The sequence below is a fragment of the Stenotrophomonas sp. TWI1183 genome (assembly GCF_039673115.1).
In the GTDB taxonomy this organism is placed as follows: Bacteria; Pseudomonadota; Gammaproteobacteria; order Xanthomonadales; family Xanthomonadaceae; genus Stenotrophomonas; species Stenotrophomonas maltophilia_AA.
Window position 1 is genome coordinate 169770 of sequence record NZ_JBDJKZ010000006.1, and the last position, 57671, is coordinate 227440.

35 protein-coding genes (2 of these 35 cut by a window edge) are annotated in these 57671 nt (G+C 62.9%); 17 read left to right on the forward strand and 18 right to left on the reverse strand.

What is annotated here, in order from left to right; all coding sequences use genetic code 11:
* Positions 1 to 312, reverse strand: partial view of an alternative ribosome rescue aminoacyl-tRNA hydrolase ArfB gene (gene arfB / locus ABE434_RS08260; RefSeq protein ID WP_121044396.1) — the 5' portion only. It extends 120 nt beyond the left edge of the window; only the first 312 of its 432 coding nucleotides appear in the window; the start codon lies at positions 310 to 312; its stop codon lies beyond the left edge, outside the window.
* Positions 313 to 468: 156 nt separating this feature from the next.
* Between arfB and ABE434_RS08265 the strand changes: the two genes are divergently transcribed.
* Positions 469 to 999, forward strand: coding sequence for a DUF2059 domain-containing protein (locus tag ABE434_RS08265; protein WP_346478518.1), 531 nt, complete (start codon positions 469 to 471; stop codon positions 997 to 999).
* A gap of 44 nt (positions 1000 to 1043) precedes the next feature.
* Here ABE434_RS08265 and ABE434_RS08270 read toward each other — a convergent pair whose 3' ends face one another.
* From ABE434_RS08270 to ABE434_RS08280, 3 genes are read right to left on the reverse strand one after another with little or no spacing between them, the layout of a single operon-like run.
* Entirely contained in the window at positions 1044 to 1790 is a 747-nt protein-coding gene (locus tag ABE434_RS08270) for a pseudouridine synthase (protein ID WP_346478487.1), read from the reverse strand.
* Complete coding sequence (gene ubiB, locus ABE434_RS08275; protein ID WP_346478488.1) at positions 1787 to 3445, reverse strand: ubiquinone biosynthesis regulatory protein kinase UbiB; 1659 nt, start codon at positions 3443 to 3445, stop codon at positions 1787 to 1789. Before ubiB ends, ABE434_RS08270 begins: the two co-directional genes overlap by 4 nt.
* Positions 3442 to 4083, reverse strand: coding sequence for an SCP2 sterol-binding domain-containing protein (locus ABE434_RS08280; protein ID WP_176990214.1), 642 nt, complete (start codon positions 4081 to 4083; stop codon positions 3442 to 3444). Before ABE434_RS08280 ends, ubiB begins: the two co-directional genes overlap by 4 nt.
* Before the next feature lie 127 nt (positions 4084 to 4210).
* Here ABE434_RS08280 and ddlA point away from each other — a divergent pair, with 127 nt between their 5' ends.
* Entirely contained in the window at positions 4211 to 5317 is a 1107-nt protein-coding gene (ddlA, locus tag ABE434_RS08285; protein WP_346478489.1) for a D-alanine--D-alanine ligase, read from the forward strand.
* An 81-nt stretch (positions 5318 to 5398) separates the two neighbouring features.
* On the opposite strand, the gene ABE434_RS08290 is transcribed toward ddlA, so the two are convergent.
* From ABE434_RS08290 to oleC, 3 genes are all read right to left on the reverse strand, one after another.
* Positions 5399 to 5554 carry a DUF1328 domain-containing protein gene (locus tag ABE434_RS08290; protein ID WP_019184873.1) on the reverse strand — a complete coding sequence of 52 codons (156 nt, stop codon included), beginning with the start codon at positions 5552 to 5554 and terminating at the stop codon, positions 5399 to 5401.
* Between the two features lie 63 nt (positions 5555 to 5617).
* Positions 5618 to 6628: a 2-alkyl-3-oxoalkanoate reductase gene (gene oleD, locus ABE434_RS08295; protein WP_346478490.1), complete on the reverse strand. Its 1011-nt coding sequence runs from the start codon at positions 6626 to 6628 to the stop codon at positions 5618 to 5620.
* A complete protein-coding gene (gene oleC, locus ABE434_RS08300) occupies positions 6625 to 8280 on the reverse strand; it encodes an olefin beta-lactone synthetase (protein ID WP_346478491.1) in 1656 nt (551 codons plus the stop codon). The genes oleD and oleC overlap by 4 nt, the downstream gene beginning before the upstream one ends.
* Positions 8281 to 8398: 118 nt before the next feature.
* Between oleC and ABE434_RS08305 the strand changes: the two genes are divergently transcribed.
* Positions 8399 to 8827 carry a YkgJ family cysteine cluster protein gene (locus ABE434_RS08305; protein ID WP_346478492.1) on the forward strand — a complete coding sequence of 143 codons (429 nt, stop codon included), beginning with the start codon at positions 8399 to 8401 and terminating at the stop codon, positions 8825 to 8827.
* Between the two features lie 74 nt (positions 8828 to 8901).
* Here ABE434_RS08305 and ABE434_RS08310 read toward each other — a convergent pair whose 3' ends face one another.
* The 4 genes from ABE434_RS08310 to ABE434_RS08325 form a co-directional block, all read right to left on the reverse strand.
* Positions 8902 to 9792, reverse strand: a complete 891-nt coding sequence (locus ABE434_RS08310) for an alpha/beta fold hydrolase (RefSeq protein WP_346478493.1) — start codon at positions 9790 to 9792, stop codon at positions 8902 to 8904.
* A gap of 81 nt (positions 9793 to 9873) precedes the next feature.
* Positions 9874 to 10890, reverse strand: a complete 1017-nt coding sequence (locus ABE434_RS08315) for a 3-oxoacyl-ACP synthase III (protein ID WP_019184878.1) — start codon at positions 10888 to 10890, stop codon at positions 9874 to 9876.
* A 112-nt stretch (positions 10891 to 11002) separates the two neighbouring features.
* Complete coding sequence (locus ABE434_RS08320) at positions 11003 to 11320, reverse strand: DUF4156 domain-containing protein (RefSeq protein ID WP_176990219.1); 318 nt, start codon at positions 11318 to 11320, stop codon at positions 11003 to 11005.
* A gap of 127 nt (positions 11321 to 11447) precedes the next feature.
* Entirely contained in the window at positions 11448 to 14339 is a 2892-nt protein-coding gene (locus ABE434_RS08325) for a pitrilysin family protein (protein WP_346478494.1), read from the reverse strand.
* A gap of 342 nt (positions 14340 to 14681) precedes the next feature.
* On the opposite strand from ABE434_RS08325, the gene ABE434_RS08330 reads away from it, so the two are divergent.
* On the forward strand, positions 14682 to 15161 hold the full coding sequence (locus ABE434_RS08330; RefSeq protein WP_346478495.1) for a hypothetical protein: 480 nt from the start codon (positions 14682 to 14684) through the stop codon (positions 15159 to 15161).
* Between the two features lie 43 nt (positions 15162 to 15204).
* Positions 15205 to 15684, forward strand: a complete 480-nt coding sequence (trmL, locus tag ABE434_RS08335) for a tRNA (uridine(34)/cytosine(34)/5-carboxymethylaminomethyluridine(34)-2'-O)-methyltransferase TrmL (protein ID WP_346478496.1) — start codon at positions 15205 to 15207, stop codon at positions 15682 to 15684.
* 104 nt (positions 15685 to 15788) lie between these two features.
* Here the strand turns inward: trmL and ABE434_RS08340 are convergent, their stop codons facing one another.
* Positions 15789 to 16952, reverse strand: a complete 1164-nt coding sequence (locus ABE434_RS08340) for an acyl-CoA dehydrogenase family protein (RefSeq protein WP_346478497.1) — start codon at positions 16950 to 16952, stop codon at positions 15789 to 15791.
* 285 nt (positions 16953 to 17237) lie between these two features.
* Here ABE434_RS08340 and ABE434_RS08345 point away from each other — a divergent pair, with 285 nt between their 5' ends.
* Together ABE434_RS08345 and ABE434_RS08350 are read left to right on the forward strand one after the other, a co-directional pair.
* Positions 17238 to 18914, forward strand: a complete 1677-nt coding sequence (locus ABE434_RS08345; protein WP_346478498.1) for an electron transfer flavoprotein-ubiquinone oxidoreductase — start codon at positions 17238 to 17240, stop codon at positions 18912 to 18914.
* Between the two features lie 98 nt (positions 18915 to 19012).
* Complete coding sequence (locus ABE434_RS08350; protein WP_346478499.1) at positions 19013 to 19402, forward strand: c-type cytochrome; 390 nt, start codon at positions 19013 to 19015, stop codon at positions 19400 to 19402.
* Positions 19403 to 19417: 15 nt separating this feature from the next.
* Here ABE434_RS08350 and ABE434_RS08355 read toward each other — a convergent pair whose 3' ends face one another.
* Positions 19418 to 22990 (reverse strand): transporter substrate-binding domain-containing protein, encoded by a 3573-nt coding sequence (locus ABE434_RS08355; protein ID WP_346478500.1) that lies wholly within the window; start codon positions 22988 to 22990, stop codon positions 19418 to 19420.
* A gap of 74 nt (positions 22991 to 23064) precedes the next feature.
* Here ABE434_RS08355 and ABE434_RS08360 point away from each other — a divergent pair, with 74 nt between their 5' ends.
* Complete coding sequence (locus ABE434_RS08360; RefSeq protein WP_346478501.1) at positions 23065 to 23703, forward strand: response regulator transcription factor; 639 nt, start codon at positions 23065 to 23067, stop codon at positions 23701 to 23703.
* A 59-nt stretch (positions 23704 to 23762) separates the two neighbouring features.
* Here ABE434_RS08360 and ABE434_RS08365 read toward each other — a convergent pair whose 3' ends face one another.
* Complete coding sequence (locus ABE434_RS08365) at positions 23763 to 24494, reverse strand: class I SAM-dependent methyltransferase (RefSeq protein ID WP_346478502.1); 732 nt, start codon at positions 24492 to 24494, stop codon at positions 23763 to 23765.
* 178 nt (positions 24495 to 24672) lie between these two features.
* On the opposite strand from ABE434_RS08365, the gene ABE434_RS08370 reads away from it, so the two are divergent.
* The 5 genes from ABE434_RS08370 (at position 24673) to ABE434_RS08390 (ending at position 33331) form a co-directional block, all read left to right on the forward strand.
* Positions 24673 to 27498 (forward strand): response regulator, encoded by a 2826-nt coding sequence (locus tag ABE434_RS08370; protein ID WP_346478503.1) that lies wholly within the window; start codon positions 24673 to 24675, stop codon positions 27496 to 27498.
* Positions 27495 to 28715 carry an EAL domain-containing response regulator gene (locus ABE434_RS08375; protein ID WP_346478504.1) on the forward strand — a complete coding sequence of 407 codons (1221 nt, stop codon included), beginning with the start codon at positions 27495 to 27497 and terminating at the stop codon, positions 28713 to 28715. The genes ABE434_RS08370 and ABE434_RS08375 overlap by 4 nt, the downstream gene beginning before the upstream one ends.
* The gene (locus ABE434_RS08380) at positions 28712 to 29383 is read left to right on the forward strand and encodes a response regulator transcription factor (protein ID WP_346478505.1); all 672 of its coding nucleotides are present in this window, start codon (positions 28712 to 28714) and stop codon (positions 29381 to 29383) included. The genes ABE434_RS08375 and ABE434_RS08380 overlap by 4 nt, the downstream gene beginning before the upstream one ends.
* A gap of 121 nt (positions 29384 to 29504) precedes the next feature.
* The gene (locus ABE434_RS08385) at positions 29505 to 32660 is read left to right on the forward strand and encodes an ATP-binding protein (protein WP_346478506.1); all 3156 of its coding nucleotides are present in this window, start codon (positions 29505 to 29507) and stop codon (positions 32658 to 32660) included.
* A gap of 29 nt (positions 32661 to 32689) precedes the next feature.
* Positions 32690 to 33331, forward strand: a complete 642-nt coding sequence (locus tag ABE434_RS08390; protein WP_346478507.1) for a response regulator transcription factor — start codon at positions 32690 to 32692, stop codon at positions 33329 to 33331.
* Positions 33332 to 33425: 94 nt separating this feature from the next.
* On the opposite strand, the gene ABE434_RS08395 is transcribed toward ABE434_RS08390, so the two are convergent.
* Complete coding sequence (locus ABE434_RS08395) at positions 33426 to 41624, reverse strand: ESPR-type extended signal peptide-containing protein (RefSeq protein ID WP_346478508.1); 8199 nt, start codon at positions 41622 to 41624, stop codon at positions 33426 to 33428.
* A 1065-nt stretch (positions 41625 to 42689) separates the two neighbouring features.
* Between ABE434_RS08395 and ABE434_RS08400 the strand changes: the two genes are divergently transcribed.
* Positions 42690 to 43583 (forward strand): DUF4238 domain-containing protein, encoded by an 894-nt coding sequence (locus ABE434_RS08400; protein ID WP_346478519.1) that lies wholly within the window; start codon positions 42690 to 42692, stop codon positions 43581 to 43583.
* A gap of 330 nt (positions 43584 to 43913) precedes the next feature.
* Here the strand turns inward: ABE434_RS08400 and ABE434_RS08405 are convergent, their stop codons facing one another.
* From ABE434_RS08405 to ABE434_RS08415, 3 genes are all read right to left on the reverse strand, one after another.
* The gene (locus tag ABE434_RS08405; protein ID WP_346478509.1) at positions 43914 to 46664 is read right to left on the reverse strand and encodes a hypothetical protein; all 2751 of its coding nucleotides are present in this window, start codon (positions 46662 to 46664) and stop codon (positions 43914 to 43916) included.
* Positions 46665 to 48338: 1674 nt separating this feature from the next.
* Entirely contained in the window at positions 48339 to 48899 is a 561-nt protein-coding gene (locus tag ABE434_RS08410) for an SLATT domain-containing protein (protein WP_346478510.1), read from the reverse strand.
* A 118-nt stretch (positions 48900 to 49017) separates the two neighbouring features.
* Entirely contained in the window at positions 49018 to 50409 is a 1392-nt protein-coding gene (locus ABE434_RS08415) for a reverse transcriptase domain-containing protein (protein ID WP_346478511.1), read from the reverse strand.
* 1013 nt (positions 50410 to 51422) lie between these two features.
* Here ABE434_RS08415 and ABE434_RS08420 point away from each other — a divergent pair.
* The 3 genes from ABE434_RS08420 to ABE434_RS08430 all read left to right on the forward strand — a co-directional run.
* Positions 51423 to 53816, forward strand: coding sequence for a hypothetical protein (locus tag ABE434_RS08420; RefSeq protein ID WP_346478512.1), 2394 nt, complete (start codon positions 51423 to 51425; stop codon positions 53814 to 53816).
* Positions 53806 to 54861, forward strand: coding sequence for a hypothetical protein (locus ABE434_RS08425; protein WP_346465379.1), 1056 nt, complete (start codon positions 53806 to 53808; stop codon positions 54859 to 54861). Before ABE434_RS08420 ends, ABE434_RS08425 begins: the two co-directional genes overlap by 11 nt.
* A gap of 2153 nt (positions 54862 to 57014) precedes the next feature.
* Positions 57015 to 57671, forward strand: partial view of a response regulator transcription factor gene (locus ABE434_RS08430; protein ID WP_346465377.1) — the 5' portion only. Its footprint extends 6 nt past the window's final position; the window shows 657 of its 663 coding nt (coding positions 1-657); the start codon lies at positions 57015 to 57017; its stop codon lies off the right edge, out of view.

Genomic DNA, 57671 nt, shown 5'->3' on the forward strand with positions numbered 1-57671 from the left:
CAGCCCCGCCTGGATGAAGGCGGCCAGTCGATCGCGCGCGTCCTCGCGGTTACGGTCCTGGGTTCGGAAACGCTGTGCATCGATGACCAGCACGCCTTCGCCGGTCATGCGCCGGTCGCGGCGGGCCAGCAGGCGCGCGCGCAACGGCTCGGGCAACGAAGGCGAGCCGGCCACGTCGAAGCGCAGTTCGACGGCGGTGGAGACCTTGTTGACGTTCTGGCCACCGGCGCCACTGGCGCGCACGAACCGCTCGACGAGTTCCGTGTCCGGAATCGTCAGGTGCGCGCTGATGGTGACTGGCCCGTTGCCCATGGGCGGCATTGTAAGGGGAGGACCCGCCGGCCGGGGGACTGCAACGTGCGTGGATATCGTCGATAACGTCCTCAATTACGGCCTGATGACGGCATCGCAGGTATTCTCCGCAGTCCACGCAACGCAGGATGCTCCGCCATGTCCCTGATCCGCCCGATGGCCCGCCGCGGCCTGAGCCGCCTCACTTTGGCCCTGGTCCTGGGCCTGGCCGCGATCGCGCCGGCCCTGGCCGCACCGCCGTCGGATGCCGACATCAACCGGCTGCTGGCCGCGTCGCGGGCGCAGAGCATGCTCGATACGATGCTGCCGCAGATCGAGGCGATGCAGCGCCAGCAGTTCCAGCAGGTGGCGCAGCAGCGTCAGCTGGACGCGACGCAGCAGGCGCAGCTGCAGCGGATCGAGCAGCGGACCAGCCAGACGGTGCGCCAGGCGCTGTCCTGGAAGGAGCTGCGGCCGATGTACGTGGATCTGTACAAGCAGACCTTCAGCAAGGAAGACGTGCTGGCGATGGCCGAGTTCTACGAGAGCTCGGCCGGGCAGAGTCTGTTGGACAAGACGCCGGCGCTGATGCAGAACGTGATGGTGGCGATCCAGGCCAAGATGCAGCCGCTGTTCGTGGATCTGCAGAAGGACCTGGAGGCGATCGTGAATGAGCCGGCGCCGGCGGCCGCGCCCGCCAGGAAGTAACCGGTAGGGCCGACCGCTGGTCGGCTATCGCGCGGCATCAGGCGTCAGGCGAGTTCCCAGCCAAACAGATCCATCGCCTTGCGGAATTCGCCGTCCACCGGCGCGCTGATGTCCATCGGCGTGCCATCCGGATGCGGGAAGCGCAGGCGCTCGGCGTGCAGGAGCATGCGGTGGATGCCCTGCATGCGGAAGCTGCGGTTGTGGCGGCCATCGCCGTGGCTGGTGTCGCCGATCAGGTGATGCGAGAGGTGCTTGAGGTGGCGGCGGATCTGACGGAAGCGGCCGGTCTGCGGCTGGCAGCGCAGCAGGGCGTAGCGTGAGGTCTCGAACTCGCCGATCGGTATGGCGATCTCGCCCACGGCGACGCGCTGGAAGTGGGTGATCGCCTGCTTCTTGACCGGTTTGCCAGGGCCGCCATCGAGGTCGTGGTCGACGGTGAAGGCGTCTTCGGCCGGCCAGCCGCGGCAGATCGCGAGGTAATCCTTGGTGACGTCGCCGCCCATCAGCGATTTGCCGAGCACGCTGGCGCTTTCACGATCGAAGGCAAGCAGCAGGCAGCCGCTGGTGGCGCGGTCCAGGCGGTGGACGAGGAAGATCGGCTTGCCGAGCTGTTCGCGCAGGCGGTCGGCGAGGAAGTCGTCTTCGCCCCGGGCGAGCTTGCTGTCGTGGACCATCAGCCCGGCGGGCTTGTTGACCACGGCAAGCTGGTCGTCCAGGTACAGAAGCTGCAGGGGAGAAAGCGCCACGGGCGGCTCGGCGAGGGCCTCTGCCTGCAGCTCGAGGGCGCTCATCGGCGCCACCAGGCACTGGCCAGCGAGAACACGCCCGCCGCGCCGGTCACCCAGCTCCACACCGGCGCATCGTCGAAGTACCAGCCGCCCGGCTGCAGGCCATACAGCACCGCGGCGACGATCATCAGGCCGACGCCGGCGATCGCGGCCACCGCGCGCTTCTGCAGTTTCTGCACGCTGACATTCAGCGCCGCCAGATCGCGCGAGCGCATCGACAGTTCGTGGTCGCCTTCCACCTGCTGGCGCAGCCAGGCGTGGACCAGGCGCGGCATGTCCGGCGTATGCGTCATGATCTCGGGCAGGCGCTTGCGCACTTCCTTGAGCACGCGGCGCGGGCTGTAGCGCTCGCGCAGGATGCGTTCCAGCACCGGCCGCGCGACCGCCCAGATGTCCAGCTCGGGATCGAGCTGACGGCCGACGCCTTCGATGTTGAGCAGGGTCTTCTGCAGCAGGATCAGCTGCGGCTGCAACGTGAGCTCGTAGCGCTGGGCCACCCGGAACAGCTTGATCAGCACCTCGGCCAGCGAGATCTGCGACAGCGGGCGGGTGAAATAGGGTTCGCACACCGAACGCGCGGCCGCTTCGAGTTCATCGATGCGCACGTTGTTGGGCATCCAGCCGGCTTCGACATGGAGCGCGGCCATGCGCCGGTAATCCTTGTTGAAGATGGCCATGAAGTTCTCGGCCAGGTAGTACTGATCTTCTTCGGAGAGCTGGCCCATGATGCCGAAGTCCAGCGCGATGAAGCGCGGGTTGTCGCGCCGCGCCGGATCGGTGTCGACCCAGATGTTGCCGGCGTGCGCATCGGCGTGGAAGAAATTGTCGCGGAACACCTGGGTGTAGAACACCCGCACGCCCTTGGCGGCCAGCGCCTTGCGGTCGATGCCGGCCTTGTCCAGCGCGACGATGTCATCCGACGGAATGCCCCACACGCGTTCCAGGGTCAGCGCGCGCTCGGCGGTGTGGCTCCAGATCACTTCCGGTACGTACAGATCGTCCGAGTCGATCCAGTTGCGGCGCAGCACGCTGGCATTGGCGCCTTCGCGCTGCAGGTCCAGTTCGGCGGCCAGGGTGTTCTCGACCTCGGCGACCACTTCGCGCGGGCGGATCTTGTCGGCGCGCGGGTGCGCGCGCTCGATCAGCGCGGCGGCCGACTTCAGCAGCGCGATGTCCGCGTCGATCTGTTTTTCGATGTCCGGGCGCAGCACCTTGACCACCACCTGGCGGCCGTCGGCGAGCGTGGCCGCGTGCACCTGTGCGATCGAGGCCGAGGCGAGCGGCTGCAGGTCGAAGCTGGCGAACGCTTCGCTGACCGGGCGGCCGAGCGCGCGCTCGACGATGGCCTGCGCGGTGGCGCCGTCGAACGGCTTGACCCGGTCCTGCAGCAGGGTGAGTTCGTTGGCCACATCGGCCGGGATCAGGTCACGGCGGGTGGAGAGGATCTGCCCGAACTTGACGAAGATCGGGCCGAGGTCCTGCAGCGCCAGGCGCAGGCGGGCCCCGCGCGACTGTGCGGCGATGTCGGCCGAGGCACGCGGCACGAACGGCTTGGCCAGGCGCAGCCAGCGCTCGGCCGGGGTGCCCTGGAGCAGATCGTCGAGGCGGTAGCGCAGGATGATGCGGCCGATGCGGCTGGCCCGGAAGATCGCCTTCATGCGCCCACCTGCCGCAGGCGCTGCACGCGCACGGCCAAGCGTTCGACGTCATCACGCATCACGTCCACATCGTCGTGGAAGGCATCCAGTTCTGCTCGCGGTACCACGTCGCGCGACTCCTCGGTGACAAATTCAGCGGCGCTGTGCGCCAGGTCGGACGCGCCGCGGCGGGCGTGCTGCAGGGCCGAGCGCAGGGCGTTGGCGATCTGCACGCCCATCACCTCGCCGAACACGCGCACGAACGGCTGCTGCCAGTCCGGATCGAAACGCGTCGCCAGCTGCTGCAGGCGGCGGGCCAGCTCGGCATCGCCGGAGACCTTGACCCGCCCGGCCGGCGCATCACCGCCACGGCGTGCGTTGGCCAGGAACGGCAACTGGGCCAGCACCCCGCCCAGCGTGCTGCGCACGGCCAGGTCCGGCTCCTGCTGCGGATCGACCGGACCGACCGTGAGGCGTTCACCGTCCACCCCGATCCGCATCGCCAGCGCGGGCGATTCCAGGGTCAGGGCGATGTGGCGGCCATCCAGCGCGGCCAGCGCGCTGCGGGTGTCCGGGTCCAGCGCCAGCGCGCGGTTGAGCGTGAGCTGCAGCGCATTGCCGGCCAGCGGCTTGAGGGAAGAGAGCAGGGAACGGGCCATCAGCGCATTCTACCGCGCCCCCTTGAACGACGGGCGGCGAGCGCGACGACACGGCAGAGGGTTTTTGCCGGGCATCGACTTGGTTCATGCTATGGCGCCCAACACAGCAGCAGGAGCGGCAACAGGCATGGGCAAGACCCGGGTAGGCATCATCTTCGGCGGCCGGTCGGCCGAGCACGAGGTTTCGCTGCAGTCGGCGAAGAACATTCTCGATGCCTTGGACAAGGAGCGTTTCGAGGTCAGCCTGATCGGCATCGACAAGCAGGGCCAGTGGCACCTCAGCGACCCGCATGACTTCCTGCTCAACGCGGGCGATCCGGCACGGATCGCATTGCACCGCTCGGGCAATGCGGTGGCGGTGCGGCCGGGCCTGGAGCGCCAGCAGCTGGTCCCGACCGATCCGGCCACCGCGCTGGAACAGATCGACGTGGTGTTCCCGATCGTGCACGGCACGCTGGGCGAGGATGGCTCGCTGCAGGGCCTGCTGCGCATGGCCAACCTGCCCTTCGTCGGGTCCGGCGTGCTGGGCTCGGCGGTGGCGATGGACAAGGACGTGGCCAAGCGCCTGCTGCGCGATGCCGGGCTGGCGGTGGCGCCGTTCGCCTGCTTCAACCGGGTCACTGCGGCCCGCGCCGATTACACCGCGCTGGTTGCCGAGCTGGGCACGCCGCTGTTCGTGAAGCCGGCCAACCAGGGCTCCTCGGTGGGCGTGAGCAAGGTGCGCACCGAAGCGGAATTCCATGCCGCGCTCGCGCTGGCACTCTCGTTCGATCACAAGGCGCTGGTGGAATCGGCGATCAACGGCCGCGAGATCGAATGCGCGGTGCTGGGCAACGAGCACCCCGAAGCCAGCGTCTGTGGCGAGGTGGTCGTGCACGATGATTTCTATTCCTACGACACCAAGTACATCAGCGAAAACGGTGCGGACATCGTGGTGCCGGCGGCGATCACGGCGGCGGAGCAGGCCCGTATCCGGGACATCGCGGTGCAGGCCTACCAGGCGCTGGACTGTGCCGGCCTGGCCCGGGTGGATGTGTTCCTGTCGCCGACCGGTGAGGTGGTGATCAATGAGCTCAACACGCTGCCCGGCTTCACCCGCATCAGCATGTACCCGAAGCTGTGGGCGGCCAGCGGCCTGGACTACACCGCGCTGATCACGCGGCTGCTGGAGCTGGCGATGGCCCGGCATGCGCATCAGCGCGATCTGCAGAGCTCCGTCGCAACGACGGCCTGAGCATCGTTGCCGATGTCAGGCCGTCATGGTTTCCGCTGCGCGTCCCACGCCGGAGAGAGGTGGCGTGGGACGCGCGGGACACTAGGTCCGCTTGCGGAACATCGACACCACCGCCAGGATCAGGAAGACGACGAACAGGATCCAGGCGACGTTGCTGGCGGCGCCGGCAATGCCCGAGAAACCAAGTACCGCCGCGATGATGGCGATGACAAAAAAGATGACGGCGTAATGCAGCATGTCGACCCTCGCGTTGATGCGTGCCGGAGTTGGCGTGGGGCCATGTTCACCAACCTGCGGTGTTCAGGGAGTGATGGATTCCTGTGCGTTCGATGAAGATGCCAGCCGGGCCAGCCCTTCTTCGATGCTGACCCGGGGCACATAGCCGAAGTCGCGGCGCGCCGGTTCCATGCTGTACCAGTGCGGGGTGCACAGCTGCTCGGCCAGGAAGCGGGTCATGGGCGGCTCGCCGCGCAGGCGCAGCAGCGGCCACAGCCGCTCGCAGACCGCACCGATCCGGTACGCCGCCTTGAAGCTGATCGACTTCGTCACCGGCGGGGCATCCACCGCGGCCAGCAGCCTGTTGAGCAGCTCGCGCATCGGCAGCGGCTCGCCGTTGGAAATGAAGTAGGCCTTGCCGGCGCAGGCCGCCCCCGGCGCGAGGTGCTCCAGGGCCAGGAAGTGGGCGAGCGCGGCGTTGTCGATGTAGGTGGTGTCGACCTTGTTCTGGCCGTCACCGACGAAGCGCAGGCGGCCGGCGCGGGCACGCTCGGCCAGGCGTGGCACCAGCTGCTGGTCGCCCGGGCCCCAGATCAGCCGGGGGCGCAGCGCGATGGTGGCCAGGCGTGCATCGTTGGCCGCCAGCACGCGCTGTTCGGCGATGGCCTTGGTGGCCGCGTACGGTGCCTGGAAGTTCTCGCCGTAAGGCACCTCGTCCGCGCCCAGCCCTTCGACCGGGTGGGTGGCGCGGTGGGTCACGCTGGGCGTGGAGGTGTAGACCAGCTTGCCGACGCCGTGGGCACGGCAGGCCGCGATGACGTTGTCGGTGCCGACCACGTTGGCCTGGTGGTAGCTGTCATAGCTGCCCCAGGCACCGGCCTTGGCCCCGTTGTGGAAGACCGCATCGACCCCGGCCACCGCGTGCATCACCGCCTGCGCATCGGCCAGGTCACCGCGGATCTGGCCCACCCCCATCGCCTGCAGCGCGGGATAGTGGCCCCGGTTGAACGCCAGCACCTGGTGGCCGCGCTCGATCAGGCCCTTGCACAGGGCCTGGCCGAGGAATCCACCGCCGCCGGTCACGAGGATCTTCATGCGCGCTGCTCCAGTTGCGTGGTGGCCCAGACCGCGAGCTTCTCGCGGCCGATCTTGGCGTTGTGGCGGATGTCGACCGGGAAGCCCGGGTGGGGCAGGAAGCGCTCGATGCGCGTGGTATGCGCGTGCGCGGCGGCCTCGCGGCGGAGCCGCTCGACCAGCGCGGGGGAATCGACGGTACCGGGCCGCAGTTCGTAGCACAGCACCGGCACCTGCCGGCCCGGCGCACCCACGCCGACCAGCGCGGTGCGGACGATGCCATCGAGCGCGTTGAACACCGGCTCGACCTGCTCGGTGTAGAGCGGGCCCTGCGCGGTTTCCACGCGCTGGGTCTTGCGGCCACAGAACCACAGCCGGCCCTGCGCATCGAAGTAGCCGATATCGCCCATCCGGTGCACGACCCGCGTGCTGCCCTCGGCCAGGGTCTCGGTGATCTTCGCCGCGGCGGTGGCCTGCGGGCGGTTGAAGTAGCTGTCGGTGGCGGTCGGGCCGGCCACGGTGATTTCGCCGACCTCGCCGGTACCCAGCACGCGGGCCTGCGACCAAGCCGGCAGCGGTGCGTCGTCGATGGCGATGATGCGCACTTCGTTGGGTGCGACCACGCGGCCGACGCAGGTGCCGGCGCCGGCCTCGGTGGCCTGGCGGGTGTTCTCCAGCTCACGGCCTTCGATCACCGCGACGGGCAGGCACTCGGTGGCGCCATAGGGTGTCCAGAACTGGGCGTCGTCGGGCAGCAGGCGGCGGATCCGCGCGACCACGTCGGGCGGCACCGGCGCGCCGGCCGAGGTGACCCGGCGCACGCCGGGCAGCGGCTGGCCATGGTCGGCCAGCACCCGCATCAGCGCCGGCGAACCGAACAGCTGGGTGACGCCGAAACGGGTGATCGCGTCATGCAGCTTGCGCGGATCGGCCTGGGCCGGACGGGTCGGGTCCATGTCCGGGATCACCGAGGTCAGCCCCAGCGCCGGATCGAACAGTGCGAATGGCGGGAAGGTCGGCAGGTCCACCCCACCCGGCTCCATCCCGAAGGCGGCGCGCAGCAGCTCGACCTGGCCGACGAAATGACGGTGGCGGTAGACCACGCCCTTGGGCACGCCGGTGGAGCCGCTGGTGAACAGGATCGCGGCGACATCCTCGCCATCGGTCGGGGCCAGCGCAGGGGGCGCCGTGGCGCCCTGGGCTTCCAGCCGGGCCAGGGTGGTGCCACCCCAGCCCCAGCGGCGGCCGACGGTCACCAGCAAGCGCGCGGAGCGGCACCAGCGCAGCACCAGGCGCGCCACGTGGGCCAGGCCGATGCCGATGAAGGCCTCCGGCTGGGCCTCGTCCAGGCACTGTTTCAGCGCGCGCTTGTCGATGCCGGGGTCGACCAGCACCGGGACCGCACCGTTCTTGAACAGCGCGAACATCAGCAGGAAGAACTCCGGCGAGGGCCGCACCATGACCACCGCGCGCACGCCGCGGCCGATGCCGTGGGCCGCCAGGCCGGCCGCCATCGCGTCGCTGCGGGCGTTGAGGGTGCGGTAATCCAGGGTGACGTCATAACGCGCCATGCCGCCGGGCCCGGGCTTGCCGGGGCAGCGGATGGCGATCTGGTCGGGGCGTTCACGGGCCAGCTCGGGCAGGCGCGCGGCGATATTGATGGCGCTGTTCATCCGTTCATTGTCGCCGCTGCAGAAAATTCTTGCGCGCCGGCCGTTGGCGTGGAAAATTCGCGGCCTTCCCACCCATCCACGCATGGCGTGGTTCTACGCGTCTCCAGCCGGTGCCCCCATGCCCCATCCCTGCCTCACCTGCGGCGCCTGCTGCACCCAATACCGTGTGGCCTTCCATTGGATGGAATCCGACGAGGTCACCCCCGGTGGCGTCCCGCACGAGCTCACCCAGGCGCTGGACCCGCACCGGCTGTGCATGCGCGGCACCCTGTCCAAGCCGGTGTACTGCGTGGCGCTGGATGCGGAGATCGGGGTGTATTCGCGCTGCAGCATCCATCCCAACCGCCCCAGCGTCTGCCGTGAGGTGGATGCCTCGTGGGAGTACGGCAAGGCCAGCCCGCAGTGCGACAAGGCGCGCGTGGCGCACGGCATGCCGGCGCTGACCCTGGCCGACTGGCGCTGGCGGGACGAGGCGGACAATGACGATGATCATCCCGATGACAACGGGAATTCCCCGGCGCCGCCGCAGGCACCGATCGCGGCGTGAGATGCGTACCGACCAACGGTCGGTACCTACCGGATCGACGATGGGTAGGTGACGACCGTTGGTCGTCACGCCGATCAGATCGGATTGCGATCCAGGAACGCGCGGATCTTCGGCACCAGCACCTCGTGCTTGTCTTCCAGCACGTAATGCCCGGCATCCTCGAAGGCATGCACTTCGGCCTGCGGCAGCGCGGCCTGGAAGCCCTTCAGGAAGTGGTGGTCGAACACGAAATCGCGCAGGCCCCAGCCGATGAAGGCCGGTCGATCGGCGTAGCTGGGCAGCGTCTGGCCGGACCGCTCCAGCAGCGACCAGGCCTTGTCGGCCGGCGACAGCGGGATGTCCTGCATGAAGCGGATGGTGCTGATGCGGTTGGCATAGCTGTTGTACGGCGACACGTACGCGCGGCGCACGTCCGCCGGCATCTTCCGTTCCACGCCCAGCCACGAGGCACCGGACGAGAAGGCGTTGAAGGTGCGGATGATCCACTCGCCCACCTTCCAGTGGCGGCCCAGCGCGATCTGCCACGGCATCGTCTTTGCGGCCGGCATCGGGAAGGCGGCGGTGTTGAGCACCACCAGGCGCTTGACCTGGGCATGGTGCGAGAGCGCCCAGCCGAAGCCGATCATGCCGCCCCAGTCGTGCACGGCCAGGGTCACCGGGCCGGTGATGCCCAGGTGCGCGAGCAGCGCATCCAGGTCGTCCACGCGCGACTGCAGGGTGTACTCGTAGTGCGCGTCATCGGGCTTGTCCGACAGGCCCATGCCGATATGGTCCGGCACGATGCAGCGGTAGCTGTCCGACAACCCGGCCACCAGGGTGCGCCAGTAATAGCTCCACGACGGGTTGCCGTGGACCATCACCACCACCTCGCCATCGCGCGGGCCTTCGTCGAGATAGTTCATCGACAGACCGGGACGCACCTCGAAGCGGTGCGGATGGGCGGGGTAACCGGGCAGCTGGGGCATGCAAACGCACCTGTGAAAAGGGCCGGCAGAACCGGCCCTTGATGTTCAATTCCAACGCCGCAGCAGGCTGCGGCGAGTGGTTTACCAGACCACTTCGGCCATCGAGCAGTTCAGGCCCGAGCCGATGCCGAGCAGCGCGATGCGATCGCCCTTCTTCAGCTTGCCCAGCTGCTTGAGCTTGCTCAGCACGATCGGCACCGAGGCCGGGCCGATGTTGCCGTGCTCGCCGAAGATCGTCATCACCTTCTTCGGGTCGATGCCGAAGTTCTTGATGAAGGCGGCGGTGTGCGGCTGGCTGACCTGGTGGATCACGAACTGGTCCAGTTCCTCCACGGCCCAGCCCAGCGCTTCGCGGGCGGCGACAAAGGTCTTCTGTGCCAGCTTGATGCCTTCGATCAGCAGCATGCGGGTGTCGGTGACCATGCGGTCCAGGTTGCCGCGGCACAGCTGGTTCCACTCGGTGGCCGAGCGGGTCACGCCACCGCGGTAACGCGGGGCATCGGGCACCAGCTCGGTGCGCGCCATGACCATCGCCGCGGCACCGCAGCCCAGGGTCAGGGCGGCCATCTCGTTGCGGAAGTCATCGGCGGTCACGCCCGGCAGGGCCATGCGCTCGAGGGTCTTCTCGTACACCAGGTTGGCGGTTTCACCGTCGACGATCAGCGCATAGTCGATCTCGCCGCGTTCCAGCATGCGGGCGGCGATGTCCATGCCGTTGATGAAGGCCAGGCAGGCATTGGCGACGTCGAAGGTCATGCACTCGTCGCCGACGCCCAGGTTGCCCGAGACGATGCTGGCCGTGGACGGCTCCAGGTAATCGCGGCTGACCGAGGTGTTGACCAGCAGGCCGATCTTGTCGGCGCCGATCCCGGCGTCTTCCAGTGCCTTGCGGGCGGCCAGCGTGGCGGCGTCGGAGGCCAGCATGTCGGCATCCCACAGGCGACGGGCGTGGATGCCCGCGATGTCGCCGAGCACATCGGTACGGATGCCAAGGCGATCCAGCGTCGGCTTCAGCCGTTCGTTGATTTCCTTGGACGTCAGCGTGTGCGGCGCGTCGATGTGCGCCAAGCCGGCGATCGAGACATTCTTGAAGAGCATCAGTTAGCGCCAAGGCTCAGGCAAAGGGGGCGTTATTGTAAGCCGGCACGGCTTTCACCGCACCTTTACGAATTCACGCCCGGGCGTATGGTCCGGGCGCGGTGTGAAGGGTTCAGCGTGGCGGGCACTGGAAGGCCAGGAAGCGTTGGCTGCCATCGGCAGGCAGGCCCGAGGCCTGCACGGCATTGGCACCGGCACTGGGTGCCTCGTTGCGGGCCAGGGTTTCCAGCTCTTCCTGCACGCGCAGCGGGTTGCGGTTGTAGAAGGCGACCTTGCTCTTCACGGTCACCACCACCTCGCCCTTGCTCTGGCAGCCGCTGGGCGCAGGGCCGGCCGGCAGCACGCGGACCGTCTTCCCGGACGACTCGATCGGCACCCAGGTGCAGGCGGAAACGCTGAGGATCAGGGCGGACAGAAGCAGAATGCGCATGGACAAGGCCTGGCTGGAATACATGAGGGAGTGTGCGGGAAACATCTGAATCGGGGGTGATCAGGTGCCGGGACAGTGCCCGGCACCCGATGTGCTGGCCGGCGCGATGGCCGGCCAGCGGTCGGCATCACCGGGCCTTGGGCTTCGCAGCCGCCGGAGCGACCGCAGCGGCCGGGGCCTGGACGGCGTTCCCTTCCGCATCGATCACCTGCACCTTGCCGAGGTTGAGCGCACGCACCGGCGCCTCGGTCTGCTTGAGGTCACCGACCACCACCCAGGTCAGTGCGTTCGGGTCCAGCGTGGCCGCGGCCTGCTGTACCTGGGCCGGGGTCATCGCTTCGACCTCGGCCTTGCGCCGGACCACATAGTCGTCCGGACGCTGGTAGCGCACGATCCCGCTGATGGTGCCCATCACCGCACTGGCGGTTTCATAGGCACCGGGCAGGCTCAGGTTCTGGATGTTGCGGATGCGGGTGACTTCCGCGGCGGTCGCCGGCTCGGTGCCGTCGGCGAATTCCGCGATTTCCTTGCGCATCTCCTTCATCGCCTCGGCGGTCTTGTCGATCTGCACCGGCGCCACGGCCATCCACGGGCGCTGGCCCAGGGTGCTGCTGGCGGAGGTGCGGGCGCCGTAGGACCAGTGCTTGTCCTCACGCAGGTTCATGTTGAGGCGCGACGTGAAGTCACCGCCCAGCACGCCATTGGCGATATCGAAGCGGGTTGCACCCGGGTCCATGGTCGACGGCACCACCTGGCTGGCGAACAGGTTGGCCTGCACCGCGCCCGGCTGGTCGATCAGGTACACGCGCGACTGCGCAGGCCGTGCCACGGCGACCGGAGCCTTGACCTGCGGCGCCGGGCCTTCGGCCTTCCACGAACCCAGCTGGCGTTCCAGCAGCGGCACGATTTCCTTCAGCGTGGTATCGCCGACCACGATCAACGTGCCCTGCTCGGGACGCAGCCAGTCGCGATGGAAGCCGACCAGGTCATCGCGGGTCATCGACTGGATGTCCACTTCATTGCCGCTGCCGGTGAACGGAATCGCATACGGATGGCCCGCGCCGTACAGCAGCGTCGGCAGGACCCGCATCGCCACCGCGCTCGGGTTCACCTTTTCCTGCTGGATGCCGGCGATCCAGGTGGCCTTGATGCGGTCGATCTCGGCTTGGTCGAAACGCGGCTGGCGCAGCATGTCGGCATACAGGGCCAGCGACGGCGCCAGGTTTTCCTTCAGCGCGGACAGGTACACGCTGGTGCTGTCCAGCGAGGCGGAGGCATCGAGCTTGGCGCCCAGCGCATCGGCCGCATCGGCGAACGGCAGCGCGCCGAGCTTGCCGGCACCTTCGGTCAGCAGCCCCATGGTGAAGTTGGCGGTGCCGGACTTGCGGCCCTGGTCGGCGGTGAAGCCGCCCGGGAATTCATAGCTGAACTGCACGACCGGGATGTCGTGACGCTCGGCGAGGATCACCTGGGTGCCGTTCTTCAGCGTGGCGCGGTGCAGCGCCGGGAATTTCAGATCCGGGAAAGTCTTGGTCTGCGGCACGCCGGTGCTGCGGTCGACCTGCTTGGCCAGCGTCGTGAAGCTGGGGTCCACGGCGGGCACGGTGAACGGCTTGGGCGTTTCCGACGGCAGTTCGGCCAGGGCAACGCGCGCACCCGGCTCGACCACGATGGTGTGGTCGCCGATGCCCAGCCACTTGGCACCGACATCACGCACCTGCGCGGCAGTGGCCGCATCGATGGTCGCCAGCGATTTGCGGAAGCACCCCGGGTCACCTTCGTACACGGTGCACTCGGCCAGCGCATCGGCCTTGCCGCCGAAACCACCGATACGCTCGATGCCGCGGATGAAGCCGGCGCGGAACGCGGTCTTGCCACGGCTGAGCTCATCGGCGGTCGGACCGTCCTTGGCCAGGCGCTTCACTTCTTCATCGATGATCGCCTCGACCTTGGCCGGGTCAACGCCCTGCTTGACGCTGGCCATGATCACGAAGTTGGAGCCCAGCTGCGAGCTGTAGGCACCGGCGCTGATGTTGTCGACCAGCTTGTCCTGGTGCAGCAGGCGCTGATCGAGGCGCGAGGACTTGGCCCCGCCGAGGACCTGCGCGAACAGCTGCAGCTGGTCGATGTCGGTGGTGCCGACCTGCGCCACGTTCCAGGCGCGGTAGATGCGCGCCTGCGGCACCTTGTCGGTCATCACTTCGCGCGTGCTCTTCTCGCGCTTGGCCACGTCCACCTTGGGCTGGGCCATGCTCGGGCCGGCCGGGATGTCGCCGAAGTACTTGGCGACCTTTTCCTTCGCGGTGGCCACGTCGATGTCGCCGGCCAGCACCAGCACCGCATTGTTCGGGCCGTACCAGGTGCGGAACCAGGTCTTCACGTCATCCAGCGAGGCGGCGTTGAGATCGTTCATCGAGCCGATCACGCTGTGGTGGTACGGGTGGCCGGCCGGATACATCGCGCGGGTCAGCTTCTCCCAGACCTGGCCATACGGCTGGTTCTCGCCCTGGCGCTTCTCGTTCTGGACCACGCCGCGCTGTTCGTCGAGCGCGGCCTGGTCGATCGCGCCGAGCAGATGGCCCATGCGGTCGGACTCCATCCACAGCGCCATGTCCAGCGCGGTGGTCGGCACGTTCTCGAAGTAATTGGTGCGGTCGGTATTGGTGGTGCCGTTCTGGCCGGTCACACCGACCTGCTTGAAGGGCTCGAAGTACTCGCCGTCGTGGTTCTCGCTGCCCTGGAACATCAGGTGTTCGAACAGGTGCGCGAAGCCGGTGCGGCCGGCCGGCTCGTCCTTGCTGCCGACGTGGTACCAGATGTTGACGGCCACGATCGGCGCCTTGCGGTCGGTGTGCACCACCACGCGCAGGCCATTGGGCAGGGTGAACTGCTCGAACGGAATGTCGACCTTGGCCACCGTGGCCGGCTTGGCGAGGACCGGTGCGGGCGCCAGTGAGCCCAGCGCGGCGGAGAGCGCGACAGCCAGCAGCGCAGCACGCGGTCGAAGTTGGACGGTCATTCCGGTTCCTTGGTCATGAAAGTGAAGCCGGATGCTAGCGCGCCGCCCAGGCAAAAGGCATCGGCCAACAGTCATTGGGGTCGAAACGGACAGCCTGCGGGCCCTGCGGCGGACAACTGTCCGGACAGCGGACACCGTCATACCGGGGAAAACCCTTTTAAATCAACGGCGAAAAGTTGGCACGCGGCCTGCTTGGTACTGGGCAAGGGAAGCAAGGATCAAACCGAAACTGACTGGATGCTGAACAAAAACAAGAAAGTTGAAATTGTTCTTGCAAGCCCCGAATCGGTGTACTACCTTACTACCACACCACTGCTCACCAACACTAAACAGGACCTCGCCATGAACACCAAGACTCTCGCCATCGCCATCGCCCTCGCCGCCGGTTCCGCGTTTGCTTCGTCGGTGCAGGCCGCCCCCGCCATCGTCACCCTGGAGACCGTGCAGGTCCGCCCGTCGGCCGACCAGATCGCCCAGGCCGAGGTCGAGCGCACCAGCAGCATCCCGACCCTGGCCGTCGTTGAAGTCCGCCCGACCGCCGGCCTGATCGCCGATTACCGCGCCGAACTGGCTGCCACCCGCCGCGTCACCACGCTGGCCGCCGTCGAAGTGCGCCCGACCGCCGAACAGCGCCAGGCCCTGGCTGCCGAACAGAGCAAGGACCGCGGTTACGCCGCTACCTTCACTGCAGTTGCGACCGCCGTCGCCAACGAAGTGATCATCAACCTGCCGACCCTGCAGGTGCGTCCGTCGGCCGCCGATCTGCAGGCCCTGGCGCTGGAAACCGCTGCTGCCGCCGCCTCGACCCTGATCCGCCAGTAAGCCGTAGCTGCGGTCCCCCGCAGCCTCGGCGTACACTTCGCCGATGACTGCCACGCCCACGTTCCATGTCGTCCTGTTCCAACCCGAAATCCCGCCGAACACCGGCAATGTGATCCGCCTCTGCGCCAATACCGGCGCGCGGCTGCACCTGATCGAGCCGCTCGGTTTCGACCTGAGCGACAAGCAGCTCAAGCGCGCCGGCCTGGACTATCACGAGTACGCCCGACTGCAGGTCCATCCAGACCTTGAGACCGCCCTGCAGGTGATTGCGCCCAAGCGCCTGTTCGCGCTGAGTACCCGCGGCAGCGTGCGTTACGACACCCCGCAATTCGACGATGGCGATGCCTTCCTGTTCGGCCCGGAAACCCGCGGCCTGCCCCAGGACCTGCTCGACAGCCTGCCCCACGGCCGACGCCTGCGCCTGCCGATGCAACCGGACAACCGCAGCCTCAACCTCTCCAATACCGTGGCCGTGGTGATGTACGAGGCGTGGCGCCAGCACGGGTTTGCCGGCGGGGTGTGACAGTGCGTGATCGCGTGCCGACCAACGGTCGGCACCTACCGGTTCAGCGTGCCGATGGTCGGCACCTATTGGCTGCGTAGCACCTGACCGTTGGTCAGGTGACCTTAGAACGCGTTGATCCCGGTCAGCTCGCGCCCGATCACCAGTTGGTGCACGGTCTCGGTGCCCTCGTAGGTAATCACCGATTCCAGATTGAGCGCGTGCCGGATCGCGACGTGCTCGGTGGTGATGCCGGCGCCGCCGAGCAGGTCGCGGCACTCGCGCGCGATGTCGATGGCCATGCGGCAGTTGTTCCACTTGGCCAGGCTGACCTGCTGCGGCTGCAGCTGGCCGGCGTCCTTCAGGCGCCCCAGCTGCAATGCCAGCAACTGTGCGGTGGTGATCCGCCGCGCCATGTCGGCCAGCTTGATCTGCGCGCTCTGCGTGGCGGCCACCGGCCGGCCGAACAGCACGCGCTGCTTGGTGTAGGCCAGCGCTTCATCCAGACAGGCCACCGCGGCGCCGATCGGGCCCCAGCTGATCCCGTATCGGGCCTGGTTCAAGCAGCCCAGCGGACCTTTAAGCCCCTGCACGTTCGGCAGCCGGTTGCGGTCGGGCACGCGCACGTTGTCGAAGAACAGCGCACCGGTGAGCGAGGCGCGCAGGCTCATCTTGTGCTTGATCTCCTGCGTGGTGAACCCGGCCATGCCCTTTTCCAGCACGAAGCCCTGGATGCCATCCTCGGTATGCGCCCAGATGATCGCGATGTCCGCCACCGGCCCGCTGGTGATCCACATCTTGCTGCCGTTGACCACCCAGTCACTGCCGTCGCGCACCGCGCGGGTCTTCATCGCCGCCGGATCGGAGCCGCCGTGCGCCTCGGTCAGGCCGAAGCAGCCGATCACCGTGCCGGTGGCCATGTCCGGCAACCAGCGCAGGCGCTGTTCTTCGCTGCCGTAGGCGTAGATCGGGTACATGCACAGCGAGCTCTGCACCGAGACGAAACTGCGCAGGCCCGAATCGCCGCGCTCCAGTTCCTGGCAGATCAAACCGTAGCTCACCGCGTTCAGTCCGCCGCCGCCGTACTGCTCGGGCAGGCTGGAGCCGAGCAGGCCGAGCGAGGCGATTTCCGGGATCAACTCATCCGGAAAACGTCCGTCGTCGAAGGCATCGCCGATGATCGGCAGCACCCGCGTATCGGTGAAGCGCGCCACCGTTGCCTGCACCGCGCGCTCCTCCTCGCTGAGCAGCGAACGGATATCGAACAGATCGAACGGATTCAGTGACATGGCATCCCGGCAGGTGGCGGTGGAACAGGCCCCCATTGTGGTCGTTGTCGTGGAATGGGCCAAGGGAAGCGGCAATCGCCGGCACGCGCGCGACGTGCTGCACCGCAGCATCCGCGCACCGAACACGCGGCGACACCGCTGTCATCGTCGGCGATCTAGGCTTAAATGCGCCGGGCCGGTACTCTGGCGCACTGATCCAACCGTTTCGCCGTGGTGTGACACGCGCGATTCCCAGGCAACCGCCGCCCGTTCAACCGCGGCACTACCCAAGAGTTACGCAGCCCCATGAGCGAAGAAATCAACGTCCTGCCCCCGCGTGAAGTGATGGAATTCGATGTGGTGATCGTGGGTGGTGGCCCTGCCGGCCTGGCCACCGCGATCCGGCTGCGCCAGCGCGCCATCGAGGCCAGCCGCGAGCTGTCGGTGTGCATCCTGGAAAAGGGCTCCGAACCCGGCGCGCACATCCTGTCCGGTGCGGTGATGGACCCGCGCGCGCTGACCGAACTGTTCCCGGACTGGGCCGAGCGCGGCGCGCCGCTGAAGCAGAAAGTGACCCGCGACGAATTCCTGTTCCTCAATGAGACGGGCTCGCGCAGCACGCCCAACGCGCTGCTGCCGGAGTGCTTCCACAACGAGGGCAACTACATCGTCAGCCTGGGCGAAGTCACCCGCTGGCTGGCGCAGCAGGCCGAGGCGCTGGAAGTCGCGATCTTCCCCGGCTTCCCGGCGGCGGAAGTGCTGTACAGCGACGACGGCGCCGTGATCGGCGTGGCCACCGGCGACATGGGCATCGAGAAGAACGGCCAGCCCGGCCCCGCGTTCGAGCGCGGCATGGCGCTGCACGCCAAGTACACGGTCTTCGCCGAAGGCTCGCGCGGCCATCTCGGCCGCCAGCTGATCGCGCGCTTCCAGCTCGATGCCGGCAAGGATCCGCAGGCCTACGGCATCGGCATCAAGGAACTGTGGCAGATCGATCCGGCCAAGCACGAACCGGGCCTGGTGGTGCATGCCGCCGGCTGGCCGCTGGACAACGACACCTACGGTGGCGCGTTCCTGTACCACGCCGAAGGCGGCAAGGTCTCGATCGGCTATGTGGTCGGCCTGGACTACAAGAACCCGTGGCTGAGCCCGTTCGAAGAGTTCCAGCGCTTCAAGACGCACCCCGACATCCGCAAGCACCTGGAAGGTGGCAAGCGCATCGGCTATGGCGCCCGCGCGATCACCGCCGGTGGCCTGATGTCGCTGCCCAAGACCGTGTTCCCGGGTGGCGCGCTGGTCGGCTGCGAGGCCGGCTACCTCAATGTCAGCCGGATCAAGGGCAGCCATGCCGCGCTCAAGACCGGCATGCTCGCCGCGGATGCCGCCTTCGATGCGGTGGTCGCCGATCGCCAGCACGATGAGCTGAGCGCCTACCCGCAGGCGTTCGAGGCCAGCTGGCTGCGTGCCGAGCTGCTGCAGTCCAAGAACTTCAAGCAGTGGTTCAAGAAGGGCCAGACCGTGGCCGCGCTGATGACCGGTGTCGAACAGTGGCTGCTGCCCAAGCTCGGCATCCGCAACCCGCCGTGGACGCTGCGCCACAGCACGCCGGACCACGCCTGCCTGGAGCCCGCGTCGAAGCACGCGAAGATCACCTATCCCAAGCCGGATGGCGTGCTCACCTTCGACCGGCTCAGTTCGGTGTTCCTGAGCAGCACCAACCACGCCGAAGACCAGCCCGGCCACCTCACGCTCAAGGACGCCAGCGTGCCGGTGCGCATCAACCTGGCCGAGTACGCCGGGCCGGAAGCACGCTACTGCCCGGCCGGTGTGTACGAATTCGTCGGCAGCGAGGGGCATGAGCAGCTGCAGATCAACGCGCAGAACTGCGTGCACTGCAAGACCTGCGACATCAAGGACCCGACCCAGAACATCGTGTGGGTCACACCGCAGGGCGGCGGCGGCCCGAACTACTCGGGCATGTGACCGGCATGGCCTGCGACCACCGGTCGCAGGCCATCGGGCGCGGCAGGCACGGCCGTACTGGCTATCCTGATCGTCCTGCCGGACATCTGCGCTGCGCCATGCCCCCTGCGTTCCGATCCCCCCTGCCGTTGCTGGTCTGCCTCGTGCTGACCGCGTGCGCGCGCACCCCGCAGACGCCGGAACAGATCCGCCAGCAGGATCTGCAGCGCGCGTTCGCGATCTGCGCCGGCTGCCACACGGTCAGCGCCGGTGGCGTGCACCGCTTCGGCCCGAACCTGCATGGCGTGATCGGCCGCCGCGCCGGCAGCGTCGCGGGCTACCCCTACTCCAACGCGATGCGCGAGGCCGGGCTGACCTGGAACGAACAGACCCTGGATGCCTTCCTGCGCTCGCCTGCGCAGGTGGTGCCGGGTACCCGCATGGTCAACGCCACCGTCGACCCGGAGCGTCGGCGCCAGGTGGTCGAATACCTGCAGCAGCAGCGGTGATCGCCATCGCGGCGCTCAGGATGCCTGAAGCTGTACCAGATAATCGCGCAGCGCCGCATCGAACGCACTGATCGCCTCGGCGTGTGCCGCGACGCCGTCTGTGTCGACGCTGTCCATCAGATTGCGCGCCTGCAGCGCCAGGGTCTCCGCTCCCAGCGTCGCCAACCCGCCCACCAGCCGGTGCAGCACCTCCACCAGCGCCGGCCCCGCACGCTCGTTCAGCGCGGCCTGCAGCGTCACCAGATCGAGCGCGGAGGCCGTGCACAGGCTATCGATCAACACCCCCGCCACATGCGCCGACCCGAACCGGCGCACGAGCGCGGCCCGGTCGGGCGGCGCGTCGATGACGCCCAGCGCATCCGCTGCGGCTGACGCGCTCGACGGTACCTCGGGCAGCCACTGCAGCAGTGCCTGACGCAACGCGGCCAACGCCACCGGCTTGGCCAACATAGCGTCCATGCCCGCCTCCCGGCAGCGTTGCAGATCATCCTCCATCGCGCTGGCGGTCAGCGCGATCACCGGCATCCGGGCGCTGCCGCGGTCACGCTCTTGGTCACGGATGCGCCGGGTCATCGCGTAGCCGTCCATGACCGGCATGCGGCAATCGGTAAGGACCAGATCGAAGTGGGTGCGCGCCAACAGTGCCAGCCCCTGCTCGCCATTCTCGGCCATCACGTGCGGCAGGCCGAGCTGCTGCATGCGCCAGCCCATCAGTGCCTGGTTGGTCGGATGGTCCTCGACGATCAATACCCGCCGCTGCAGCAGCGCGGCCGGCAACGGCAGTACCTGCGCCTGTGCTTCGGCGACGCCCGGCTGCTCGTCGATCGGCAGCGTGGGCAGGCTCAACTGCACCTCCACGCAGGTGCCTTCACCGGGCACGCTGCGCAGCGTCAGCGCACCGTGCATCAGCGCGACCAGCCGCTGGCAGATGCTCAGCCCCAGGCCGGTGCCGCCGTACTGCCGGCTGATCGTCGCATCGGCCTGCGCGAAGGGGGCGAACAGACGCTCACGCTGCTCCGCTGAAATGCCGATGCCGGTATCGCGCACGGTCAGGCGCAGCCGTTGCGTGCCGGCGGCATCGGTGTCGAGCACCGCGAGGGCGATGCCGACTTCACCGACGTGGGTGAACTTGATGGCGTTGCTCAGCAGGTTGAAGGCGATCTGGCGCAGGCGCATGCCGTCAGCCAGATGCAGGGCCGCGACGTCGTCGTCGATCTGGATATGCAGGTCCAGTCCCTTGGCCACCGCCTGCGGCGCGAGCAGCTGCTGCACATTGCCGAGCAGCGCGCGCAGCGCGACCGGATGCGGCTGCAGCGACAACGCGCCGGCCTCGATCCGGGAGTAGTCCAGAAGATCATCGAGAATCTGCCGCAGCAACTGCGCCGAGTCTTCGATCACGCCGATGATGCGGCGCTGCTCCCCATCCAGCGCGGTATGCGAGAGCACCTCCACCATGCCCAGCACGCCGGACATCGGCGTGCGGATCTCATGGCTCATGGTGGCCAGGAACTCGGATTTGGCCGCCGTGGCGCGCTCCGCGGCCGCCTTGGCCAACGCCAGCGCATCGGCCTGCGCGCGCGCCTCGGTGACGTCCACCCAGTAACCACTCCACAGCAGCGCACCGTCGTCGGCGTCATAGGGCAACGCGCGCGAACGCACCCAGCGCAGCGTGCCCCGTGCCGAAGTACGGAACTCGACGTCCAGGGGCGTGAAGTCACGCGCGGCACGCTCGATGGCCTGACGGACACTGGCGCGGTCGCGCTCGTCGATGCGGTCCAGCAAGGCGCTTTCGTCGGCCATGGCTTCGGCCGCGGTGACCCCGAACAACGCCTCGATGTCACCGGCGATGTACGGCAGCGACAATCGGCCATCGCGCTCGCGCCGGCCCTGATAGACGATCGCCGGCAGGTTGTCGGTAACCTCGGCCAGGCGCTGTTCGGCACGCCGGCGCATCGCCACTTCCCCGCGCAGCCGCCAATGGCCCCAGCCATGCACCAGCAGCGCGGTCAGCAGCACCAGCGCCAACGGCACCGCCCAGCGCGCGATCACGCGCCAGTCGAGGTTGCTGCGGTACTCGGCCGTGAGCCAGTCGCTGCGGATCGCCTCGTGCTCGCGGGCGCTCATGTTGACCAGCATGCGGTCGAAGGTGGTGGCCAGCGGCGCGTACTGGCGTTTGACGGCCAGCGACAGGCGATCGCTGAAGCCGGCCGGCGCGGCCACGTGCAGCTGCGCCGGATAGCGTTCGCGTACGATCCGGTCGACGACCGCCAGGTTGCCGATGTACGCATCGGCGTCGCCATGGGCCAACCGTGCCAGCGCCAGTTCGGCACTGCGCGCCGGCACGATGCGCGCATTGGGCGCCTGCTGCAGGATGTAGCCGCGCAGGCGGTCCGGATCGGTCAGCAGGATGCTGCGCCCGTCCAGGTCGCGCACGCCCAGTACCGACGGACTGCCCGTGGCGGTAACCACGACGTTCGGGACGGTGATGAAGGGCTGGCTGAACACCCAGTCGTCGCCCAGGTAGCTGGAATCGTTGGGGATGCCCATGATCGCGTCGACGTCACCGCGCCGCAGTTGTTCGCGCACGTCGAACCAGTCGTGGGCGGGGACCCGGGTGAGCTGCGCGCCGAAGGTGCGCAGCAGGCGCAGGTATTCGGCCGACACACCACTGGGCTGCTGGGCGCCGTCGATGAACGCCAGCGGCGCCGCGTTCGGCTCGAAGGCGAGGCGCAGCGGCGTGGCCAGCACGCGCTTCTCGGCATTGCCGAGGATCATCTGCGACTGCGCCGACCACTCCGGCGTCTGCAGCCAGCGCTGCCGCAGCCGTTCCCGCTCGGGCTCGGCCAGTGCGGCCAGTCCCATGTCCAGCGCCTCGGCCAACGGCTGCTTGGCATTGGGCACTCCGAAGTGCAGGCGTTCCGGGGCCAGGTCACTGGGGCGCAGCAGCGCGACATCGGTCAGCCGCCGCTCGGCGATCAGCGCGGTGGCGACGTAGGCATTGCCGATGTACACATCGGCCTCGCCTTTTCCCACCATGGCGAGCGCGGCGGTGGTGTCGTTGGCCACCACGCGACGGGCAGCAGGAAAGCGCGCGCGTACATCTTCGCTGGTGACGAACTCGCGCTCGGTGACCACGCGCAGGCCGCGCAGATCGGGATCGGCCGATGCCCGCGTATCGCCGGGGCGACCGACCAGGGCCAGGGGCGCACTGGCATAAGGACGCGTATAGACCATGCAACGGGTGCGGTCGGCGGTGAGGGTGATGTTCATCACCACGTCGACTTCACCGCGGCACGCCGCATCCAGCACTTCGGTCCAGTCGCGGTACATGCGTACCTTTACCTGCACGCCCAGCTGCTGTGCGAGCAGGCTCAGATAGTCGAATCCCAGACCGGCAGGTTTACCGTCGCGCAGGGATTCGAACGGCGGCCACCCGCTGTCGTACATGCCCAGGATGATGGTAGGGTGCCTGCCAAGCCACTCGCTCTGCCGGGGCGACAGGGCGGGAGGGTTGGCGGCGGAGGCCGACACGGCCCAGGCCATTGCCAGCACGACCAGCACCAGCCAGCGAACAACGTGGATACGCATGCTGCCTGATCTCCGTAGAATGATATCCCCATCCCGGCACGGCCCGACGGCTGCCTTACAGGCAATACTAGTCCATGACCCTGCGCATTATCATTGCCGATGACCATCCGGTCGTACGGATCGGCACGAAGGCCGTGATCGAATCCAGTGGCGTTGGCCAGGTGGTGGCCGAAGCCAGTACCGTGGCCGAGCTGATGACCGCGCTGTCCGAACATCCTTGCGATGTCCTGGTCACCGATTACTCCATGCCCGGCGGCCAGCAGGCCGATGGCTTTACGATGATCGCGATGATCCGCCGGCGCTTTCCCACGTTGCCGGTGCTGATGCTCAGTGTGTCCAACAACCTGGCGATCCTGCGCATGGTGGTCGCCACCGGTGTGCTGGGCCTGGTCGACAAGACCTCCTCGATGGACGAACTGCCCACCGCGATCCAGACCGTGCAGCGTGGCATGCCCTACGTCAGCCAGACCCTGAAAGAGCGCATTGACGCGATCGGCACGAACAGCGTGGAAGAAGGCGAAGCCAAACCGCTGTCGCCGCGCGAGGTGGAAGTGCTGCGCCTGCTCGGCAGCGGCATGACGGTCAAGGAGATCGCCATGCATCTGCACAAGAGCGTGAGCACCATCAGTCGCCAGAAGGGCGATGCGATGTTGAAGCTCGGCCTGAAGGGCGACGCCGAGCTGTTCGATTACCTGCGCGACGGCGAACGCTGATCGCCGCCGTCCGCTGACGGCGTGGCGACATCAACCCGCCCTCCCTCGTGAAACCATGGCTACAATCGCTGTGCGGAAAACAGGACCATCATCGGACGCTCCGCCTCTTCCGCAAGCGCTGGGTTAGCGTCAATCTGCTCCGCAGTCGGCCCCCACTCATTGACGTGGCGGATAGCAAAGCTGGCGGCAATCAACGCGTTCAATGTCGTGCTCAATGTCCGGTGGTACTTCACCACCCCGTCAGCCAGCCAGTTGCTGACGCGCTGGCCTTCGTTCTGGTAATTATTGACCGCCCAAGAACGCTGACCTTCTTCATCGGTGAGCCAACCCTGACGTGGTGAGCACGTATAGATCGGGTGCTCCACCGTGAAGACAAACCAACCGCCAGGCGGCAGTGCCTGATGGATGGAAGCAAACAGCGGGCCGATGTCCGGAAGGTAGTGCAGCGTCAGTTGGCTGTAGACCACGTCGAACGCCTGGCTCGGCAGTACGAGCTGCTCCAGATCGCCACGCTGGTAGCTGATGTCGATGTCGTCGGTGAGCTCTCGAGCTCGTGCGAGCATTTTTTCGGACAAGTCGATACCGAGCACCTTGGCGGCTCCAGCGGCTCGTGCCCTGCGGCAGAACCAACCGTATCCACAGCCAAGGTCCAGAACCCGTTTTCCCGTCAACACAGGGAGCATAGCCTGGATGGCCGGCCACTCGGGAGCGGCCTCCAGACCGAACTGCGAGCGCGGCAGTCGGGCATAGCCATCAAAAAAGGCCTGATTGTCGTAGATGTTCTGGGACACGCTGGACTCCGAATCGAATTCAATTCTAAAACCGGTCAACGCCACAGGAAACACCCTTACTGGCAGTTCCAGCCCCCGTCTGGCCGGAGCTGAACGGACATGCCCACCTCCGCGTGAGGAGACGGCCTTTAAGGATTGGCTGATGGAGTGGCTTGATACGTCTCCATAGCATGCTTTCATGCATCGCCTCCTCCCACAGCACCCCGCGATTGACGCGCCTGCCGTCGCAGCCACCGTGCTGCTGCGGTGGCTGTCGGCGTGCATCCTGGTGTGCCTGGTCGGTACCGGGATCTTCTACGTCCTCGTTCAGCTGGGGGATGACGTCTCCGTACACAGGCGCGGGATGAACGCTGCTGCGTATCGAGCGCAGCTTTATGTGGACCAGCGCGAAGCTCTCCTGAACTATCTGGTCGACTCGGTCGTCAACGTCCACACGTCCAGCCAGAAGGCGCGCGCCTCGAGGCATGACGATGACCGGAACGTTCGTCGACTCCGATTGGGTACGGCGGGCGACGGACAGGAGTTGACTCTGCTCCTGTCGGCACGGGCTGAACAGACCTTGGCCGATTTTGGCGTGCGCTTGGTGCACGTTGACGGCACCTCAGTGGCCGTTCGCTCGGCTGCTCACGAGGAGCAGAGCGCCAGTTTCATCTCTCGACAACATACCGTGGGAAGCCCGCTGATGCCGGAAGGTGAACGTCTTGGCGATAGCCGGGTGCGCTGGGTTGCACCAACACAGACGGGGTCGCCTATTTATCTTTATCGGGCGATCGGCGGCGTGGAACCAGACGCATCCCACTGGCTGGGATTGGCGATTGACTCGGACGCCATGATCAAGACCCTGAATGGCAACGGCATTGGCGACTTTGCTTTGCTGGACAGGCACGGGGAGGCAGTCCTGACGCAAGGGGAGCGCTCCCCTTCCGCAAACTGGATGCGTCGGCATGCGCAGGACGAGTTCGGATGGATCTGGGATGGCGCTCGTCCCGAGGGCCTGGCACTGGTCAAGGGCATTGGCGAAGACGGCTGGCGGCTGGTGTACCACGCGCCCCTGAGCCTGCTGCTGGTTGATATCGCGCCCCATCTCGGCATTTCGCTGCTGATGTCTCTGGCTGGCGTGGTTGCGCTGCGTGCGCTGACCCGACGCATCGACCGCCAGTTGATCCAGCCGGCGCTGCTACAGCATCGACAACTCCTGGAGAGCTTCGATTTCGGCAGCACGGTGATCGAGATGGCGCCGGTCGGAGTTTGCGTGCTGCGCGGCCACGATGGAACCCCGATGGTGGAGAACCAGCTTGCACGTGACTGGCTTGGCAACGATGCCGCAGCAGGCGACTGGCTGGGCAATCTGCGAACCGGCAATGCGGACCCGCTGGGCGAACGTCGCAGCGCGGACTACACCACCAGCGATGGCCGACAACTCCAGGTGCTGGCCGCTCGGACCCGCTATCACGGCGAGGATGTCCTGCTGTGCGTTTTCAACGACGTGAGCCGACATCGTCAGATCCAGGCGGCCTTGTCCGCGGCAAAGCAGGCGGCTGACGCAGCCAGTCAAGCCAAGACTGCCTTTCTTGCCACGATGAGCCACGAGATCCGGACCCCGTTGTATGGCCTGCTCGGCACGCTGGAGCTGTTGGCGCATACGTCACTGGACGCTCGACAGAGCCAGTACCTTGCAACCATCGAGCAATCCTCTTCGGCCCTGCTTCAGCTGATCAGCGAGATTCTGGATGTGACCAAGATTGAATCGGGTCAGCTCACCTTGGTCGTGGCACCGTTCTCCCCCTTGGATCTGGCGGAGTCGACCCTTCGTGCGTATGCGGCAGCCGCTGAAAGGAAGGGAATACGGATCATGGTATGCACCGACCCCGAGCTGCCGGACCAGGTTCTGGGCGACGCCGGTCGGATTCGGCAGATTCTGGGAAATCTGTTGAGCAACGCGATCAAGTTCACTGACAGCGGGAACATCTGCCTGCGCGTCCGGCTGGTCGCCCGTGAGGCGGATATGGTGTCCGTAAGCTGGCAGGTCACGGATACCGGCGTAGGCATCGCCCAAGCCGAGCATGCGCGTTTGTTCGAACCCTTCCGTCAGATCGGCACACACAACCGCTTGGAAGGTGCCGGGCTGGGATTGTCCATCAGCGACCGACTGGTGCGGCTGATGAACGGCGACATCCGTCTGGTCAGCGAGCCCGGGCTGGGAAGCAGTTTCACGATGGTGCTGCCGCTGAAGGCCGATCCGCGGGCCACGCCCGAGGACAGTGCGCCCAAGTTGCTGGCGCAACCGCTGATCTATGTCCGATGCTCTGTTTCCGAGTTGGCAGATAGTGGGAGCGAATGGCTGCAGCGGTGGGGTGCCACCGTGCGTCGCTATGAACCGGGGATGCCGCTCGCGCCGGACGAGAACGCCATTCTGCTCGACAGCGATCCACGCGGCTCTCCCCCCGTCAGCTGGCGGGGCCCCCGCGTCACCGCACTGCCTGATGCAGGCGATACGCCCGTCGTAGATCCGGAGAACCCCCGCCACCTCACCGTCACGATGTTCAGCATCCGCGCCATTGCAAACGCGTTGGCGCGGCTGCAACAGAGCGACGCCCCTGTCCCGATGGCAGCGGTATCCCGACCCGACGCGCTGGATCTGCGGGTGCTGGTCGCCGAGGACAATCCGATCAATCGCATCATCATGAAGGAGCAGCTGGAAACACTCGGCTGCAGCGTCCTGACAGCAACCGACGGCCAGAATGCTTTGGAGCTGTGCCGGTCGCAACCGTTCGACGTGGTGTTGACCGACATCAACATGCCGCGCATGAGCGGGCATGCGTTGACCAGAAGCCTGCGTCAGCACGACATCCTTGTCCCAGTGATCGGCGCGACAGCCAGCGCCACCCCCGAAGAGCGTGAACGCTGCTTTGCCAGTGGCATGGCCGGCTACCTGGCGAAGCCCGTTGACATCGGTACCTTGCGCCGAGCCCTGACCCAACTGTCCCACGGAGCACCGGCATGACCATCCGCCATGTACTGATCCTGGAAGACCAGGCCTTCCAACGCAGCATGCTGGCTCAGCTCTTCAACAGCGCATCGAGAACCCACGCAGATACCTCGGGCGATGGCGCCGATGCACTGGCGATGTGCCACTGGCGTCCCTACGACCTGGTCGTCACCGACATGATGATGCCCGGGGTGGACGGCATTCAGTTCATCCAGAGCCTGGCTGCCCAGGATCGGAAGCCGGCACTGGTACTGGTCAGCTCGGCGTCGACACGCATGATGTTCTCCGCCCGTCTGATGGCCGAATCCTTGGGATTCAGCGTGCTTGCGGTACTCCCGAAGCCCGTATCCCCTGGCGATGTTGCCGATGTAATGGCGTTGTTGAGCCAGAAGCAGGAAGGCGCGCATCGCGTCGCCGCCGTCAGCAAGGAGGCCAAGCTCCCGTTGGCGGCAAGCCGCGATACGTTGTGGCGGGCCATGAAGAGCGGTGAGATCACGGCGTGGTTCCAGCCGAAAAAATCGCTGGGCTCCGGCCTCGTGGTGGCGGCCGAAGCGTTGGTCCGCTGGTGCCACCCAGAACAGGGCTTGATATCGCCCGGTCAGTTCCTACCGTTGATCCAGGAAAACGCACTCGAGCTGGCACTACTGCGGCACATGGTGAAGATGAGCGTTCGCGCGCAGGCCGAGTGGCGCGCGAGGGGCTTTCGAATTCCCGTATCAGTCAATTTGCCTCCCCATCTCCTGGAAAGAAGCACCCTACCGGAGGAACTGGCGGAGCTGACCATTGAGCACGGCGGCTCGCCTGCTGATCTTTGTTTCGAGCTGATGGAGAGCAGCACCACCCGGCATGTCAGCGACTATTACGCTGGCGCCTGCCGCCTGCGCATGAAAGGCTTCGGGTTGGCCCAGGATGACTTTGGACAGGGACTGAGCTCCGTGCACAACCTGGTGAGCGCTCCATTCACCGAGGTGAAAATCGATCGGTCTCTGGTACATGGCTGCACGCGGGATTCTGCACTGCGAAGCGCTTTGAGCACCGTGATCACGCTTGGCCAGAAGCTCGGCCTCAACATCGTCGCCGAAGGTGTGGAGACGGATGAAGAGCTGTCCACGCTCCGGGCACTCGGCTGCACACAGGTGCAGGGCTATCTGATCTCCGCCGCGATCCCCGCAGACGCCTTCGCAGAACTTTTGAATGGTGAGACGCGCGCCCAGCGGAATGACGGCCGATGAAACGCAAGGATGGCCGAGGGACGTCGCGCGTTGTTATTGCCGACGATCACCCGTTCATACTGGCGGGCGTCCGTGAACTGATCGAGCAGGACGGCCGATTCCGGGTGGTTGCACAGGTGAGTGATTCCGCCGCACTCATGAGGGCGCTCCATACGCAACAACCTGACATTCTGATCACCGACTACGTGATGCCCGGCGATTCCCGCACCTGCGATGGCTCCGTGCTCATCGGGAGGCTGCACCGGGCGTTTCCCTGCCTCCCCATTCTGGTTCTGACAATGATCACCACCCCGTGGATGATCGATGAGATGTACAGAGTCGGGGCGCACTGCGTGATCACCAAATCGGGGGATCCGGCTGAACTTCTCAGTGCACTGACAGCGGCACGGATGCAGCGCACTTATCGGTCAAATAGCGCCGGTCGTTCCAGCGCAACGACTGCCCCCCCTCAAGCGCCTCGACACGGCCTGTCGCCGCGGGAGCTGGAGGTCGTCAGGCTGTTTTCCAACGGCCAGACCGTGAGTGACATCGCGGCGAGATTCAATCGCAGCCGCTGTACCGTCAGCGCGCAGAAGGCCAGTGCGAAGCGCAAGCTCGGTACGAGGAGCGACCAGGAACTGGTAGCGCTGGGCCTGAACTTTGTCGGGATGGGTGACCAGGTCACCTGACGGGAGCCCGTGGATGGTTGCAGGGCTGAGACCGCTGGGGGGCCTTCACCGCCCGGTGCGCGGCCGGGTTCCTATCGATTATCCTTCGCAAGGGCCGCTCCGCCCGTCAGACGAGATATGCATGCCGGTCGAGTCCACTCCCGTGCGCTTGCTTGCGCGCAGGTCCCTGTGGCTGCACAGCCTGCTCGTGGGCACCATCGCCGTGGCCACCATTCAGGCCGGTCTTCTTCTCTCCAGCTCGCTACAGCTGCTTCGGGAAGAGCAGCAGAAGGTTGATTTCCACTTCAAGCGCCTTTCTGGTGCGCTGCACGAACAAGAGCGCTTCATGGCGCGCTGGCAGGGCCATCAGCTGGATCCCGCGGATTCAAAGCGCCCCACGCCACGCTTTCTGGATGCCAGTCCTTACCCCGCAGCCTTCTCTCCATTTTCCGTCGTAAGCAGCACCGGATCCCCGCCTTCACCCGCAGCAACGGAGTTGGGCAGAGCTTTCTCAGGGTTCTATGGCAGCTTTTGGTCCGATTCGCGCTATCCGTCGCCCCGTTGCCTCCTGCTCGATGGTACCGGCACGATGGCAGCGCTGGTGCCGCATGCGCTCCCCATAAGCGGTTCCGATAACACTGCGGATCCAACCCTGCGCCGGATGATGGGCATCATTCACGCAGAAGCCTCGATCACAAGCCCTCAGAACGGCGGCATGGGGTGGCACCGTCGCGATCTGGCCGATGGGAGCCGTTGGCTGCTGTCCGTCATGCGCTCTCCCCAGGATGCGGCCCTATGGGCCAATGGCGGGACCCCGGCGATCTCCTGCATGCTGGATGTGTCCCGCATCGACGACCACCAGCAGGTGCTTGGAGAGCCTATTTACGACCGGCTTTCGATCCTGGCCCCCGACGGGCGGCTGCTCTACGGGCCGGAGGTCGATGGTGGCGGCGGGCAAAGCAGACACTACAGCGCCGGGAGCATTACCTATCGCATGCGTGACGCTGAAGGCTGGCAAGCGGTCTATCAGGTCGGCTGGGCGCGCGTGCTGCTTCACCAGCGTTGGCCTCTGATCGGCGGCGTGATTGCGGCCATCCTGCTTGCGCTCGGTGGCATCGTGGCGCTTCGCAGCTACCGCCGCTCCGTCCTGGTGCCGCTGCGCAGGAATCAGGAACGGCTGCAGGAGAGCGAGGCGTTCAGCCGTACCGTCCTGGAGGCCGCTCCGATCGGGCTGTGTCTTCTTCGCAGCAGTGATGGCAGCGTGGTACTGGAGAATGCGCTGGCTCGCGAGTGGCTGGGTGCTCGACACGACGCTCCCGGCTGGGATGGCACGTGGCGTCAAGATGCACTGACGTTGGTGAAATCCGGGCAGAGCCGCACGATCCCCTACCGGACACCGGATGGACGCCACCTGCTGATCAATACCACCCAAGCCCGGTATCGCGGCGAGCCTGTCACCCTTTGCCTGTTCATCGATCTCACTGCACAGCATGAGGCCGAGCAGGTTCTACAACAGGCTCGGCAGGAGGCCGATCAGGCGAACCGCGCCAAGAGCCTGTTCCTGGCGACCATGAGCCATGAGATCCGCACCCCCCTCTACGGCGTCCTGGGCACGCTGGAGCTGCTTGGGCTCACCGCGTTGGACAGTCAGCAGAGAGACTACCTGAGCACCATCCAGCATTCGTCCTCCACGTTGATGCAGTTGATTGGCGACATCCTGGACGTGTCCAAGGCCGAAGCCGGACAGCTGGTCCTGGAGCCCGTGCTGTTCTCTCCGGCCGAACTCACCGAAGAGGTACTCCGCTCATATGCCGCGTCCGCGACGCGGAAGAACCTGCAGCTGTATGCCTGCATTGATGGCGACGTGCCTGGGCACGTCCACGGCGACGGCGCGAGGATACGTCAGGTCCTGAACAACCTGGTCAGCAACGCCATCAAGTTCACCGAGGCCGGCCGCGTGGTCATCCGGCTTCAGGCACGGGACGTGAGCGGGCGAAAGGCGACGCTCGCCTGGCAGGTGGCCGATACCGGGATCGGGATCGAGGAACACCATCAAGCGCATCTCTTCGAAGCGTTCTATCAGGCCAATCCGGGCGCCGATGCGCAGCGGGGCACCGGCCTTGGGTTGGCGATCAGCGCGCAACTGGTGGGCCTGATGGGCGGCCAACTGAGAGTGGTCAGTGACACGGGGCTTGGGAGCAGTTTCAGTTTCGAGCTCGAGCTGGACCGGCCAGAGGATTCCTCCCCGAGCGGACGTTCCGCCGACGCAGAGCAGCGCGTTTACGTGCGCTCGCCGGCCGGCGAGCTGGTTGACACCCTGTGCGCCCGTCTGCGCAAGCGCGGTTTCCTCGCGCAGGGGCTTCACCGGGACCCGGGCATGGATACGATCCCCGGCACGCCTCTTCTGGAGGTCCCCATGAATGGACCGATCGGCGCATGGGACGGCCCTCACGTGGTCGCCCGCACCGGCGGCGGCGATCATCCCCAACAGGTCAACGGCGTATGGCTGGTGTCCATGCACCGGCTCGATGCGATGGTCGATGCACTGCTCCTCGCGACCGGCCGCCCACTGCCACTGCAGGGGGAACCGTCGGCCAAGGCGTTCCAGCCGCTCCACCTGAGCGTTCTGGTCGCAGAGGACAACCCCATCAACCAGATGATCCTGCGTGAACAGCTGGAGCGTCTCGGGTGCCATGCCGTCGTCGCCAGCGATGGCGCCGAGGCATTTGATTATTGGACACGTCGTCATTTCGATGTGGTCATCACCGATCTGAACATGCCGCATGTCGATGGGTACGCACTGGCAGAGCGGCTGCACGGGCACGGCATAACGGCGCCGATATTCGGCGCCACCGCAAATGCCGACCCCACTGAGCGCGCGCGTTGCCGCAGCGTGGGCATGGCCGATTGTCTGGTGAAGCCCATCCGGCTGGACGATCTGTACCGGCATCTGAGCCCCTTGGCGGTTACCGGATCCAGCCCGGATGTCCTCTTGGTCGCTCCGCGGATGCGGACGCTCTTCCTGGAAACCATGCGTGATGATATGGCCGCGCTGGCAAGATCACAGGAGATCGGGGATCTGCAGGGCGTCAAGCACATGCTGCATCGCCTGCGTGGTGCGCTGGTCATAGTGTCGGCAGAGCCGTTGGCCGATGAGAGCAAGCGTATCGAGGATAGAATCGATGACGGGACCAGTGCGGAGGACTGCGTGCCTGGCATCGATGCATTCATTGTCCGATTGGAATGCGCCCTGGCCCATCTCGAGTCGACATCCGTCGACCCGACCGATCCACCTTGACCTTTCCCCCGCGATCCGGAGACCCCGCCTTGAAGACCAAGATCGTCATTGCCGACGACCACCCGATTGTGCTGGCGGGCATCGCCGATCTTGTTGATCGCGACCCGCGCTTCCAGGTCGTCGGTCAGGCACAGGACCCGGCCGGGCTGGTGGACCTTGCACAGCAGCATGCGCCGGACATCATCATCACTGACTACAGCATGCCTGGTGACGAGCGGATGGGGGATGGGATCAAGCTCATTTCCTACCTGACCCGCAATTTCCCGGACACTCGCGTTCTGATACTGACGATGGTGTCCAACCCCTCCATCGTTGCCGAAATGTATCGCGCGGGTGCCAGCGGTGTGGTGCGCAAGAGCGGGAATCTCAATGAGCTCGACGGGGCCCTGACCAGCCTGCTGGCACAGCGGATCTACCGTTCCCCCGAACTGCCTCGCGAAGAAATGGTGCCTGAGGCTGGCGAGCCCACCTCGGCCGCCACCTTGTCGCCCCGGGAGTTCGAAGTGATTCGGCTGTTCGCCAGCGGCCAGAGCGTTGGCGACATCGCGCGGGCGCTCAATCGCAGCAGCAAAACAGTCAGCACGCAGAAGATCAGCGCCATGCGCAAGCTGGGCACCCGGACGGATCAGGAACTGGTGGCGTTCTGTCTGGAATCAGGCCTTTTCGGCTGATCGAGGCGCGGTTGCTTCGCAGGAAGACGTAGAAAAGCCCGCGGTCTTTCGACCGCGGGCTTCTTTTTACACTACGACATCAAGCTCTCTGCGCTTACCAGCTGATGCCGGCACCTGCCGAGACGCTCTGGTCGCTGCCACTGAAAGCACCGCCCAGCGAGACCGACACGTTCTTCTTCTCGCCGAGGATGCGCTGGTAGCCGACGGCCAATGCACTGCGACCGTTCTGCGACCCGATACCGGCGCCCAGGCGGTTGTCGCCGCTCAGACCGGCCGTATTGATGGCCATACCGGCGTAGGCCGCACTGATGGCACCCATCCGGTCGATGCGCTTGTCCATCGACTGGAAGCGGCTGTTGGACCAGTCATGCTCGGCCTTGAAGCGGTCATCCATCTGCTGCAGATTGACTGCGTCAGTGCCCTGGATACCCGCGGCGACATTGCTGACAACCCGTTCCGAACCCGCCGAGCCCATCGAGACTTCATTGTCCCGGGTGGTGGTGGATCCGCTGCCGATGGCAACCGAGTTGTCGTTCGTCACCTTCGCACCTTCACCGATGGCAACCGAGCCGGTACCACTGGCCGCGCTGCCCTCGCCGACGCTGATCGCTCCAGTGCCACCGGCCGAGCTGCCACCACCGACGCTGATGGAGCCGGTGCCGGCCGAGCTGCCACCGCCAACGGCGATCGAGCTGTCGCCCTCCGCCTTGCTGCCGTCGCCGACGCTCACCGCACCTGAACCGCCGGCCGAACCGCCGCCGACAATCAGCGCACCTTCGCCAGCACCCGGGCCAACCAAACCGCCCTCGGCTGCACCGTCGCCGGCAGGATTGCCGTTGCCGTTGCCGTTGCCGTTGCCGTTGCCGGAACCATTGCCGCTGCCAATCGAACCCTCGGCAATACCCTTCTCAATGGTGCCTACACGGCCATCCAGCCCATCCATCCTGCCCTGGATAGCGGCATTCATGTCGAACAGCTGGCCACCGTTGATCGCTTCCATGCTGCCCGCGCCGATGAACCCGCTGGCGACGTTGGCCAGCACGGTTCCCTGGCTACCGCCCAGGGTGGCACGCGACAGATCGGCACCGTCGTAGGTCAGCACGCTCAACGTCTGGCCACTGACCGGATCGATCGCACCGGCTGCACGCAGCTGGGCAATCGTCACCACGTCGTCTTCCTCCGTGCCGTTGGCAACACCGCTGACGCGACGCTTGCCGTCGGTACCTTCCATGTCGACGAGGGTCCCGCCCTGCGCTGCAGCGACCTGCACATTGCCGGTGACCTGATCAACCGTGACCAGACCGGACGTACCGTTGGACAGTTCCTTGATGGTCGTGCCCAGCGTGGTGAGCTCGGTTGCGTTGGTGGTCGTGCGGTCATCGATGTTGGTGATGGCATCGCCGAAGTTGGTCACCGTGGTCCCACCAACCGTGTAGCTCGGCTGGGACACAGTGCCGTCCGCGTTGACGACCGAACCGCCACCGATGGCTGCGGCCACACTCTGTGCAGTGCCCTTCAGCTGGGCAACATTCACCGCATCACCTTCGGCGCTGCCTGCAGCAACGTTGGTCAGCGTGCGTGCTTCGTTATCACTGTTGGCAAAGTCGACCGTGGTGCCCGCCTGGGCCGAAGCCACCTTCACGGTGTTGGACGCCGCATCGAAGGTGACCATGCCACTGGTGCCTGCCGTCAGCGCCTCGAACTGCTTGCTCAGGTTGGTCACGCTGCTGCTATTGCCCGTGACACGCCCATCCAGGTCGGTCAGCGAGGTGTCCACTGCAGCGAAGGTCTCGCCGACATTGCTGTAGCGGCCGCCACCGATCGTGAAGCTCGGCGCGGTGACGGAACCGTCTGCCGCAATGGAGGCGCCTCCGCCGATCGCGGCGGCAACACCCTTCACCTGGCCGACGTTGGCCGCGTCGGTGTCTGCGCTACCCGCCTTGACGTTGGAGAGGATCGTACCCTCGGCGCCCGCCAGGCTGACCGTGCCCTTGTCGGCATCGGTGTAGGCCACAGCCAGCGGATTGGCTGCACCACCGCTGCCACCGTTCTCACCCACGTACTTCTTCAGCTGGCTGAAGTTGACAGCATCGGTCTCGGCCGTGCCGGCCGCCACGTTGGTGATCTGCCGCTCATTGTTCAAGCTGCCGACCGACACCGTGTTGGCGCGGAGGTTCGTGCTGCTGCTGCCGAGCGACATCGCATTGGTCGCACCAGCACCCACGCTGGCGTTGCGGCCAAAGGCCATGGAGTTGGTAGCCGTGGCATCGATGTTGGCCAGGTTGCCGATGGCCACCGCGTTGTCGGCGTTTGCTCGGGTGTTGTTACCCAATGCAACGGCATTCAGGCCCGCCGAACGCGCATTGGCGCCGACCGAGAGCGTGTAGGCACCGGTGGCACGCGCACCGTTACCCAGCGCCGTGGAATTGTCGGCTTCGGCCCGTGCGGAGCCCATCGCCAGCGCGCCCTGACCTTCGGCGTAGGCGCCACCGCCAATCGCCGCAGCCTGCGAACCCTTCGCGTAGGAGGCGCCACCAATCGCCGTGGCAATACTGCCGATGGCGCTGCTCGATGCACCAATGGCCACAGCGGAGTTGTTGAGATCAACTACAGCCGCTTCGGAGCCTTCCGGGGCGTCGATCTTGATGAATGAATCGTCCACGACGCCGCGTGCATCCAACGCGGCGAAACGGCTGTCCACATCCTTGAGCGCGCTCTGGGTCCGCGTGTTCTGGCCGGACACCATCGACACCAGCTGGCGGTAGTTGACCGCGTCGTAGTTGCCCTCACCGTCGGCAACATTGGTGATGCGACGTTTCTGGTCACTACTGCCAACGGATACCGTGTTGTTCTGGTCGGCGACCGAGTTGATGCCGATGGCAACCGAACCGAACGCACTTACCTTGGCCGCCGTGCCGCCGCCCTTGCCACTGAACCACGGATTTGCGGTTGCAGCGGTCAGCTGGCTGACATTGACCGCGTCGCTGCTGTCCACGCCAGCGGCGAGGTTCTTCAGGCGGACCGGTTCACTGCCAGCGATCTTGCCCAGCGTAACCGAACCATAGTTGGTCGAACCGTCCTTATTCTGGCCGTAGACAACAGCGGCCAACGCATTGCCCTTGTCGTCCACCAGGCCCGTGCCGGACAACTTATCGTCCAGCTGCTTGGCCCGGCCATCCAGGTCAGACAGCGAGGTGTTGACGGCGCCGAAGGCACTGCCCACATCGCCGTGCTTGGTGGTACCCACGGTGTAGCTCGGTGCCGCAATGCTGCCGTCGGCCTTCACGGTGGAACCACCGCCCAAGGCTGCTGCCACCGAAGCGGCGGTGCCCTGCAGCTGCGCACCATTGATGGCCTCGCTGCTGCCGGCATTCACTGCACCTGCAGCGACGTTCTTCAGCTTCACTGCCGTGCCCGCCTCACCCAGGGTGACCGACGTGCGGTCGACCGTGCCGTCCTTCTTCTGGTCATAAGTGACGGCAGCCAGCGCATTGCCGTCCTCACCGACCAGGCCGGCATCTTCGAACTTGAAGGACAGGTCATTGGTGACTTCCTTCAGATCGGTCAGCGATGTGTCAACCGCGCCGAGGGCGCCGCCCACGCTGGCATGCTTGTCGCCACCGATGGTGAAGCTCGGAGCGGACAAAGTGCCGTCCGGCTTGACCTGGCTGCCACCACCCAGCGATGCGGCAACAGACGCGGCGTTGGCCTGCAGCTGAGCGCCGTTGATGGCCTCGGTGCTGCCGGCGGCTACCGAACCGGCGGCCACGTTCGACAGCTTCACCGCAGCATCCTTCGAGCCCAGGGTCACGGACGCATAGTCAGCCGAACCGTCCTTCTTCTGGTCATAGGTAACGGCAGCCAAGCTCTTGCCATCCTCGCCCACCACGCCCATACCTGCGAGCTGCTCCGCCATGGACTTGGCGCGACCATCCAGATCGGTCAGCGAGCTGTTCACCGCACCGAAAGCGCCGCCGACGTCGCCGTACTTGCCACTTCCCACGGTATAGCTCGGCGCGGTCAGCGTGCCGTCGGCCTTCATCGCCGCGCCGCCGCCCAGAGCCGCCGCCACCGAAGTGGCCGTCCCCTGCAGCTGTGCACCGTTAATGGCATCTGTGCTCGCGGCGGTCACCTTGCCGGCGGCCACGTTCGAGAGCTTCACGGCGGTATCCGCATTGCCCAGCGTCACCGACGCGTAGTCCGCCGAGCCGTCCTTCTTCTGGTCGTAGGTCACTGCCGCAATGGCATTGCCCTTGTCATCCACCAAGCCACTGCCGGCAAGCTGCTCGGCGAGATCATTGGTCCGGCCATCCAGCGCCGTGACCGACGTGTCCAGAGCGCCCAACGCGCCACCGATGGAGGCATGCGGCTTACCACCCACGCTGTAGCTCGGCGCCGAAAGGGTGCCGTCTGCCTTGACCGTCGAGCCGCCGCCAAGTGCGGCCGCAACCGAGGCTGCCGTGCCCTGCAGCTGCGCGCCATTGATGGCGTCGCTGCTGGCCGCGGTTACCTTGCCGGCGGCCACGTTCGACAGCTTCACCGCCGTGCCGGGCGTGCCAAGCGTCACCGAAGCACGGTCGACCGAGCCGTCCGCCTTCTGGTCATAAGTGACCGCCGCCAGGGCGTTGCCCTTGTCGTCCACCAGCCCGGTGTCCTTGATCTGGCTGGCCAGGTCATTGGTGCGGCCATCCAGGTTCGTCAGCGACGTATCCACAGCACCCAGAGCGCTGCCGACGGAACCGTGCGTGTTGCCACCCACGGTGTAGCTCGGCACGGCAATGGTGCCGTCGGCCTTGACCGTGGAGCCGCCACCCAGGGCCGCTGCCATGGAAGCGGCCGTGCCCTGCAGCTGGGCGCCGTTGATGGCGTCGGTGCTGGCGGCGGTTACCTTGCCGGCGGCCACGTTCGAGAGCTTTACCGCGGTGCCCGGCGTGCCGAGCGTCACCGAAGCCCGGTCAGCCGAACCATCCGCCTTCTTGTCGTAGGTCACGGCGGCCAGGGCGTTGCCCTTGTCGTCCACCAGGCCGCTGCCCTTGATCTGGCTGGCCAGGTCATTGGTACGGCCGTCCAGATCGGTCAGCGAGGTATCCACAGCACCCAGCGCGCTGCCGACGGAGCCATGCTTGTTACCGCCCACGGTATAGCTCGGCGCCGCGAGGGTGCCGTCGGCCTTGACCGTCGAGCCGCCGCCCAGCGCGGAGGCAACCGAGGAGGCCGTGCCCTGCAGCTGTGCGCCGTTGATCGCTTCGGTACTGGTGGCCGAGACGGCGCCAGCCTTCACGTTGCTGATCGTCGTGCCGTTTTCGCCGGCCAAGGCGAGCGAGGCTTTCGTTTCATCGGCGTACGACACCGTCAGCGGACCACCACCATTGGAACCGACGAAGCTCTTCAGCTGGCTGAAATTGACGGCGTCGGTGTCAGCGGTACCGGCCGCCACATTCGTGATCTGCCGTTCGTTCTTGAGGCTGCCGACCGACACCGTATTGGCACGGGTATTGGTCGTGTTGCTGCCCAGCGACATCGCATTGGTCGCGCCAGCGCCGACGCTGGCGTTACGGCCAAAGGCCATGGAGTTGGTGGCCGTGGCGTCGATGTTGGCCAAGGTGCCGATGGCCACTGCATTATCAGCGTTCGCGCGGGTGCTGTTACCCAGGGCAACGCCATTCATGCCCGCCGAGCGCGCGTTGGCGCCGATGGCCAGCGTGTAGGCACCGGTGGCACGCGCACCGTTACCCAGCGCCGTGGAATTGTCGGCTTCGGCCCGTGCGGAGCCCATCGCCAGAGCGCCCTGACCTTCGGCGTAGGCGCCACCGCCAATCGCCGCAGCCTGCGAACCCTTCGCGTAGGAGGCGCCACCAATCGCCGTGGCAATACTGCCGATGGCGCTGGTCGATGCACCAATGGCCACAGCGGAGTTGTTCAGATCGACGACAGCCGCTTCGGAGCCTTCCGGGGCATCGATCTTCAGGAACGGGCTATCCAAACCGACACGGCCCGTCTGCTCGCTCAGTGCCGACAGGCGCGTGTTGACGTCCTTCAGTGCACGCTGGGCGCTCGAACTGGCGTTACCCACCAGGGCGGTAACCTGGCCATAGGTTGCGGCATCGCTTTCTTCCTGGGCCGACGCCAGGTTCGTGATGCGACGCTTCCCCGACGCCGAGCCCACCGACACGGTGTTGGCCTGGTCGGCCACCGAGTTGATGCCCAGGGCCACCGAGTTGAAGCCGGTCGCCTTGGCTGCCGTGCCACCGCCCTTACCGGCCAGGAAGGTGCTTTCGGCCGGCGTTGCATTCGCCATGGCGTTCTTGAGCTGGGTCATGTTGACGGCATCGGTATCATCCGTGCCCGCCGCCACGTTCTTGAGCGAAACGGCACCCTTGCCGTTGCCCAGCGTCACCGAGCCATAGTTGGTCACACCCTTGATATCGCGATCGTAGCTGACAGCGGCCAGTGCCTTGCCGTCGGCTGCCACCAGCCCACTGCTTGCAAGCGTTTCCTTCAGTGCGCTCGTACCTGCGTCGAGGCTGGTCAGCGCATCGCCCAGATTCTTCTGTTCCTTGCCGTCAACCTTGTAGGCCGGCCCGGTGACCGCGCCCGTGGTGGGATCAATGGCTGCGCCACCGCCCAAGCCGGCCACCAGCGGCGACAGCTGGCTGACATTGACCGCATCGGTTGCAGCCTTGCCGGCGGCCACGTTGATGATGGTGCGCTTCAAGGTATCGTTGCCGATCGAGAAGGAGTTGGCCGACCCCGCCACCGACTCCGAGCCGAGCGCGACAGCGTCCTTGGCGGTCGCCTTGCTACGGACGCCGATGGCGACAGAGTTCTCACCCGACGACAATGCGCCAGTTGCAGTGACCACGCCCTCCGGGGTTTCGCTGATGCCACCGCCCAGCGCGACGCTGGCGGCACCTTCTGCTGTCGCGCCAAAGCCGACGGCTGTGGCGCGTTCGCCAGCAGCGTTTGCCTTCCAGCCAAGTGCAGAGGCCTTGGCGCCTACGGCAGAGGCTTCAATGCCAATGGCTGTGGAAGAGTCGCCGGTTGCTTTCGTGTTGCCACCGACCGCAACGCTGTACTTGGCTGCGTTCGCGCCCCGGCCAACTGCTACCGCCCCGGCGCCGCCTGCGACTGCGTTTCCGCTGGAACTGGCACCGGTCGCGCCGAACTGCAAGAACGTATGAACATCATCCTGAGCAGCTTTCGTAAGGGCCGTGTTGAGCTGGCCGACGTTGACCGCGTCCGTGTTGGCGGTGCCAACGGCGACGTTCTTCAGCTTGACCGGACCAGTACCGTTGCCCATGGTGACCGAACCAAAGTTGGTTTCACCTTTGACATCCCGGTCGTAGGTCACTGGTGCGATGGCCTTGCCATCTTCGGCGAGCAGCCCGCTGCTGGTCAGCTTGTCCTTCAGCGCCTGGGCGTTATTGCCCAGCCCGGCGAGGGCTTCGCCGAGGTTCTGATCCTTGCCATCCACCTTGTAGGTCGGACCGGTAACCGCGCCGGTCGTCGGGTCGATGGCAGCGCCACCGCCCAAACCAGCGATAAGCGGCGACAACTGGCCAATCGTAGCCGCGTGAGTCGCAGCCTTGCCGGGCGCAACGTTGACAATGACGCGCTTCAGCGTTGTATTGCCGACAGAAACCGTGTCCGCCGCGCCAGCAATGGAAGCTGCACCCAACGCTACAGCCCTAGCACCAGTGGCCTGTGCGTTCTTGCCGAGCGCCGTGGCGTCTGCCGCGTTGGCGATCGATCTTTCGCCGATCGCGGCCGCTCCATTGGCAGAAGACGTCGAACGGGTCCCGAGCGCGACGCCTCCCACTGCACCACTGGCAACAGTGGCGAATGAGCCAACGGCTGTTCCATCAACAGCGTACGCAGCCGACTGTGGGCCCACAGCGACCGCGCCCTCTTGTTGCGCGAGAGCCCTATAGCCGAGCGCTGCTGATTCCTTGTAGCTCGCCGTTGACCCTGTTCCAATGGCTACAGCATTTTCGCCATTTGCGGTCCCACCTAAGAATACGGCCCCGGTGCCAGCGCGTGGTGCAACGACACCAGCAGCATTAGCCGTATCCTCACAGCGCAGCCCGTCCTGAGACATTGTTTGTCCCGCGACACACTGCATCACTTCGGGCGAGTCAGCCGCCATCGCTGCACCTGCCGGCAGCGCCAGTGCAATCGCCATGGCCTTCGCCAACCGGGTGCGGCTCTTCTTGCCGCGCGAAACAGCGAGCTCGTGGGCGACTGCCCATGTGCCCGTCGAAATGTTGAAGATCAACTTGTATACAAAGTTCATGGAGTATCCCAGGAGCTGCGCGGCAAACTGCGCGTGAGAGTGGAGGGGCCTTGGTTCCGGTCTGACCGGATGGCTCCATCCTCCCCACCTGTCTCTCTGGGATATATCAGCGGTTTCTTAAAAATGCGTCTTAGGCTGGCTGCGAAGCCGATGTTACGTTGCCGTTAAGGCACGGCACTGTCCTAGAAGGGGTGACAGGCCTGCGCCCATAGTTTGTGCAGGCGGCTGCGCCCATAGTTTGTGTAAGCGACACCAACTATGGGGACATGGCTATAAGTAGCCATGTCCCCATAGTTTGGACGCCCATTTACCCAATAGTTGGGTACTTTCCAGGGGTGCTTACAAGCGGACTATGGGTGAATTTGCGCCCATTGTGTGGCAATCATCAACCCAAGATATTGATTAAATTGAACTTTACCCATAGTTCGTGCGTATGGCAGAGCATGCACATACTATGCGCGCACGCCCAGTGACCCGATAACCCGGCCACGCCAAAAGCTTGGATGGAAGACGCTGGCGGAATTGATGGATGATCAGATACATGCCTTCAAGTCACGCGTGGCGCTTGCAAGTTAAGACCGCCCCTTGTCCGGGAACGGGAGTGCTCCAAGGGGCAGCAAGCGACGGGTGTACTGTCCCCCACTCAGAGCTCATAGTCTTCTTCACGTGAGCCTTGAACCTGAGGTCCGTCTATAGGCCGATGGCATAGGACACCTCAAAGCCTCGAGCGTCGCCTCGCTCTGGCCGACAGCGGACGCCGCTACGAGGGATTGTGACGAGCAGCGACTATGCGGGATTGGTTTAAGAAGATATGTTTGGATAGGCAAGTGCGAGACAAAAGGCAGCCTTATTAATCGCTATCCCAGCTGCTGACGTGTCCTCAGCCTACGCTCCTATCTGCCAACTTTTGAAGGTAAAATTGACTGATCAATATTTCACTTGATCATATACGGTCTCCGACGGACCAGGCGTATTCAGAAGCCGTTACTGCTCGTCTATCGCTCAGCCTGTTTCGGAAGATCGCTGCATCAACTTCAGGCCACGCAGGATTGTAAATTCGTGACAATGTCCATCAGACAACATTGGGTGCCACAGTTCTACCTCCGTGGTTTCGCCACCTCCCCAAAGGGAAAAACAACTTGGATTACCGAGCTCAAAGACGTGTACGCCGGGGGCTACAAAGCATCGAAAGAGTCTGTAAAGAAGGTGGCCTATCTAGAACATCTCTATTCGCTTCCAGGTGCAGGGGGAGCGTTCCAGCCTGGAAAGCCCGCGGGCAAAGGATGGGACGACGGCGTTGACAAGGCTCTCCAGGCCCTGGAGGCAGAGGCTGGACACGTCTGGAAGGAAATAACGGGCCTGAAGCGCAATCTTGATCTTTCACCAGGTTCGGAAGCACGAAGAACAGTTGCGAGGTTCCTGGCAAGCATGCATCTCAGGAACCCCCGTATGGCCGCGGTCGCAAAGTTCGCGATGACGAATAAGTTGGTGACCGATGAGCAGGATCTGGAGCAATTCTACAAAGCCGTAGCTAGCGTGCCGGTGGATCTATCGGCAACAACAGAAGGAATGATCGACCGAATTCCATTTATTGCAGTTCAATTGAGTGAGTTGAATGAGATTTCATCTATCCTGACGGACATGCACTGGACAGTGCAGTACTTTTCTGGAAATCAGGCGGCCGGACCCCTAGTGACATCTGACACGCCGGTCTTCTTCGTAGATCGAGAAACGATGGAACCCACTCTTTTAGATAGTGCTGACTGCGCCGTCTACTTTCCGCTTTCAAGCCGAGCGCTGCTGATCGCTACTCGAGCGCGGACATGTAGCGCCAATGGTGAGATCTCAGCAGGAACGCTCCAAGGCGCAGATGCCATCAACCCTTTCATCGTTCATTACGGCCAAGAGCAAGCGTACTCCGGCTTCGAACTGACCAAAAATTTCCCGTTTCTTCGATAGATTCACGTTTTGAATCGATTACAGAATCCAAAGCAAGTGCTGCCTGTCATATTGTTTACTTTGTGTCGGTAGCGGGCGCTTCTGGCTAGGAAGATCGGCCATCGATGCTTACAGTTCGCTTTCGACCCAAGCGGCACTGATAGACGCAAATATGGACCTAATTCCAAAGGTCCAAGACTGTTTCGATCTCGGGGGTCAGGGGCTGGCGCTAGCACCTGAACTCTCACCAGTCCCCGATGGCAGAGGCTATGGAGCACTCGTTACACATCTGACCGAGAAAAAACCTGAAGCCCATCGCAACCTACCTGAACACTCTGCTGGCGTCATTGGCTATGGGGTCACATCTGCAGACTCTTGCACTACGTCCCTTAAGCTAGGATCAATCAATTCCACGATCAGGAAGACCACGTCCACCGCTCGATGATCAGACTCGTAGGTAGCAATGAACCCAGCTATCTCATGATCCTTGTCGTCTAACGCCGTGTGACTCCGATAGGCGAATGACGCGGGGACTTCATTCCTGATCATCTCACCGACATAGTCAAGTATTGGACGTAACGGCTTGTAGGAATAAATGACATGGAAGTAGAACCCGCATTTACCATAGTCGACGAGCTTGTGAAAGTGGGACTTTATGTTCTTTTTTTCGACAGACTTGCAAACCAACGCCTCGAGAACCGCGATTTCCTGACCTGAGGCGCGAATGACAAGATCTCGTTCCCCTGGATTTCCCTTTTTCGTAGATCCGCCTAGTGATTGATCGGCAACATCCCACTTGATAAAGGCGAGGTATGCACCGAGAATTTCTTTAAGAGCCGTATTTAAATCATTCTCGAACTTTGCATTGCTTTTTGGGCCTCGACTCGTCCTCAGACTTTTATCGCACTTCGGAACACGCTTCACATTCGGACGATCGCGAAGAATCGCACCCATGTGCTGAAGTCCGGCGACGGATTTCGACACCACTCGGACCAGAAAACCCCTGAGCCCATCGCCCGATGACTCAAACAGCTGACCTACTTGCGTTGGCCCTAGATCCTGCATCCTCTGAAGGGACAGCTGAATAGACGTTAGTAAGTCTACTGTTGTGGTCGCCATCACCGGAGCTTGGGCGGCTGCCCCGTCCCACAGTGATGCTCGCATCTCTACCAGATCACTTACAGGCCCGAACTCGTCAATGGCAGCGTCGAGAACGGTCCGTGCCTCAGCCTTACGCCCTAACTTTGACATCGCCAGCGCCGCGACATGCTCAAGGCCGATCATCTTTTTCTCGGATCGCATTGCTGCCAAGCTTTCCAACGCTTCCTCCGACCTGCCTAGAGAAAGAAGGAGCAGCCCACGATTGGCGAAGAAACTTTCACTCAACTCATCCCTTTTAGTCTGAGCTAGTCTATTCATCTCAGCGAGCAGCTTCTCGCCTTCCGTCTTCGCCTGCCCAACCAGTTGATCAGGGCACTCATCAAGGAGTAGACGCAACGCAGCAGCATAGGCGTTTTCTTTGTAGGCGGGCACACTCCCGCTATGAGCAGCAAGTCGTTCAAACATCAACTTGGCCTGCTCCAAGTCGCCGGCAGGGCGAACCAACTGTGACGTTGCCTGCCAGAAGAGCTGCGCGTTCTTAGCGCCCCTGAGGAACTGCCGATCAAGACCTTCAGGCAGACTCAAGCTGTCGAGCTCACGCCACTTCTTGCCCTTGAAAAGCAATCGGAGACGAAGGTCGAAGAGGTTGACTTTCACTTCAGGTGGCGCATCTGCAGAGAGCGACTCAGTCTCAGACAGATGTTGACCAGCAACCTTCGTCTCATCGACATCCAGCAATAGACCGATGCGTCGCAGCACTTCCGGCCAGGTCCATGCCGAGGCAGCGTTGGCCGGCCCCAATTTGCGCAACCTCGCCCGGATAATCCCTCTCCTCTTCTTCGGAAGCATCAAGAATAGCTCAGCTAAGAAAGCCGGATCATCGGACTCCGCAATGACTCGCAACATGCGGTTCTGCTGACGAGCATCTAGCGCCCGCCACGCTTGTGCGAGGTCCTGGGCCGGCGATGTCTGCTCCTTGCGGAAGATCCGATCTGGCTTGTATCGATCAGTGAGAGCCGACACACACCCTTTTTCACTATGTTGAACGATACTGACGGGAATCAGTTCTAACAGCGCATCAACGATTTTTCTAGGCACCGACGAGCTGGACCAGCCGCTCACTGCACGAGCAAGAATCTGCACGTGCATCCTGAGCGTCCTAGCGAAGGAGTACTGAATCGCGTGATCACTCTCTGCATAGGCCTTACGCGCAATACTCCTCGCATCAATGGGCTCCAAAAAAGACTGCGCGGCGGAAGGGCTAGCCAAGCCAATTTCCACTAAGCGCGCACAGAGCGGCGCCGGCAGCGAAGACGCATCCGTCCTATCCGAATTCAGATCACGGAGAACTTTTACATAGAGACTGATCACGGGTGACAGATCAAGACGACTAGCAGCTGGCAGGACACCCGCCGCATCAAGCACGGCTTTGAAGCGCACGAATGGAAGGTTAGGGTCACCTTCAGCCTGGGCCATGAGGTACTGCAAAAACACCGCCTGCTCATTGTCAGGTGCATTTCCCATTAGGCCGAGCAGATCTCTGCCAATGGCCTCTGTCTTCGTCGAATCTTCCGTAGGGGCGTGGCCGTGCGTGGAGTAACACCACGTGATCAGTGACGCCACCTCCAAGAGGTCGGCCCGCCCGCATCGAAGCTGATGGGCCAAGATGAAGAGTGACTCTTGGATTGCGAAGGACCGTGCCTGGGTGTCGCTAATGGCTCTGTGACCCGTCTGTCTCCCCACGGGATCTCGACTACTAATAACGAGTCTCGTGGCCCACGCAGACGTTCGCTCAGACAGCAACATGTCAACCAGGAGCGAAGGGGTGTTGTGGACTTTGAAAATCATATGCACCATCGCCATCGGACGCTCAGCCACCAGGGCCATGACCGCCTTGACGCTCACCACGATGTTAGATCCTCCGGAGGTCTTCTCCATCTCGGAGCAAAGTAGACCGTAGGCAAAGGCTATCGAACTTGGCTGCAGCAACTGCTCGTTCATCAGTCGCTGGACATCCGACCTATTCAGCCAATCAGAGCGATTGAGCAAGGAATACTCCCTACTCGGTCCCTCCCTTTCGGGGCATGGGCAAATTCTGGCCGTCCTGACTATTCTGTTCGTCGCCGCAACTTGAGCTTCCACGCCCTCCCAGTCGGCCCACACTTCCTGTCGATCGAGAACGCGAAGGGCCGCCTCGCGGCACAGTTTTCTTTCTAGTGCGTTCCAACGGTGGTCCCACTGCGCCGGGCAGTGGAGAAGCTCGCACCACGCCTGCCACTCCAAAAATACTCGATCAACCAAGCCATCAATGACCGTATCAGAGTCGCAGGCTTCCTCGGCATCGGCAGAGTCCACTCCCTCGTCAGCCTCTGTGAGCCTCACAACGTCAGCTAGTTCCACCTGACAAAGTTCGGTCCACAACCGCCTGGCTAGCCATAGTGCATCTCTGGCAGGTAACCCCTCAGCTGGTCGATCTTCCAGCCACTTCTTAACGTCCAGTGCCCGAGCACTCAGGCCACTGGAGTTAGGCCTTTCGACGAGCTCAATACTAGCTAGTCCCCAGAGAAACTTCTCCGTTCTGGAGTCCAAAGGAGGAGCATCTGCCGCGTCCACTGCCTCATCAATGAAGCGAGTCCATCGGCCACCGTCAAATTTTAACCATCCTCTCCGACGAAGCTCTACAGTGGATGGACAATTGTCGTTGACTCGCCCCGGACAAGCGTCCCAAGCCACAAGGGCATCCTCAGTAGCACCGACGTAGTTCAAACGGTAGCAGCGGCACAGCTCAATCAGGGGCGCCTCATCAAACGACGTACTTTTGTACCTGGCCTGACTTCCGTCCGGTTTAGGTATCCATCGCTCAAATTCACGCCTAAGCTGATAGCGGTCCTGTTGTGGTGGCCAAGAAGCCGTCCACGGCGATGTCTCAAATCCAACCAAGATCTCGGCCCCCGTTCATCCTGGTCGAATGATAGCTTCATTGGGCGAGCCCGGGCCCATCGGCAAGTCGACACGTACGTCGACACCTTCAAGCAAAGAGTGGTCCAGAGGCTCGGCTAGACCAGCAGTGATGAGCTGTCCACATGTAGCCCGTATGCGCTATGAACTCGGAGAGAACCGCCAGAAGCCCCGGCTCGTCGAGCAGCGTTCGCGTACTGGAAACCCTTTGGTCCAGGTCGCCGATCTCCTCGTCTTCTGGGTACTCGATGTCGAATTCGACAGAGCGTGGACGTCGTCCCGATGCTGCACTTCGTAAGTACAGTGCTGGACATGCTTACTCTTTGCTGAGTCTGAAACGAATTCACTTAGGCACGCATAGGCCTCTGCGCGAAGGATGCTGATGTGGCCGTGGTTATACGGCTGAAGCGAGATCCAAGGGGAAAACCTGTTCTTCAGATGTGTGATGCCAAGACGGTCAAACACATCTTCTCTTGCCAGCCTATCGAAGAGCTGCTCCATACCTATATACGGCCAATGACACCACCCTGATTTATCAGCCCTAGTGACAAGCACTACTGGGCGTCCACGGCCCAAACTAACCCACGCTGGGCAGCACCTTCGGGTTAACTGAATCGTTGGTCTACGTCACGGATGGCCCCGGGGCCGAGCATCTGATCGTGATGGTGCGTAAACACAAGAAAGCCCCGCAGAACGAATGGGGATCGGCAGCCAAAATCACTGAGCTAGCTGCCACAGGGGAAAAACTACTACTAACAAGGTGACGAGAACAGACATCACTCCCGCGCGGAGGTGCATGACTAGTAGAGAAACAATGCCGGGCAATCTGAATCGATAATCCAGGGGTGTATGATTTACTGGAAACTCCTCAAGAATCTTTGAGTACCTCTTCCCAATCGTTCTCAGGGCGGCCGGCCCAGTGTCATTCCCAGCGGCCACCTCTGCGACCACGTCGCGCCTGAGAGAATCAATCTTCCGTGCAGATGCTTCAAGTGACCTCGCTTGATCGATATAGCCAGCGGCTTGTTGCGCAAGCGTCATTGCTAGAATTGAAATCGACGAAAATGCCGCGTAAAACTCGATGTTCGGCACGGCCTTGAATCCAAAAAACGGCCGAAGCGACCAAAATATTAGGCATAGTGAACAGGATATTTGAGCCCAATAAGCATAATCATTCTGCAGCCTCAATCTTCTAGCGGCATAGAATCTAGATGATCGAGTAGGATGGAGAAGCGAGCTCTCCATGTAAGAAAGGGAACTTTGCATAACTGAGCTCATTTAATGATGGCCGCGGTAAGTTCTGACTGATTGCCCGTTAGGGATACTTTTCTTACTGAGGATTACGATTGCACCTTAGTGCCCTTCTCCCTAAACGATTGGAAGAAGCCCGCGGCCATCATGAAATGAGCCCAACATCCCGCTCTAACCTAGCCAGCCTAGCCTCTCGAGTTGTCTCGTAAAGTGCCTCGATTTCGGTCGCACCTATTTTCGCCCCCCTTCCCAGGTAACCGTACGACTCCAGAAAAGCAACCTTATCGGCGAGTGTGACTATTTCGTCATAATTCTTAACGTAACCTGCCATCTTACTATGCCGCGTCTCAAAAATAGATCTTACACACCGCTTTATTCGATGGCGCTGCGAATTGGTAAGTAGATCTGTGCGCCTAGCAAAGCGTCTGACAACAGAGTCAACAAGAACGAAGGGTTTCAAGTCATTTGATTCGTTGAAGTAAAACACCCATCCGTACTGCTTCCCACCAGAAATCGCACCAGTTATCAACTCATTGAGCTCATCAATAAAAAGCTCAGCAAAGTCGACATCAGACCATTGGATGAATTGCCCTCGACGCGGCAGAACACGTTTGCGCAAACAGCTGAATAGCCCTGCGATTGATCGCAGGTATTTATCGACACTCGACTTCTTAGGACGAACTAAACCATCCTTTATCTCATATCCCAAGAACTCGAATTCCTGGCTGAACTCGAATGTCTTGGACTTTGACTCATTGGCTTTCAGGTGGATTTCGGAAAGAGAACTCCGCACCATGGCTGAAAGAGACTCCACCTCGTCGGCGGGCACGAGGAGCAAGATGTCGTCCACATATCTAAAATACGCTACCTGCTGGGCCGACAGCTTGCTATCAACATCTCGCAAGTAAACATGCGCAAGAAAATTTGATATTGGCAATCCCTGTGGAACACCCACCCCAGCATCAAACCCAGACAGCTCCGTGCGGCGGTACGCCGCGGGAACAATAGGGGAATTAATCGATGAATGTAGCAACTTCAGAAGTGGCGTTTCTCCTATATGAAATTTCAACATCGCGAAAAGATGCGGGCGGTCGATTCGATCGTAAAACGACTCGATATCGAACCTGAGTATCATGGATCCCGGCCTTGCTGCTAGCGCTAAAACTAGCTCTCGGACAACTTGATTAGGTAAAGAGCGAGGCACCATACTAGGAAGCAACTCATGTAATACCTCCTTGATTGCCCATAGCACCAGTTTGTCGCGGATGGTAGGCTTCGCGATGACTCGGGGAGCGCGGGCGCGACCCTTACTAACCAGTTTCTCTAAGTATGGTGAGAAGCGGAAACTGCCATCAATGAGTTTTGCTGAGACTCTGGGAAGAACTTGCCCCGCATTTTTCTCGAAGAAATCAGCATCAATTCGATCAACGCCCTTAGAAAGTTTGTTCCTTCGGGTTGCGAGATGCTCCATTAGGGAAGACACCCCAACGTGCTTTAGCATTACCGCTTCAACTTCCTGCGCTGACACCTGATCCATTATGGAATCCCTTCCCTAAACCTAGCTAATTACGCCCCAAAGCCTTGAAAATAGCGCCACACATGTGAAATGTGACGAACATCTCACGCGGGGTCAAGTCCTTCGAGAGCGAGCGGGCGCATATCGCCGACAATTGCCAACCCGGAAGCTCTCGAGCGCTATCGTTGCGCCGTCGCCTCTCCCTGATTGCCAGCGACTTGGATCGGCGGACGCCTCCCTTCTACGGCTCGCCGCCACCCAGCATAGGAGCTAATGCACGTCGGCTGACTCTGAGTCACCCAGGCTTCTGTAGACACCTAGCACCCGCAGTGGACCGGCCCCACCACGTCTTGCCGGCAGGGAAGCTGACCGCGCAATCTGCAAAGTAACACCACAAAAGGCGCCATCCCGAAGGCGTCGGCTGTTACGCGTAAGCCTTTGATTTGATGGAGCCCATAACCATTTATGGCTCCTAATGGCCTGCCGAACCCAGATCGCTTGCAACGGACCGTGGATTCCGTATGTTTCGGTGGCATGAGCACCCTTTCGCTACCAAGAGCAGCACTTCAATCCCAGTCCGAGGATGAACTGCTAGGGACGATCGTGGATGAGTTTGGACTCTACGTACGTATTGCCGATGCTTGGCAGGCCCTGGGCTTCCGCAGTCTCGAGGCAGCAAGGCGTGCCGCCGTCCAAGGCCGCCTAGGCGTTGACGTGGTGCATATGCCCGGCCGTCGAGGTCGCGTAGTCCCTTCACAAGCCCTCGCCCGCTGGCTCTTCGTGGCCTCAAGAAGCAGGACCCAATAACCTGCTCGCCCTCATTTCCGCAGCGACCGTACAGGAGAGCACCCATGCGATGAGCTGAGTTCAACCACTAGGGTAGAAACAACAAACCCCGGCTTGCAGGCCGGGGCTTGTGTGCAGCTAGCGTTTGGATCCGCTGAGCTGAATCTACCCCCGTCCCGTACTTCTTTCAAGTACCCGCGCGGCCGGGAGGGTGAGGTATTGCCCTCGCCCAGCCAAGGGAGGCCTAGATGACGCCAGATGAACTGCAAAACCACCTAAGAACCTTGGATCTTTCTTTAGAAGACCGGGCATTCGCGTTTGACCTGTACGGCCATGGTGCCGGGCGAACCGTCGGCGCCTATGCACTAGACAATGTGATTGTCGATTTCAGTTCCAAGAAGTGTCGCGCAATACGCCGGCTCGAAAGCCACACAGTTGAGCAGACATATGCCTTAGAGCTTGAGCTGGACCCCGACGTAATTTCGTATGTCTGCCAAGTCAGGTGTCACGGCATACGACGAGGACGCCACATAAGCACCGCACACGCAGATTTCTTCGTGATTCGGAGGTCGAATGTTGAGGTGGTCGAGTGCAAGTCGATCACCAAGCTTGATTCGCTGGTTAAGAAGAAGCCAGATGAGTGGATTCGGGATGGCAGCCATTACCGTAACCTGGCGTATGAGCGATGGGCGGAGTCGCATGGAATTACGTACGTCGTGCGGGCCACCTCCCCATACAACAGCCGCTACCTCCGGAACCTGCAGTTCATCTATCAGAGCTGGGATGAGGAGCTATCACTCGCCCGCCGCGAGGGATTCATAGAAGTCCAGAAGCGACTCACCGCAGGGCCTAAAAGCATCTCAACGTTGATGGTAGAGATAGCTTGGTTCAATGCCGGAATTGCCGCCGCCCTGCTCGCCGATAAGCTTCTTTTCGGCCCGATAGAACATGTGCCTCTCATAGACGTACGGAACTTCTACCTTAGCCTTAATCCGGAACAGGCGCTGGCCATCGGTGTGGAGTTCAGTAAAGGCATCGACACTCTCTATCTGGACGCGAGCGATCCAATGTCACTCGCCAGTTCAACCGACGTGGAAAAAGCGGTTGCAAGACTCAAGAAGCTCGACCGAGTCATCGCAAGTGGAGAGCCCTTGCCTCGCCGCATGCGGGCTCTGGAAAGGAAAGTTAGGGCCGCACGCGCGGAGGGGCGAAATCCGCTGCAAGAAGCGCTTACCAAATATGCAAACTCCGGGAACAGGTCAAGCCGCCTCACGTCCACCCAAACGGAGGTTCTCAACAAAACAATCAAGTCCCACTGGCTAGGTGGCTTGGTGACGAGCAAGTCTGATCTACATCGAGAGCTCGTCGGCCAGTGTGAAAAGCTCGGCATAGTTGCGCCCGGTTATAAGGCGCTCCTAAGCCGAGTGAAGAACACGTCCCGAGCGGTTCGCGATCTTGCGGTTGGCGGAAAGCGTCGATATCAGGCAAATAAGCCTCGCTCTGACGCGCGCGTAAGATCGGGATCCGCACTGGCCGTACATTCCGTGCTTCACGTTGATGCGACAAAGATCGACCACAGAACATTCATCCAAGGACAAGAAGGCATGGAGGACCAGTGCCCGCTGCTCTATTGCGGACGCGACGAAGCTTCTGGACACGTCATGGCGCACGCGTTTGTCTTCGGTCCAGCCAGGCGGGATGGAATTCTCATACTCTTGCGGAACTATGTTCGAAAGCACCAGAAGCTCCCTCATTCGATACTGATCGATCGGGGCTCTGACCTAAAGTCCGTCCGATGTGAGGTCTGCCAGATACCTGGAGTAACATTTCTTACGGCGCCGACTGGCGGAAGCCGATATAACTCTGAGTGCGAGACCATCCAAGGCCAGATCAATGCGATGGTGAGTCATCGGTTGATCGGCAGCACGAAGCCCGATCAGGCCGGAAGAAGCGTCGACGGAAAGTTCAAGAGCCGCTCGACCGCTCGAATGGAGTTCTCGACCACCGAGTCCGAGATCAATGAGCTCCTGTACGGCCTGCTCCCACGGCTCCCTGGCGCAGATCACTGCGGATCTGGTGAGCGCATGGAAGAACTCATCCGCTTGGCACCTAACTCAGGCCTCCCCATCGTCTTGAACGACGACCTGCTTTTCCGCACCGCTGTGAAGCTTAAGTCAACGTCTTATGAGACAACGCGCGGATTCCGCTTCTGCGGAAGAAACTACACAAATTCAGAACTCTGTAGCCGCCTAGCCTCTGAGAAGATTCTGGAGGCGCGTCGGGACCCAGAAGATACAACATTCGTATGGATTCAGACGACCGCCAGGCGCTACAAAGCGTGGTGTTCTGAGGTTACCAAGATCGGCCACTACACGCCTGAAGATCGATTGTTCGAGGCAATGTGGGATCAGTTCCTTCGCCCGGAAACGGTGATTAGGAAGGAAGACATCCAAAGGCAGAACTACGAAAGGACCAGCGCGGCTAATGCAAGACAGCGCTCTTTGGATGCAGAGCAAAGGAAGGGTGAGAACAGTGCGCCTCCTCTTAGGAAATCAAAGCCGCTCAAAGCGGATGGCGGTCTGAAGATTGACTTCAGTGCTCTTCCTGACCTGGTCACCGAAGGTAGTCGCGATGAGCATTGAGTTTCCGTTGGTCAATCTGCTCTGTAACGAGTCACTTCCCTTCATTCCACACGAACGGTTCGTGACAGCTGAGCGCGAGATGCTTGGCTCCATTGCACGCGCGAGGCCCGGGGAGTTCGTATGGCTTGTTGCCCCGTCGTGGTCAGGCAAGAGTGAGCTGCGACGTCGTCTTATGCCATCGCTTGCAGGCCGACCTAAGCACTGGCCTATCGGCAGCATCCCCTTGATCTCAGTAAGAGCTGTCCTGAACCAAGGCGACAAGTTCAACCCCAAGGATTTTGCCTTGAGGCTCCATCAGGAGATCACAGAACCTGAGATAGGTTGGCTAGAGCCTGACTCCCATCTTGGCAGTCCCCACAGGTTTGACGAGTCTGCTGAAGAACGCGCGTCCTCTCATTTCTGGCAAGACGTTCGATCGCGTCGAGCGGAGAGAGAGCTCCGACTCTCCTTTGAAAGAATGGCGAAGGTTCGCGGCCTAAAGTACATAGTCATCGACGAAGTCGCAAATATCTGTCGAGTCACAAGGACGCAGAGTGCTCGCAACTACATGCTTGGAATCATGGCCCTCATCGAGGAGATCGGCTGCGCGGCGGTCATGTTCGGTACGCATGAGGCCTCTCCCCTCTATGAAGATGCTCAGGAAATCTTCAACCGCTCGGACATCGTCTACATGCGACCGTACAACCTGAAGATGCAGCAGGACCTAGTAGGCTACGCGACGTTGGTAAAGGCAATCGGCGCAGGCTTTCCGTTATCCCATCCCACTCTGCTTCAGGACAACCTGGAGCTGGTTGCATTGAATGGAGGAGGAATATTCGGCCCAACTGTAAGATATCTCCGACGTGCAAATGAGCTGAGGTGCAGAGCTGGATGCTCGAAGCTGACTTCTGACCACCTCAAGTCGGCTTCAGGCACACCAAAGAACCACAGCTCGTTCTGGCGAGACATCGATCATTTCAATCGTCTTGCGAGCTCAAAGCCTACAACGTCACTAGCCGACTACTTGAACATTGAGCCTAGCGCTGACGGTGCGGCCGGCGCATGACAGTTCACATTCCAAACTGGACGAAGCTTCCACCCCTAAAGCTCATTGGGGCTGGGACCTCCGGCACTGAGTCCCTCAGTAGCTACTGCCTGCGACTAACGACCCTGTGCGCAGTTCCTTGGTCATCGTTTATCGCTCTTCTCGATGCTGCATCAGGGTCTGAGCCAGGCACTTACAACGATTGCTCGAGGCTATCCGGCTCCGGTCCTGTAGTGCGCAGGCGAGCGAAAGCGCTGGAACGATTAACCGGTCAGTCACTTCTAGGGGGAACGCTCCTAGGAATCGGTGAGCTTGTCTCAGGGAAGTCAGCGACGCTTTGCAAGGGTGCATCGTGGTGTCCAAGATGTCTAGTCGATAGCGTCCAGGAAGATGATTTTCCATATTCGCGTTTGATCTGGCGCTTCGCTGCGTACTCTCACTGTGCCACGCACGGAGCGAGAATTGAAAACACCTGTCCACACTGCGGCAGTTCTGGGTTCAGAGCTGTGAACATCTTAGTGTGTCCAGGATGCAAGGGCTCACTCACCGTCGGCGCACGCTTCGATCCTCCAAACCGTGCTGAGAAATGGACAAACCACTGCGTCGAAGAGCTAATCCAATGGACCGCCGATGACCCCGCTCGGGTTCTGGAAAGATCCAGGCTGTTAGCGTTTGTCCAAGCCGTGGACGATGTTGGCGAGGCCAAGAACCAACGTTACCGGCCACTCAAGACGCATAGAGAGGATTTCGTTCGCTACATGGTATGGCGCGACGCCAATGTTCCGACATTGAGATTGCGACCAAACATTGGGCGAGTAGACTTGGGGGACCTTCTCAGGGCGGCAGCGAGACAGTGTGTCTCTGTGCTGGACATGTTGCTCAGACCAGCAGAGTGCGCATCTGCGCTGCTGCCAGGGGTTCACTATTCCGTCGACATCCCACTTGGACGCGCAAATCTTCCCGATGCGTGGATAGCATTCTCCAAGACAATCGAGGCGTTGATTTCAGACACGGCTTGCCTCCTGCCCTCAATGCAGGAGTTGGCTCGCACTTGCGGGATTCGTGGCTACGACAGCAAATGTTTTCCCGGTCAGGTTGCCCGCTATTCCGCCCAGCTGCGCATGCAACGTACGCTGTATCGGGACGTTCCACCCCATCGCGTGAATGCTGCCTTTCATCAGTCCGTGCGACAGCTTAAGGAGGGCCTCACACCGCAGCAGGTGCATGGAGCGATTCAACGATCGTTGCCGGCGAACAGTGCGACTACCCGGCAGATTGTTCGATCAGCATCTATCGTGTATCAGTCCATGTTTCTCCTACGTACGCCATGAGGAGCGAAGGTAGTGAAGGAGATTGCGGGTGACTTCGCTTTTCAGCCCGAGTGTGGGGGCATCGACTTGAATCGAGCGTTCTGCGTCCTTATCGCTCCAAGTGACTTTCAGATATGGCTTGCGTCCTCGCGTCCGCTTTCGGCCAGAAGCAGAAGCCGCTTATAGAAGGACGTCCGTCGTCATCGTCGACTTAAAGTGATTGCGCAGCTGCATTTCCTGGGAGTGAGATGTCGTCCCATGCCTGTATCCGGCTCTGGATTCAGTCGCGCGACGCAAACTCAGTATGACTGTTTACCAGCAACAGTAGTGTTGCAGGCCAAGGTCTACGCCAGCGAAGACCGAACGGCTCTGACATGGAAGGGCTGGCGACGGGGCGAAGCGCTTCACCGGCTCGCATGTGTCAGGGACTTTTCCAGCCGCCTTCTGTTGGGAAGCCACCCCATTGAAATAGTAACGCTGCTCTGGACGGGGCAAGTCCCGCAGGAAGCCGGACAGCAAAATGCAGCGAGGACTGCTTGACGGCGTCTCCTTGATCTTTCATGCGGGCCAATCTGTCCATGGGGAAGGCGCTGGAAGTGGCCACCTCTGCGCCACATCGCCACATCGCCACATCGCCACATCGCCTTATTCGCGCACGCCTGTCACATCTGAAGCGTGCAAGCATCACAGAACGAGACATCTGTTCCGTGAGCACGGCTGGAAGTTGCCGCCCGATGGATTAAATCACAAGGCCCTCACCCGCTCCGTAGCCAATATCCAGATTCCTGAGCAAGGATAAGCCGCGCCTTCGAAGTGGCATTTATCCATGCAATCCCGAACACCATTGTCGAAGGAGTGAAATGCATGGATCTCGCTCTCCTTGAGAAACCCCGCTGTCGGGGTAGAAGTGTGGTGCTGGCAGATGACCACACTTTGGTGGCCCAGGGGATCGAGCGGCTGCTGATGAATTCCTTTGAATCAATTGTGTTGGTATCCGACGGGGAAAAGCTGATCGAGACGGTCGAGCGCGACCCGCCAGACGTGGTGGTCGCAGACATTAGCATGCCCGGCATTAGCGGAATCGACGCAATGAAAGAGATTCTGGAGCGAGGCTGCAGAGTTCCCTTCGTGTTCCTGACCATGCACGATGAGCCGTCTCTGGCTGCCGGGGCCATCCGCGCGGGGGCACGGGGCTTCGTGCTCAAGAGCGCCGCCGGAGAGGAACTGATCTTTGCCATTAAAGAGGTCTTGAACGGAAATACATATGTATCGGCAAGCGTTGCCGCGCAGGCCATCATTCATGGATCCACGACGCAATACATCCCGACAGATAAGCAGCTGCGTGTGCTCGAGCTTCTAGCGCTCGGGCTTCGTGCCAAGCAGATTGCGCATAAATTGGGACTCTCGGTCCGAACGGTCGAATCACACAAATACGCGATGATGCAAGAGCTGGGTGTGCACGGGACTATTGAACTCGTGCGTAAAGCCGAGGCTCTCGGGGTAGTTTTTCTTCGGACCGAA

What these genes read in the sequence shown, in the direction of transcription:
- ABE434_RS08265 (WP_346478518.1), top strand. Translation starts at nt 469, where the DNA reads ATGGCCCGCCGCGGCCTGAGCCGCCTCACTTTGGCCCTGGTCCTGGGC.
- ABE434_RS08270 (WP_346478487.1), bottom strand. Translation starts at nt 1,790, where the DNA reads ATGAGCGCCCTCGAGCTGCAGGCAGAGGCCCTCGCCGAGCCGCCCGTG.
- ubiB (WP_346478488.1), bottom strand. Translation starts at nt 3,445, where the DNA reads ATGAAGGCGATCTTCCGGGCCAGCCGCATCGGCCGCATCATCCTGCGC.
- ABE434_RS08280 (WP_176990214.1), bottom strand. Translation starts at nt 4,083, where the DNA reads ATGGCCCGTTCCCTGCTCTCTTCCCTCAAGCCGCTGGCCGGCAATGCG.
- ddlA (WP_346478489.1), top strand. Translation starts at nt 4,211, where the DNA reads ATGGGCAAGACCCGGGTAGGCATCATCTTCGGCGGCCGGTCGGCCGAG.
- ABE434_RS08290 (WP_019184873.1), bottom strand. Translation starts at nt 5,554, where the DNA reads ATGCTGCATTACGCCGTCATCTTTTTTGTCATCGCCATCATCGCGGCG.
- oleD (WP_346478490.1), bottom strand. Translation starts at nt 6,628, where the DNA reads ATGAAGATCCTCGTGACCGGCGGCGGTGGATTCCTCGGCCAGGCCCTG.
- oleC (WP_346478491.1), bottom strand. Translation starts at nt 8,280, where the DNA reads ATGAACAGCGCCATCAATATCGCCGCGCGCCTGCCCGAGCTGGCCCGT.
- ABE434_RS08305 (WP_346478492.1), top strand. Translation starts at nt 8,399, where the DNA reads ATGCCCCATCCCTGCCTCACCTGCGGCGCCTGCTGCACCCAATACCGT.
- ABE434_RS08310 (WP_346478493.1), bottom strand. Translation starts at nt 9,792, where the DNA reads ATGCCCCAGCTGCCCGGTTACCCCGCCCATCCGCACCGCTTCGAGGTG.
- ABE434_RS08315 (WP_019184878.1), bottom strand. Translation starts at nt 10,890, where the DNA reads ATGCTCTTCAAGAATGTCTCGATCGCCGGCTTGGCGCACATCGACGCG.
- ABE434_RS08320 (WP_176990219.1), bottom strand. Translation starts at nt 11,320, where the DNA reads ATGCGCATTCTGCTTCTGTCCGCCCTGATCCTCAGCGTTTCCGCCTGC.
- ABE434_RS08325 (WP_346478494.1), bottom strand. Translation starts at nt 14,339, where the DNA reads ATGACCGTCCAACTTCGACCGCGTGCTGCGCTGCTGGCTGTCGCGCTC.
- ABE434_RS08330 (WP_346478495.1), top strand. Translation starts at nt 14,682, where the DNA reads ATGAACACCAAGACTCTCGCCATCGCCATCGCCCTCGCCGCCGGTTCC.
- trmL (WP_346478496.1), top strand. Translation starts at nt 15,205, where the DNA reads ATGACTGCCACGCCCACGTTCCATGTCGTCCTGTTCCAACCCGAAATC.
- ABE434_RS08340 (WP_346478497.1), bottom strand. Translation starts at nt 16,952, where the DNA reads ATGTCACTGAATCCGTTCGATCTGTTCGATATCCGTTCGCTGCTCAGC.
- ABE434_RS08345 (WP_346478498.1), top strand. Translation starts at nt 17,238, where the DNA reads ATGAGCGAAGAAATCAACGTCCTGCCCCCGCGTGAAGTGATGGAATTC.
- ABE434_RS08350 (WP_346478499.1), top strand. Translation starts at nt 19,013, where the DNA reads ATGCCCCCTGCGTTCCGATCCCCCCTGCCGTTGCTGGTCTGCCTCGTG.
- ABE434_RS08355 (WP_346478500.1), bottom strand. Translation starts at nt 22,990, where the DNA reads ATGCGTATCCACGTTGTTCGCTGGCTGGTGCTGGTCGTGCTGGCAATG.
- ABE434_RS08360 (WP_346478501.1), top strand. Translation starts at nt 23,065, where the DNA reads ATGACCCTGCGCATTATCATTGCCGATGACCATCCGGTCGTACGGATC.
- ABE434_RS08370 (WP_346478503.1), top strand. Translation starts at nt 24,673, where the DNA reads ATGCATCGCCTCCTCCCACAGCACCCCGCGATTGACGCGCCTGCCGTC.
- ABE434_RS08375 (WP_346478504.1), top strand. Translation starts at nt 27,495, where the DNA reads ATGACCATCCGCCATGTACTGATCCTGGAAGACCAGGCCTTCCAACGC.
- ABE434_RS08380 (WP_346478505.1), top strand. Translation starts at nt 28,712, where the DNA reads ATGAAACGCAAGGATGGCCGAGGGACGTCGCGCGTTGTTATTGCCGAC.
- ABE434_RS08385 (WP_346478506.1), top strand. Translation starts at nt 29,505, where the DNA reads ATGCCGGTCGAGTCCACTCCCGTGCGCTTGCTTGCGCGCAGGTCCCTG.
- ABE434_RS08395 (WP_346478508.1), bottom strand. Translation starts at nt 41,624, where the DNA reads ATGAACTTTGTATACAAGTTGATCTTCAACATTTCGACGGGCACATGG.
- ABE434_RS08400 (WP_346478519.1), top strand. Translation starts at nt 42,690, where the DNA reads ATGTCCATCAGACAACATTGGGTGCCACAGTTCTACCTCCGTGGTTTC.
- ABE434_RS08405 (WP_346478509.1), bottom strand. Translation starts at nt 46,664, where the DNA reads ATGAACGAGCAGTTGCTGCAGCCAAGTTCGATAGCCTTTGCCTACGGT.
- ABE434_RS08410 (WP_346478510.1), bottom strand. Translation starts at nt 48,899, where the DNA reads ATGAGCTCAGTTATGCAAAGTTCCCTTTCTTACATGGAGAGCTCGCTT.
- ABE434_RS08415 (WP_346478511.1), bottom strand. Translation starts at nt 50,409, where the DNA reads ATGGATCAGGTGTCAGCGCAGGAAGTTGAAGCGGTAATGCTAAAGCAC.
- ABE434_RS08420 (WP_346478512.1), top strand. Translation starts at nt 51,423, where the DNA reads ATGACGCCAGATGAACTGCAAAACCACCTAAGAACCTTGGATCTTTCT.
- ABE434_RS08425 (WP_346465379.1), top strand. Translation starts at nt 53,806, where the DNA reads ATGAGCATTGAGTTTCCGTTGGTCAATCTGCTCTGTAACGAGTCACTT.